This window comes from Moorena sp. SIO3A2, from assembly GCF_010672265.1.
GTDB classification, from domain to species: domain Bacteria; phylum Cyanobacteriota; class Cyanobacteriia; order Cyanobacteriales; family Coleofasciculaceae; genus Moorena; species Moorena producens.
The window spans coordinates 1-57,671 of record NZ_JAAHHC010000035.1 but is presented as its reverse complement, the minus strand read 5'-3'; the positions used below and the strand labels follow the sequence as shown (position 1 = coordinate 57,671).

The window sequence follows — 57,671 nt, the reverse complement described above, 5'->3', positions numbered from 1 at the left end:
AAACCCTTGTTCTGTTAATGGCACACCGCTTACTGCTATTCGCGCTCCATCTTCGACAGTTAGCTCGTCTGTTTCTATAGTCACATTTTGAGCAGTACCACCTTCGGTTGCTTGAGCGAATATTCCTGCGGGAGATTTAGACTTATCTGGTAGAGTTCCAGTTAACAACACTGAGTCTTTAGCCACCACTTCCACATTCCCTGCAGTTCCTCTTTCGGTAGAAGCAGAAATTTCGCTATCGTTTACGGTCAAGGTGTCTGAATCTAATTTGATATCACCACCGCGAAAGTCACTTTCGCTTGTAGCATTTAAAACTGCACCATCTGATAGACGCAAGCTCTTTGTTTCTATGTCAATACGCCCTCCCTCAGCCTCGGCTTTATTTTGAGTTTCAGTGAATATGCCACTTACGTTTGTTGGTTTTTGCTTAGAATCAAGCCCAATCCCAGATATATCAACAAAATCCGTGGCATTGACTGTAATATCACCTGCTTTGATTTTGCCCTGAGTGGAAGCTTGTAATCTCCCTCCATCTTTGAGGGATAGAGAGCGAGCCGTAATAGTAATGTTCGCAGTATCTTCTGCTAAGGTTTGCTTGTTTCCAGCATCGTTCCTACTTATCTGAGTTTTAATGTCGCTGTTGGTCAGCTCAATCTTATCCTGAACCTTTATCTTAATATTCCCTGGATTTCCGCCATTCTTACTCCTACTCTCAGCATTGATAGAGCTTCTGTTGCTTAAAGAAAGTGAGCCAGCTTCAATGGTTATTTTCCCACCATCCCCTGTAGCTCCCGATTGGGATTTTGATTCAATTTGAGCTTGATCTTTCATGATGAAGTCTCCCTCAACAATGATTGTGATCGTGCCAGCGTTTCCATCTCCTTTATCTGTATTACTAGTTATACCATCAGAGCCTTGTTCACCTGGTCCAATCATCGTCAGGGAGCCGACACGGATTTCGATTGGGCCACCATTACCATTGTCATTCGTTTTAGCCGTAATTTGAGCCTTACCTCTTGGTCTTCCGTCACCACTATCTAACTGAGACTGCCGATCTCGCCGAGAATCCATCAACAGCTCAGCAGCAATGATTTCAATTTTGCCGCTATTTCCCTGAGCTTTTCCTACTCTATTCTCAATTCTGCTATCTTCTGTAATCGCAACTACTCCCCCAGCATGGATGATGGTTTCTCCCCCATTTCCTGTTGCATCCTTACTCTTTGAACCTCGTGTCCAAGCCTGAATTCTGCTGTTATCTTGCAAGGTGACATTGCCATTAGGAGCGTTGATTTCGATAGTTCCACCCTGACCTGAACTGGTGGTCTTGGTCTTAATCGTACCCTTATTGGTCAGCAGTACATCCCCAGTCACATTGATCTCAATATCCCCGCCAATACCCGCTTTCTTTTCAGTTTTGGTAAAAATTCCTTCTTCTGTTTCCTTCCTTGGCTTTGGTTCACGCTTAGAGGTCACCAAGACCGAGCCAGCGTTAATAGTGATTTTTCCTCCGTTTCCGGCTTGTTTGGTAGTTTTGCTCAAGATGCCCTGGTCTTCAGCATCGTTCTCATGATTATCTTGATTGGCAAAAACCGAAACCTCAAGCCGGTCAGCAGTAAGGATAATCTCTCCACCATCACTGCCAACTGCTGCTGTTTTGGTAAATATTCCCTGGTCTTCGTCTTCTTCTACTTCTACTTCGTCCGGGTCTTCTCCTTCTAGTCCTTCTATATGTTTAGACGTGGATACAGAGATTAAGCCAGAGGTGATGGTAATTTTTCCGCCTGCTCCACCGTTTTCCTCAGTTATGGTAAAAATTCCTTGGTTTGGTTTACTTTCCCCGTCATTGTTAGTGGTTACGTTAACTGAGGAATCAGCAGTGATAATAATATCACCACCTTTGTGACCATTCCCTTGAGTTATGGTAAAAATTCCCTGGTCTTTATTAGAGGTTTCTACTTCCAAAGAGTCAGCAATAATCCTAATTTCGCCACCATCAACATTACCATCTTCTGGCACCAAGGTTTCTATAGCGCTATTATTAACTACAACATTCCCTTTCTTGACGCCATTGGGAAAATCTAAACCCAGCTTGTTACCATCTCTAGTTAATGCGACTTGTCCTGGTGCGCCCAATCCCGCTAACAGAATATTCCCACCTTGATTGGTGGATATCTTACTATCTTCGATAACATTAATCTCACCACCGAGCAACAACAGGTTATCAACCGCCAGCTTCTCTAACTTAGCTTGACTGGTAATATTACCGGGAATTTGATTAAAGAAAAACACATTAGGATTAACGGTTAGCAATGGCGAAGGCGGCTCTGGATTAGAAGCACTAAACGCTCCTTGATTGCCAAACCCAATCCCATCAGCAGTAGTGCCCACAAAGGAACCCGATACATCTAGCTTGGCATTCTCCCCAAACAAAATCCCCTTGGGATTAATCAAGAACAAATTTGCTCCACCATTGACACCCAAGGTTCCTAAAATATTGGAGGGATTCGCACCAGTTACCCGAGACAGAATATTTTCAATCCCAGCTGGATTAGCAAAATAAACCCTTTGTCCGTCTCCCACATTAAACTCTAGGAAACTGTGGAACAAATTGATATCTCGGATTGCTCCCCCTTTAATTAGATCAACAATTTTCCCATTTACCTCACCAGAGCCCAGGTCTAGCAAAGACCTTTCCCCCTGGGGCAAAGTGGCATCAGGAGTAATCTGAGCATTAGCTTGGTTTACTGAAAATGCGTACGCTCCACTAATGGCTAAGCATAGGGCTAAACCAAACTGACTGTTATAGCGTTTCAAGACATCTAATGCCATGGGATTGCTTCTGCTCCTGATCTATCTTTGGGAGGGTTAGTTTACTTAAGCTATCAGCTTTCAGCTTTCAGCTTGCGCATCGGCGCAGGTTAGGTGGGGTTTATTTTAAGCTGACAGCTAACGGCTGACGGCTGACAATTTATTTTTGATTAATAGTGGTTTGATGCCGTTATTGTGACAAGAACTACTATTATTACTCATGGAAATAATAACATAAATTATTATTATACCTATTCTGGCTAGCCATTGATGTAAATTTTTGTTAAATCAAGTTAGCCAGAGCTATAGAGATGGGTATCTAAGGGATAAGCAAGGGATATAGGGAGCCGAAATCAATTGTGATAATTTTTGTTCCCTCCCGATTCCCGATTCCCGATTCCCGATTCCCGATTCCCTTTGGTATACAGAGTCTGATCAAGTAATAAAATGTAAATAAACTTAAAAACTATTTATTCGAAGCTCTGGCTAAAAACTTGATATAAAATAAAAAATATGTTATTCAAAGAATCCAATGGGGTGTGTAATCCTGGTATGTTCTATAGCCAGGAAGATTGGGAAAGAAGCTTGACTAGATATCGTGAGTATATATGTTTAACTGTTTGGTAATAGGTTCCGGGCGCAGTGGCACTAGCATGGTAGCCGGTACACTCAGTGGTGCTGGGTATTTCATGGGAGACAGAATGATGTCATCTACAAGCATCAATAAAAAGGGCTACTTTGAGTCCAAGAATGTTGAGGCGATTAACGAAGATATATTAAGCAAAGTTGTCCCACCTCGACCAAGGGGAATGTTGGGAAATTTGTTTAAGGACCGACCGACTAGATACCAACGCTGGCTAGCTAGGGTGCCTGTAGGCAAAAGGATTGATTGTCCTGAGGAGATAGCCTCTAGAATAGAAACCTTAACTGAGCGACAGCCTTTTTGCTTCAAAGACCCTAGATTTTGTTACACATTGCCAGCTTGGAAACCGTTTCTCAAGGATACCGTATTTCTGTGCGTATTTCGGCACCCCGCAGCGACGGCATCAAGCATTATGAAGGTGCATAGTAAGCATAAATACTTATATAGTCTTTCTATGAATTTTGAGCGAGCGGTAGAAATCTGGACACTTATGTATCAACATATTATTCAAACTCACTCCAAGGAAGGCAAATGGTTATTTGTACACTACGACCAAGTGTTGTCAGATCAAGGACTTGACCGCATTGAAGAATTTATTGATGGCACAGTAGACCGTAGTTTTCCTGACAAAGCTTTAGCTAGTGTTGAGGCAAATCAGCCAATATCTTCCAAAGCTCGTGAAATTTATTCAGAGTTGTGTAGCCGAGCTAACTATCAAGAGGCTCAGTTATAGCGTTTATCATAGCTATGAGGTACAAATTATTTTTTGCCTCTTCCCTGCTCCCTGCTCCCTGCTCCCTGCTCCCTGCTCCCTAAAACCCAGAGATTTGTACCTCATGGGGATAATACTTGCTATAACTAGATAGACTCATGACAATGCCCAACTTTTTAATCCTAGGTGCAGCTAAGGCTGGAACCACCTCAATTTATCGATATCTAAAGCAACATCCGCAAATCTACATGAGTCCTGCCAAGGAACCTAAGTTTTTTGCTTTTGAAGGAGAAAATTTAGATTTTCGTGGGTTAGGAGATGAAAAAGAAGCTAATTACATTGTAACTAATATTGAGGACTATCGTGCCCTATATAAGAAGGTAACTAATCAAATAGCTATTGGTGAAGCATCTACAATTTATCTCTACATTGCGAAATCTGTTGAACGCATAAAGTACTATATTCCTAAGGCTAAATTGATTGCCATTCTTCGAGATCCAGCAGAAAGAGCCTATTCCAACTATTTACATTTAATCAAGCAAGAGCGCGAACCATTGGATTTTGCTGAGGCTCTTGCCCAAGAAGAGGAGCGCATCAAAAATAACTGGTGGTCTTTCTGGCACTATAAACAACGGGGACTTTACTATGTCCAATTAAAACGTTATTATGAAGAGTTTGAAAAAAACCAGATTAAGGTTTATCTATACGAAGATTTGAAGAATAATCCTCTAGGTATGCTGAAAGATATGTTTGGTTTCTTGGAGATAGACGATACTTTTACCCCAGATATATCTGAAAAAGTTAGGCAAGCTGCTCCCATTCCTAAGAACAAAGCATTGGAATCATTTTTGAGCCAACCGCACCCTGTTAAATCAATTCTGAGTCCATTGGTTCCTACTAGCCTAAGGGATAAACTAGTTAACAAGATTAGATATTTAAATCGTGGTAAACCTAAGTTATCACCAGCAGTGCGGAAGCAATTGATTGAATTCTATCGCGAGGATATCCTCCAGCTTCAAGATTTGATTGGTCGGGATCTTTCTCAATGGCTAAAGTGTTGAAAATTAAGTTAATAAGTAAGTTTACAATTATAAGTTAACAATTAAGTTAAGTAATTTAAGTTGTAAGCATATGCGCTACGCGCACGCTGCGCGAACAGCAGTAAGCCGTGAGCTTTTAGCTCACGGCTTACTTTTGTTCCCGATTCCCGATTCCCGATTCCCGATTCCCGATTCCCGATTCCCGATTCCCGATTCCCGATTCCCGATTCCCGATTCCCGATTCCCGATTCCCGATTCCCTTTGGTATACAAAGTCTGATAAAGTAATAAAATGTAAATAAAATTAAAAACTATTCATAAAATAATCTGGCTAAGGACTTGATAAAAAATGAAAAATGTGTTAAACAAAGAAGCGAATGGGGTGATCTTACCTGGTGTGTCCTATAGCCAAGAAGATTGGGCAAGAGGTTATGAGTCCCAACGCCATGAAGAGGATTATTGGATTGATCAAGTAGAAGGGGAAATTCCTAAGGAGTTGCAGGGGACTTGGTTACGCAATGGTCCTGGTTTGCTGGATATGAATGGTTACCGAGTGCATCATCCATTTGATGGGGATGGGATGATTTGTGCGATCGCGTAGCGTGACCTACGGTCAATCGCATTTGATCACGGTCGAGCTCATTTTCGCAATCGGTTTGTACGCACAGAGGGCTTCTTAGCGGAACAAAAAGCAGGGAAACCCGTTTATCGAGGAGTATTTGGCACTCAGAAGCCTGGGGGTTGGTTAGCGAATCTATTTGATGTCCAACTTAAAAATATTGCTAATACCAATGTGATCTACTGGGGTGGCAAGCTCTTAGCCTTATGGGAAGCCGCTAAACCTTACGGTCTAGACCCCCATACTCTTGAAACCTTGGGTGAAGATAACTTGGATGGAATATTAGCAGGAGGTGAATCCTTTGCTGCTCATCCTTGGATTGACCCTAGTAGTAAGCAAGATGGTGGTCAACCTTGTCTGGTAAATTTCGCGATTCAGCCAGGTCTGTCTAGCAAAATTACCATTTACGAATTAGACCCAACCGGTAAACTATTACGACGTCAGAGTTATAGTGTTCCTGGTTTTTGCTTCATCCACGATTTTGCTATTACCCCAAACTACTGTATTTTCTTCCAAAATCCTGTTACCTATAATCCCCTTCCGTTCCTGTTGGGATACCGAGGAGCTGGTGAGTGTTTGGCATATCAGCCTGAACAACCGACCCGGATTATAGTGATTCCTCGTAAAAAGAATACAGAGGAAGTCAAAATCCTAGAAACCCAATCGGGCTTTATATTCCATCATGCTAATGCTTTTGAGGAAGATGGCAAGATTTATGTCGATTCTATTTGCTACAAGTCATTATCAGCAGTAGACGTAGGTAGTGATTTCCGGAAGGTTGATTTTAATGGGAACGCACCAGGGCAACTCTGGCGCTTTACTTTGAACTTAACTGACAAAACTGTAGCGAGTCAGTTGTTAGAAGAGCGCTGTTGCGAGTTTCCTAGCATTCACCCTAATCATGTAGGACATCCCTATCGCTACTTATTTATCGGAGCTGCTGATCATCCCACCCGTAATGCTCCATTACAAGGGATTCTAAAAATAGATATGGAAACAAAGACACAACAATTCTGGAGTGCTGCCCCTAAGGGTTTTGTAAATGAACCAATGTTTGTGCCACGACCCAATGCTGAAGGAGAAGATGATGGTTGGGTATTGACCTTAGTATATGATGCCAGTCATCACCGATCGGATCTAGTAATATTAGATGGTCGTGATTTAACTAGCGGACCAGTCGCACGACTGCACTTGAAGCATCATATCCCTTACGGTTTACACGGTAGCTGGAGTTCTGAGTTGCTGGGACTGGGGTTGAAGGTTACAGGTTGAAGGTTGAAGGTTGAAGGTTACAGGTTGAAGGTTAGTGGGTTGAAGGTTACAGGTTGAAGGTTGAAGGTTGAAGGTTAGTGGGTTGAAGGTTGAAGGTTGAAGGTTACAGGTTGAAGGTTAGTGGGTTGAAGGTTACAGGTTGAAGGTTGAAGGTTGAAGGTTAGTGGGTTGAAGGTTACAGGTTGAAGGTTGAAGGTTGAAGGTTAGTGGGTTGAAGGTTACAGGTTGAAGGTTGAAGGTTGAAGGTTAGTGGGTTGAAGGTTACAGGTTGAAGGTTGAAGGTTGAAGGTTAGTGGGTTGAAGGTTGAAGGTTGAAGGTTGAAGGTTAGTGGGTTGAAGGTTACAGGTTGAAGGTTGAAGGTTGAAGGTTAGTGGGTTGAAGGTTACAGGTTGAGAGTTTAAACTTTAACTAGAAACTTTTAAACAACATGGGGATATAATGACGCTAAACTTATTAGTTATAAAGCTTTCAGGGAAATTATCAGGTTGGAGCTTTGATGGTTAAAGCTAAGCTAATAACAGAATTTTCCTGGAGGGTGCCAGATGAAATTCAGCGTTGTCATCACGACTTATAATCGTCTAGATCTACTCAAGCGTGCAATTGAAAGCGCGCTTGCTCAGACGTTTCCCTGTGAAATTGTTATCGTTGACAACGGTTCGTCTGATGGGACTGAAGGTTATGTCCAAGAGCGCAGTGAAGCGTTGGCACGTGCTGGTGAGCATAGCTTGGTTTATCACCGAAATTCCGATAATATGGGCCACTCGAAAGCGGTAAATCAAGGGGTAGAGTTGGCAACTGGTGATTGGATCAAGCTGTTGGATGATGATGACTACTTAGCCAAGAACTGCATTGAAGAAATGGCTAATGCGATCGCATTACATCCGAAAGCAGTGATTTGCTCTTGCCAATCGGCTCAAGTAAATACCTTAGGAGTAGAACTAAGTATAACACGGCGAGTAGGTTCACCGCCAAGGTTATATATTGCCCAAGAAGACATTCATTATGGAATGCTTCTGGAAATGGTACCGTTTGGCACCCCAGCGCAAGTCGCTTTCTCCCGTGATGGGTTTCTCAGTTCCGGTGGTTGGGATTCTAGCTTAGATACCAACTTTGATGATATTGATTCCTGGATTAGAATCGCCCAGTTTGGGGATGCTATATTTATCAATAAGTGCCTAGCTTACCGGACGGTTTGGTCTGGTGCTTATAATCAAAAATTTTCGTTCCAGAAACGTCTGAAGACTCATATTTCGATTAAGCAAAAAATCTATGAACTAGTCAGTGAAAAATATCAAGGTAAACTCCCATTACTGTGGGAGCTGGGCGCTTATCTGAGATTACATTGGGGCTTAGTAGCTCTTAAACGAGGTAAGTTGATCAGTGCCGCTAAGTTATTGTTTCCTGAGTGTTTTTCACCGATTGCTTTCTCACCGATTGCTTGGAAGTTGCTGTTACTGAGAAAGACTCTAGGATACTCTCCAGAATTATACCACCAGTTACCGCTTTAATTGGCAACTTGAATCATGAGTTAATGGAAAATTGGCTAGTAACCATTAACCATTAACCATTTTCCTTAACACAAAGTGATTAATTAGTCAACTAAAACTTAAAAATCGAAAATTGGCTAGTAACCAATTAGCTAGTAAGCAATTAGCTAATAACCAATTAACAATTACCAATTAACCCTTAACCATTAACAATTAACAATTTCAGTGAAACCAAAGTGATTAACCGGATTTGATCTGACTACAGATTATCAATTTGTTTGCGGAGGTCTTCCAACTCTTTGTCAACGGGTGAATCTGAGGAAGTCGATTTTTTCTCCTCTGGGGCTGGTAAAGCTCCTTGAGATACAGAACCACCAGCCAACTGAGCTTTCATCGTGGCCAACTCATCTTCAACATCATTGCCTTCCAAGAGTTTAAATTGACTTTCCAAGTCACTACCACCCAGCTCATGGGCAGCTTGAGAACGAGCCTCCATATCCAAGACTTTCTGTTCCATACGCTCAAACGCTGCTACGGAGCCACTAGTATTGAGAGACCCCATGGTTTGTTGTAACTTTTCATTGGCCTTAGCCGCCTGAGCTCGTGCTTTGAGCATATTCTTTTTGGTCTTGGCTTCGGAAATTTTGCCTTCGAGAGCAACCAGATTACGCTTAAGATTATTGACCTGCTCAGTTTGCTGATCCCACTGAGTTTTCAGGGTACCAGCAGTATCAGAATTGCTCTTCTTACGCACCAGAGCCTCACGAGCCAGGTTTTCATCCCCTTTGGTCAGAGCCAGCTGAGCTCTTTTCTGCCAGTTGTTAGCTTCTGTTTGGTTTTTGTTGTATTGCTGCTCTGTGCGTTTTTGTTCAGCAATTGACCTGGCAACTGCTTGACGCAATTGAACCAGATCCTCTTGCATATCAACAATAGCTTGATCAAGAATCTTTTCTGGATCCTCAGCCTTGCTGACTATATCGTTCAGATTAGCTCTAACCACTCTGCTAAGGCGATCAAATAATCCCATAACGCTGTTTATCCTCTAGGAATGTACAAAGTAGGTATAAAACTGGCTTGCTGGTGCGTAAGCCTAGTTAAGTTGTCTTGAGTTAAGTTGTCTTGAGGGACAAGCAATTGTTGCTGTCCCATCTCAAGTCTGATTGGGTAACTGAAAAATTTGCGGGCTTGACCCATACCCTAGCCATTAAGACAGGGAGCCTTTCATCCAGTTTAAAAACTTCTTGGGAAAAAGTGCTAGACAACAAGCTAAGGTTTGAACTTTCTGGCGGCTGAACCATGGGGGATTGATCGGGATTGCTGTTCGAGGGGTTAAAAACTGGTTTCCACAGGCGCTTATGATATAATAGTGCCATCTTCAGCAGAAAACGTCCTTGTCTTATTCTACCTATTCCCTTTCCGAGTATTGAGAAAGAAGGTCGAGAAGGTGCGGTTTGCGTATATAGTAACCCCTTGGGTCAAGGCTCTAAGGTGTTTTGATACAACTTTCTCAAGGTGCAATTGAGGTGACCATGGGGAAACTACTTACTTTTTCCGGCTATTTATCCAATTTTTCCGGATTTTTCGGTTATTATGTCTGAGTTGAGGGTAATTGAGGAGTTTCGGTTCCTTTAATCAGATTAGCCTTCATGGCGGCTAACTCAGCTTCCACATCATAGTTACCTTCGAGAGCAGCAAATTTTTTATCCAGTTGATTGCCGCCTAATTCAGCCATTGCCTCAGACCGGGCTTCAAGCTGCATTACCTTTTCTTCCATCTGTTCAAAAGCGCTCAAGGCACTACTGTTACCCACATTACCCAGCATCTCATTAATTTTCATGGATGCCTTAGCTGATTGAGCCCGAGCAATATACAAGTTCTTTTTAGTTTTGGCCTCTGAGATTTTCGGCTCTAGGGTACGGAGATCTTCCTTAAGCTTGGAAACAAGCTCAGCTTGCTGGGAAAGCTGAGCTTTCATGGTTGTGACAGTCTGTTGATGAGATTTCCGCCGTGTCAGGGCATCCCGTGCCAACTGGTCGTCTCCTGCTGACAAGGCTAACTGAGCGCGACGGTACCATTGCTCAGCAGCGGCTTGAGCCTGGGAGGCTTGTCGTTCCGTGCGTTTTTGGGTAGCGATCGCTTGAGCTACAGCCTGCCGCATTTGAATCAAATCCTGCTGCATATCATCGACAGCCTGTTCCAGGATTTTCTCAGGATCTTCAGCTTGGCTAATCAGACTATTAAGGCTAGCGCGAATTATTCTAAACATACGATCTAATAATCCCATGGCAGCTTTCCATACATGATCAGGGCTTAGGGAATGAAAACTGATGTCATTAAGATTGAACTTGACACTTGACAGTTTCAACTTAACTAAGGATGATAAATCGAAGCAGAAATTCCCTGTTGCTGGAGTTTTCCGACCAAACCTTGTGCTTCATGTTCAAATTTGAAAGCTCCCATCTGAATCCGGGTACCTTGAGATAATTTGCGCACATAGGCATCAGCAACAATTGTCCTAGCTTGCTGTAGGGAACGTTTACCATCGTAGTTGATCAGCACATAGTAGAAAGGATCGCGAGCAGGTAAAGACTCCTCTACCACTGTTCTTAGAGATGCGGCTTGATTCTGGAGTGTTTCAGAGATAGCTGGCTTAAGTAATCCTGACTGTACCCGTCTTTCTGGGGGTACTAAAGAGCCTGAGGTGGTTGGTAATGATGACAAGGGAACCTTTTGCAGTGGTTGAACAGAAGGCAAAAGTACTGAAGATAAGGAAGACCCTTTAGGAGGCATCGGTCTAGTTACCACCTTAGGAGCTGATTCAACCACCTTAGGTAAAGGAACATCTTTTGTATAAAAAGGTTTTTGCTGCGGTCCTGGAGTAGCTTCCACTTGAGAAAGGGTATGTAAGTTCAAGTCTACAAATTCCTCAGAAGCCAAATTAGGTCCACCCTGTAGGGGAGAATGGGGAATCGACTCAGTCTGTTGTGGTTTATGTGGTTTAATTTGCTGAGGGGTTTTGGAGATCTTGGGGATGATGAAGCTGATCAGCCGTGACAGATCCAGATTACTTAACACCGATGGATTGGAGAAGATATAGGGTAGGGTAGCGCTTAACAACAGCAAAAGTACCATGAAACCGACATTTAACGGAGTCAGCAGTTGGTAAGACACCTGCTTTTGGTTGTCAAATTCTTCTTCATCTTCTGCCAGACTCTGTAGTAGTTTTTCTGATGATTCGAGATAATCTTCTGGCTGGGTTTGGTTAGCCCCTAACTTGATCAAACTACCTGAGTCTTCAGGCAATTTTTCAGGAGGGTTAAGTTGCTCCGTAGCCTCTTTCTGAATTCCTAGGCTAGCACTGTCACCATTATTATACTGGGATACAACTGGTGGCTGAGTAGGTTTCGGGGACTGTGATGAGAGGGAATCTAGGGATTCAGTCTCCTCAACCAATGGCTGTTGTGGTTGTTTCTGAGAAGTTGTCGCCTTGGTGGTTAGGTTTGGCAGTGCAATGGTTGATGGCTGGTTTAGTCGAGAGATGGTCTGGTTTGTCGGTGATGGTGAGGGTTTCTGTTTTACCTCACCGACAGAAATTAACTCTAGGGGTTTACGGACCCGGTTACGACCAAGACCACGGTTAGTCATTACTGGGCGTCCTACTCTTCGACGTCGGTAGCGCGCTAATTCTTCCTCTAGTTGTACATCAAGGCTACTCAGAGCAGCTTGTAAAACTGAGTTGAGTTTGTAGTTACCGGTCGAGCTAGGGGAAGAATTAACTGAGGAGTTTTGGCTCATGGCGGACTCTATCGGTCGTTTGTGCTACAGAACAAGCAACAGGACTTAACGCTAGCCATTCTATCTTTAGGGTCACCCTACTAACTATAAGCTAGTTTTTGGCCAGTGTGACACAAGCTTCTAGCGTGGCAAAGGCTTCAACGCTGGGACGTAAGTCCTGAAGCAATCAAAACTATTGTCAAATTAACTAATTATAGCAATTCTCATAGCTATGAGGTACACAATTTCGGAATTTTAGGGAACAGCGGATCTGGGAACAGGGAACAGGTAAGAAACAATAAATAATAGGGATGCGCTGCATCAATACAGGAAATCAAATTCAAAGAAGACTGTACCTCATTACTGCGATAAACGCTATCTAGTAAGGCGATATGCTTAAATCACTCAATCAGATCTTAGATAGGATTACAAATCAGCCCGAGTGGCAAGGTATACAACGCTTGTCATCCCTAATTAAGTGTTGGTCTGAAATAGTAGGAGTGAACATAGCTAATCATACCAGACCCTATGCTATCTCTAGGGATATCTTATATGTGGCTACGTCTAGCTCTGTTTGGGCACAAGAACTAAAATTTCAGCGCCGGATGTTGTTGAAACGGCTTAATGCTGGTTGGTCTGAGCCCCTAGTTGACATCCACTTTTCTCCGGCTCAGTGGCATAAAACACAAGTTTTGGGCAATGGCTATTCAAAATCTGAGTTGACCCCAAACCATAGACATCCTAGCACCATCTTGCCAATGTCTTCATCACTGGTTTGTGAGCAGTTAGACCACACAGAAAACACAGAAAGTAGTCAAGCCACTGACAAAAGTACTGACACAACGAGTGACAAAACTCACATACCCCAAGCAGCGTTTAAACGTTGGGCAAAGATGATGCAGATGCGATCGCAAAATTTACCACTTTGTCCTCAGTGTCAGTGTCCGACTCCACCAGGAGAACTCCACCGTTGGGATGTCTGTGGTCTTTGTGCTACTAAGCAATGGCAAATTTAGAGCAAGGTTTTAGAAGGGAGTCGGGAGTCGGGAGTCGGGAGGTCGGGAGGTCGGGAGGTCGGGAGGTCGGGGGCATTCCTGTTCCCTATTGGCTCTTGGCTCTTGGCTCTTGCCTATTCCCAATTCCCTGTTCCGGGATCCGCTGTTCCCTTGATTTTTAGAACACTGAACTGATACTTTTTCATAAGTTAATCGGGCTAAATTCAGTATCTAAATACACTTTTGGTGTGTTTTTTTGGTTGATCCCTATGGGTTTTTGGTATAAAGCAAGCCAATTCTTTCAGAAGCCATCTCTTTTTGTTACTTTTTGTAAAATAAAATGTATCTATTTGTAACAAACTTCTTAAGAAAATATTAAAGCTTCAGTGGCTAACGATATGGCTATAACCTAGGCTGGTCAACAGCTTGCTATCTATAAGAAGCTGAGGTAAGAGGTAGCAGAATGAAATGTGAAGAGGAGATAAAATTTTCCTGAACAAAGACTTATCATGAAAACATTGAATTTACCTATATCTAGTTGCAGATTTTGCCAGTATTATCAGTCAGAAGGACGACGAGGGGGTATGTGTCAACAACTGGGGGTGCCTGTCAGAGCTAGCTGGAAAGCTTGTGCTTTTGCTGTGCCTACATTTTCTTCTTCTTCTTCTTCTTGGGAGACACTAGAACAGATGTGGCAAGATGAACAACTGATGCTCACAGAGGAGCTATCGGTAACGTGCTCTGAAACATCCTCTGGGACAGACACGACCGTTCAAGGTGAGACCATCACCTCTAAAAGTTCGTCAACAGATATCATGCTGGTGTAAATTGTTGAAGTAAATTGTTCGTATTATCAGCAATATCAGCAGTAACTTACTAGTGACTTTACCCTTAATACAATCAATAATTCAAATAAAAAAATTTCACAAAAACCAGTTTAAACCAAATCTTCTAGTTCTAGTAGTTACCTGCTTACAGGTGTCAGCTGAAAAAGCCAAATAATTTCATAAAAATCGGCACCTGATATCTGCTATTAAAATAGCTTTACTCGCACTTTGATTCAAAATAAGGTGCGTTTTTTATTGATAATCAGATCTTGCACTAAGTTTAAAATTAACCATGTAAAGGTAGGGAACAGGGAAGGGGGAACAGGGAACAGTGATATAAGCATATGCGCTACGCGCACCCTACTTGAGGTGCTATCAGCCATCAGCCGTCAGCCGTGAGCTAAAAGCCCACGCTACTTGAGGTGCCGTCAGCTATCATGCTTAAAATAAACCTCGTTCGTGTAGCGTGCGCCGTTCGCGTAGCGTGCGCCAAGGCACAATATTAAGAATTAAATTCGCCACGGGTCGCACCTAATAGTTCGAGATTAATCAGAATTGAAAGTCTGGGGATTTGCCCATAAGCTGACTGCTGATAGCTGACGGCACCTCAAGTAGCGTGCGCGTAGCGCATATGCTTACACTGCTATAATCTAAGGTAACCAAGGGTATTGACGAAAATCTGGTGGACGCTTTTCTAAGAAAGCTTGTTTACCTTCAGCTCCTTCTTCTGTCATGTAATAGAGTAACGTAGCATTACCAGCTAGCTCTTGTAGACCAGCTTGACCGTCGCAATCCGCGTTAAAGGCAGCTTTCAAGCAACGAATGGCAATAGGACTTTTTGCCAAAATTTCCTTTGCCCACTGTAGCCCTTCTGCTTCCAACTTCTCCACTGGAACGACACAGTTAACTAAACCCATTTCTAGGGCTTGAGATGCGGTGTATTGACGACAGAGAAACCAAATTTCTCGGGCCTTTTTTTGACCAACAATTCGGGCAAGATAGCTAGCGCCAAACCCACCATCAAAACTACCGACTTTCGGGCCAGTTTGACCAAAGATAGCATTATCAGCAGCAATAGTTAGGTCACAAATCACATGTAGGACATGACCACCACCAATAGCATATCCAGCAACTAGGGCAATCACTACTTTGGGCATGGAACGAATCAGGCGTTGTAAATCTAATACGTTTAAGCGAGGAACGCCATCTTCTCCAATATATCCAGCCTGACCTCGTACACTTTGGTCACCACCAGCACAAAAGGCGTATTTGCCATCGGTGTGGGGACCAGCACCAGTTAATAAAACAACACCAATACTGTGATCTTCGCGGGCATCACAGAAAGCATCATAAAGTTCAAAGACGGTTTTGGGACGAAAGGCGTTGCGTTTGTGGGGACGATTGATGGTAATTTTAGCAATACCGTCGGTTTTGTGGTATAGAATGTCTTCGTAAGTTTTGGCAGTTTGCCAATCAATTTGCATAACCTTTTCCATGGGTGCGATCGCTGTTTAAGTTCACAATCATATCAAATTAAAAACGTTACCTTGTTTCTAAGCATTGTCATTCCCACTTACAATCGCTTACCGATTCTAAAAAAGTGCCTAATCGCGTTAGAAAATCAACAAATCAGGCAAGATAGCATAGGTGCGCTTGACCTTGGCGAATTAAATTCGCCACGGGTCGCACCTCAGGTCTTGGATTATGAAGTTGTTTTAGTAGATGATGGTTCAACGGATGGCACTTTAGATTGGTTGGCAGCACACGGGGATCAGTTTCCCCATGTACACTCATTTGCTCAAAACCATGCTGGACCGGCTGCAGCCCGGAATCTAGGGGTGAAGGAGGCTAAGGGTGAAATAATTATCTTTATTGATAGTGATTTAGTAGTTACTGAGCATTTCCTCCAGTCTCATGCTGATGCTTTGATACAGGCAGAGCAGCGTCTGGGATGCGATCGCTTATTCACTTACGGTTGGGTGATCAATACCTGTAATTTTGACGACCCTACCAGCGAACCTTATAAAATTACTGATTTCTCTGCTGCCTATTTTGCGACGGGGAATGTTGCGATCGCACGAAAATGGCTCTTAGAAGCTGGACTCTTTGATACTCGCTTCCAACTCTATGGCTGGGAAGACTTAGAACTAGGTGTCCGACTCAAACAGCTGGGCTTAAAACTGATTAAATGTCCCGAAGCGGTAGGTTATCATTGGCATCCTCCCTTTAGCCTCGACCAAATTCCCCGGATGATTGACCGGGAAATTCAACGGGGGCGTATGGGTGTGTTATTTTACCGGAAGCACCCTACCTGGGAAGTCAGGATGATGATTCAGATGACCTGGCTACACCGATTACTCTGGGGGATTCTGTCTTTAGGTGGACGACTCAACGAACGCACCATGGCTCCCTTTTTACAATGGCTAATTGACCGAGGTAAATCCCAGCTAGCTTTAGAAATTGCCCGAATTTTCCTTAACTGGTATAACGTCCAAGGTGTTTATGCTGCTGAGCGGGATATGGAAGGTTGAAGGTTTAAGGTTGAAGGTTAGATGTTGAAGGTTGAAGGTTTAAATTTTAATGTTAAAAGTTGAAGGTTGAACGCGATCGCGTGGCCTTTTGGCCAAGGTTGAAAGTCAAGAAAATAGTTAAGCTGATTTGCATTTAAATTCGTTATTTCCCGTTCCCTGTTCCCTGTTCCCTGTTCCCTGTTCCCTGTTCCCTCTTCCCTGTTCCCTAAAATATTTAGTGATTACTGGAAAGAGAAAGCTGCGATCGCTAAACAACCCCATCCCAAGATCAACGCTGCACCACCTAATGGTGCGATCGCTCCTAGCCACTTGATCCCGGTTAAACTCAGGGCGTACAAACTGCCAGAAAAAATTGCAATTCCAGCGATAAAAGCTGAGCCAGCTACGGTAAGGGAGGTTTGTGCTACTTCTGCACGGCTCAACAACAAGGCTACCAACATTAGCGCTAGAGCATGGTACATTTGATAGCGAGCACCAGTCTGAAAAATTTCCAATGCTCGTTCGGTCAGTTTCTCTTTCAAAGCGTGGCTAGCAAAGGCTCCAGCTGCTACTGATAATCCTCCTAAAATCGATGCGATCGCTAAAAAAATCCGAGTCATCAATTTTGTCCTTACTAAAGTGTAAAATTATAAAATATTCTCCCTTCTTCAGTAACCTCAAAGGTGGCATCACACTCTCTAGCTTTGTGATCCAAATAGTCTTGAGCTACAGCTATAGGAAGTTTGGCTGCCATTGCTAATTTCAAGACTGAAATTCTACCATTTTCGTCTTGAATCAAGCGATAAAATGTAGACTGAAGGTGCTCGATAACTTCTTTTTGATCTTGTCGATACATTACCCATGTTAACCATACTCCCCAGAAGGTAGCTGGGATACCTACTATCAAGCTTCCCACTGCATCAACTTTATCTTGCGACGTTGCTTCCCTTCGAGTTGATACTACAACAGGTACCATCAATAATAGAATACCAAAGGTAAGCAGCAAACCAGCAGATATTTTTTTAAACCGTTTCATTATAGCAAATTTTTAACAAACGTTTATCAGCTTTCAGCTTTCAGCTTTCAGGTAATTATTCAGCTTTCAGCTTTCAGCTTTCAGCTTTCAGCTTTCAGGTAATTATTCAGCTATCAGCTATCAGCTATCAGCTATCAGCTTTCAGCTTTCAGGTAAGTATTCAGCTTTCAGCTTTCAGCTTTCAGCTTTCAGCTTTCAGCTTTCAGCTCTGAGCTATCAGCTCTGAGCTATCAACTCTCAGCTTTTGAATAAAACAAGTAAGCATTGGAATAATGCTGAGTGAAGTCCCAGGGTCGTTCGCACAGCGTGGCCAAACGCGCACGCGTGGCCGTTCGCGTAGCGTGGCCAAAAGGCCAAAAGGCCAAGGCCAAAGCCTGTGCCAAAAAGCACCTCAAGTAGCGTGAGCTTTTAGCTCACGGCTGACGGCTGAATGCTTACGCTTTCAGCTTTCAGTTATCAGTTATCAGCGTGTCGCGTATCAGCTTATGGGTTACCTCCCAGGGTCGAAGCCTGTGCCAGGCTACTGTTCGCGCAGCATGCGCGTAGCCCAATCGGTGCTTTTGAATCAAAGCGGTAAGCATTCATTTAATCTCTGTTACATCTGCTGACTGCTGAGGGCTGACCGCTGAGGGCTGACCGCTGAGGGCTGACCGCTGAATGCTTTTTTTTTAGTTACGGATAGCCTCCAATAAGCGAGAATAGTAAAAGCGAGTGCTAGTCATTTCCTGTCGCTGAATCGAAAACCCATTATTTACTAAAATATTAACGATATCTGCTTCTCGATGCTGATAGGCACGAGTGGTTTTACTTGGTCCTGGAAAAAACTCACCAATCTTTTTGAGTGCAGTAAGAAGCAACGTTTTCGGGGCAAAACTAAGAATTAAACGAGACTCGGCCAAAGAGGCTAAGTGAGTTATCATTTCAGCCGCTTTATCCTGGGGATAATGAATCAACACATCTAGACAAATTACGGTGTGGTAGCTACCACCTAACCCTTCCAAATCCTTGACCATAAACGAGAGATTGTCAGTATTCCCTAAACTCTCCTTAGCCCTTACCTTGGCTTCTTCTACCATTTTGTGAGAAATATCACTAGCAAAAACTATAGCGCTAGCTTTTGCCAGAGGAATACTAAGACTCCCAACACCACAGCCAGCATCACAAATCGACAAACCTGACAAATTTCCATCAGCCTCCAGCCAACTAATCACTTTATCCACAGTCTGCTGATGACCAATCCGGATATCTTGCTGTACCCGGTTAACCTCGCCATCACCATAAATCCGCCGCCAGCGGTCAAACCCAGTGGCATTGAAATAGTCTTTAACAATCGCCTTATCATTAACTGTATTCATATTTAATAACAAACACTCTCCTGAGCTTGGTGTCCTTCCCGTCTTTGCGGTTCATCACAAATCATCCCATGGATATTGACGACCTTCTCCAATCCTTTAAATACTTTGGCGTTGAGCTTGGCTTAGAACGGATTAAGCAACTTCTATCGCGCTTAGGTAACCCCCAGCAGAATTTTCCAATCATTCACGTGGCTGGAACTAATGGTAAAGGCTCAGTTTGTGCCTACCTGTCTTCTATACTCACCCAAGCTGGCTACCGAGTCGGACGTTATACTTCTCCTCACTTGGTTGATTGGACAGAACGGATTTGCCTTAACCAAGAACCCATCTCTAGCCATACCCTAGGCACAATTTTGGAGCAAGTTAAGGCAGCAATTCCAAAAAACTGTTCCGATCCACCTACCCTATTTGAAGTGACTACTGCTGCTGCTTGGTTGTATTTTGCTCAGCAGCAGGTGGATGTGGCTGTAATAGAAGTGGGATTGGGAGGACGGCTGGATGCAACGAATGTATGCGATCGCGTTTTGGTTAGTATTATCACATCCCTGAGTTGGGAACATTGGCAGCGTCTTGGTCCAACCTTGGCTGATATTGCTAAGGAGAAGGCTGGAATCCTAAAGCCTGGCTGTCCTGCGGTAATTGGTCCGCTCCCGCCAGAGGCTAGGGCAGTGGTTGAATCAAGGGTGAATCAGTTGGGGTGTCCAGTGGTGTGGGTAGACTCAGCAGTGGATTTGCCAGAAGGTAAGACCCCAAGCACCGGAAAGCATCTCAGATGGGTGGAGTATGGGGGAGTCAGCTATAATTTGCCCTTGTTGGGGGAGGTGCAGTTGGTTAATTCGGCGATTGCGATCGCAACGGTACAAGTTCTGCAACAGCAAGGTTGGGAGATTCCAGAAGATGCGATCGCATTGGGGATGGCGAAAACCACTTGGCTGGGACGTTTGCAGTGGACTAGCTGGGAGAATCACCATTTACTGATTGATGGAGCCCATAATCAAGCCTCTGCTCAGGTTTTGAGACAATATGTTGATACCCTAGGTAAATCGGTCAACTGGGTCATGGGTATACTCTCAACCAAAGACCATGCTGGTATTTTTAATGCCTTGCTCAGACCAGGGGATCGATTATCTCTAGTGCCAGTACCAGACCATAGTTCAGCTGAGTTAGACTACTTGGCTACTCTCGCGCAACAAATTTGTCCAACCTTAGCCGATTGTGCTATGTATCCAGAGTTAGTGACAGGACTCCGTGGTACCTTTAACAAAGCCGAAGCTGAAGAGAAGATTACTGTCCTTTGTGGTTCTCTGTACCTAGTTGGTCACTTTTTGCGAACAGAAGCTTTTGTTGGTGGTAATGGGAATAGCTAATCGCTAATCGCTAATCGCTACAGTAATTAATTTCAGGATTAATCAAAAAATTGTCATGATTATAAGATAAATTGGGTACGATCAAAAGCAACCTAATGTTGAAACCCCCATCTACCTAACTCAGATCGGGTAGCTAAATAAATTCTGATAATTTTTGATCCCATATTCCCAGATCCGCTACTCCCTACTCCCTTTGCTAGATATGGTTAACCGTTTTAAAAATTTATTTTCCCGGCGCAAGCAAGGTGTTGGTATAGAATTAGCCCCAGAACGAATTCATATTGCTCAATTGCAGCGGCAAGGTCAGAGCCTCAAAGCTACCACCCTATATGCTCATGAGGTTCCAGAAGGGATCTGGGAAGGAGGACAGATTGTTGATTCCCCTGGTTTAGCGGAACTGATTCGAGAAGCCCTACAGGAAAGTCAAGTGAAAGTGGAGCGGGTTGCGACTGCTTTACCCATGCGGGAAGCAGTAATCCGGATTATTCCGATTCCTGCTGAGCTAGATGATAACGAGCTCCGGGATATGGTACTCAACCATGAAGCTGGCTTATATTTGCCCTATCCCCGGGAAGAAGTGGATTTGGATTATCAGAAGCTTGGCTTCTTCGTCGATGAAGATGGAATCGAAAAGGTGCAAGTGCTGCTGGTGGCTACTCGTAAAGAAATCACCGATAGCTATCTCGATACCTTTGAGCAGGTAGGTTTACAAGTAGATGTACTGGAAATTAATAGCTTTGCCCTGATTCGTACCATCCGAGAACAACTGCGTCAATTTCCTTCCCAAGAAGCAGCCGTTCTGGTAGATATTGAATTTGATAGTACTGAAATTGCCATTATTGTAGATGGTGTACCGCAGTTTTCCCGTACTGTTCCCATTGGTACCTACCAACTTCAGAGTGCTCTATCACGGGCGATGAATTTACCAGCCTCTAGAAACACTGAACTCCTCCAAGGGATGACTATTCCCAGTACCCCAGTTGATGGCATGCGCACCGGCTCGACCGGGGTAAATCCAGGTATGGTAGCTCTGATCCAAGTCTTGGGAGAAATTGCTGATGAACTACGCCGCTCTATCGATTTTTACCTCAATCAGATGGACAATCTAGAAGTAGCCCAACTTCTACTAGCTGGTCCTGGGGGTGGTATCGGACAACTTGATGAATTTTTCACCCAACGGTTAAGCTTGCCTACGATTCAGGTGGATCCCGTGGCGGCTCTTTCTCTAGAAGTGGAGAAAGATATTCCGATGGTACAACGACCGAGCTTAGGAACTGTGCTTGGATTAGGATTACGAGAGGTATAGCACTATGTATAGTCTTGATATTAATTTTTTAAAAGACCGAAATCCTGAGGAGATCAAGTCCGTTCAGGATGGAGCGGCTAGACCAGGGATGGCCCTAGGGGAAATGACCCCTCTACTGATTGGAGCTGCAGTCGGTCTAATCCTACCTGGATTGGTGGGAGGCTTTTGGGTAGTTCTCCAACATCAAAACGCCCGGTTGAAGGAAGAAATTGCTGATGTTGACAAGAAACTGGCAGCCTTGGGGGCGCAAAAGCAACGAATTAGTAAGCTAAACAAGGAACTCAAGCTGGTCAACGACGAAACTAATGCTCTTGCCAGTGTCTTTAATCAAATTAAGCCTTGGTCAGCGATGTTACAGGACATTCGTGAGCGCACTCCCCCCGGAGTCCAAATTAAAGACATCGAGCAACAGCAAGTCACTGACAAAAATGCTTCTAAGGATGAGTCTAACGCTAACTCACGACCTAGAATTGAGCTGGATATTTCCGGTACAGCTCGAACCTTTGATGATGTGAATTACTTTTTGCTGACGCTACAGAATTCTTCCTTTTTCGACAAAAATGACACTCAACTGATCAAAGCTCAGTTAATCAATAATCCCACCAAATTAGAAATTCCTGAGAGTCAAAAAGAATTAGTAACTCAGGTAAAATATACCCTGCCAAAAGTGGTAGAATATACTATTAAAACTCAACTGAGTGATATCCCCGCTTCTGAGATATTAAAAGAGTTAGACCGTAAAGGAGCAGTAGGATTAGTGACTCGGATTAGAAACCTTCAATCCCAAGGAGTGATTCAACAATGACCTATGCTACTGATGACGACTTTATGAGTGTTGAAGGTCAGGAGGAAGAGCCTGAGTATCCTACTGCCTTCGGCATTACCTTTACTCCCCAAGTTTCTGGGATTACCTTTGCTATTCTTGGTGTGGCCGCTGCTGTCTATCTAGCCATGAACCTGATGTTACCGGCTTGGCAGGAGTATCAGACTTTACGAAATGATTTATCAACCAAGCAAGATGACCTCCAAAATCCCGAAGTACTCCAGAAAAAAATTAAACAGAAAGAGGATGAACTCAAGCAAGCCAAGCAGCAAAACCGCCGGGTTTTGAGTTTGTTTGCCAGTGACAAAACTTTGGATACCTTATTGATTGATCTCAATACCTTTGTTAAGAATACTAGAGGAACTTTGCTTAGATATGAGCCAGATTCCGAGGGAATCAATATAGTTAATGATGGGTCTCTAGGAACCTTAGTTGATGGAAAATTAAAACGGAGAACCGTCAATGTCGAAATTGAGGGTAGCTTCCAACAAGTGCAGTCAATTATGCGCAGCTTTGAGCGGCTACAGTCGATGTTGCTGATCAAAGACCTAGAAGCTCAAATCAGTGAACCGCAAACACTAGTGCTACAGCAAGGTAGAGTAGTTCCTGGTCCTCAACCTAAGCTTAAAACTAGCTTAACCCTGGAAGCTCTCATGCCTGCTAGAGATTTGGATAAGGAGGAAGAAAAAGCTGAGGAAAAGAATGATAAGAAACAGTCAGGTAAGAAGAAATAATCCCAAATTACTTTATTATTGCTACCAATAATGATGGGTAGATGGCAAGATGGGTAAATTGATCGGTAGGCAAGTTGTTGGAAATTGGGATAACTTGCTGTTTGATTGATATGACAGGGTTATTAGTGTTGGTGATTATGGTTGTTTGTTGAGTGTTTAGTGTTTTCTCTTTAACGTCTCAACGGTCAATAGTCAATAGTCAACCGTCAACAGCCCTTTGTATGGAATAATTTCTGTGATTTGAGTCAGGAGATTGGAGAAATCGATCGTGAGACAGATTCAAGTATGTGGTGGAGTGTTCGCGGCTACAGCAATGGCTTTATGGGCAACACAGCCTGTAGTCGCAGCAAGCCAAGTTAGTGCCATACGGTTCAACCAGCAGGGGAGTGAACTGGAACTGAAACTTGAGACAAAAGGGGGCAATGAGCGTCCACAGATTTTTGCTGTTAACCAAGGCAATGTTTTGGTAGCTGATCTGGTTAATACCCAGCTGAGTTTGCCCAAAGGGACTAACTTCCGTGAAACTAACCCCCTACCCAATATCAGTGCGGTTGCAGTTAAGGAACTAGATGACAACCGGGTCAGGGTGACAATTCGAGGCACTGACAAACTGCCAATAAGTTCACTGATCCAAAGGGACGCTCAGGGAATTACCTTAGGCATTGACACCACTACTGAGAATCAGGGGATATTATCTATCCAAGACTCATCGGTGATGAAGCTGGCTCAAGTTCCTAATCCTCAATTTCCTAATACAGAAACTAATACTGAAACGGAACAGATGGAGAAACCAGCGGAACTTTCTGAACCAGAACCAGAGACAGAGGCTAACCCCTCAGAAACTCCTGAACCTCCAGAAATCGTGGCTCCTGAACCAGATGTGCTGGTACCTGAGCCAGAAATTATTATTGATGGGATACCGGCAGCTCCAGCTAATGCGGTGCAACCGATTGCGCCAGCGCCCCCCTTCTTACCTAGAGCAGTAGCACCACCAGTAGGGGATATTGCAGTTTCCAATATTAATGCTGCTGCTAGCACTATAGATCTTGGCACAGCAATTCTAGTGCCCCGTTTAGTATTACGAGAAGCACCGATTCGAGAAGTGTTGTCTCTGTTGGCTCGTTCTGCTGGACTCAATCTGGCCTTTGCTGAGTCAGATGAAGACTCGGGTGTAGCACAGTTCACCATTTCTATTGATTTAGAAAACGAACCCGTCCAAGATGCTTTCAACTATATTCTTCAGCTGTCTGGTCTTCAGGCTAACCGTCGGGGAAGCACAATTTTTGTTGGGGCCAAACTCCCTCAAGCCGCTCGTAATTTAATTAGTCGTACTCTACGGCTCAATCAAGCCAGTGCCCAAGGGGCTGCTACTTTCTTAGCCACTCAGGGAGCAGAAGTGCAACAGGTAGTAAGCGAGACCGAAGAAATCATCGATCCTGAAACCCAACGAGTGGTGCGACAAATCCAACGAGCCCCAGAAATTCAACCAGTTACCGCTGAGCGGGAAGACGGTAGCCAAGGGGCACTGTTGCTGGAGGGATTAGCAGTATCTACGGATGAGCGACTTAATTCTATATCTCTGGTAGGTGAGCCCAGGCAAATTGAAATTGCGACCTCTTTACTCAAACAGTTGGATGCTCGTCGCCGTCAAGTGGCAGTAAATGTCAAGATTATTGATGTTAACCTGGCTGGAACGGATGCTTATAATGCCAGTTTCTCCTTTGGGATTAATGATACCTTTGTAGTCAGTGATGGCGGAGCCGCAGCAGTTAATTTCGGCAGGGTTAATCCCCCCAGTAGAGATGATGTAATTAGTGGTCAGTTTCCTAATATTGAGCCATTTGATTTTCGTGCTGTAGACGGAGACGGTGATATATTCTTCGATAGACAAAATGCTCCCTTTGATAACGTGATTGAGGGTTTCAATGAAACCGCTGGTACTCCATCACTCTTCGCACGTCCTGGTTTTGGTCGAAATAATAATCCATTCCAGCCAGGTGTGACGGATGTCCAGCGTCAAGATGATGGAAACGAGTTTGATTTTGCTCTTCCTTCTCTATTTGAGTTCCCTGATAAGTTCTTATTAACCTTGGAGGCTCAGATAGAGAGCAGCAACGCCAAGATTCTGACCGACCCGACTCTAGTGATCCAAGAAGGGCAGCAAGCTAGTGTCAAGTTGGTTCAGGAAGTACTGACTAGTGTGAGGACAGATATAGACTTAGATGGTGGTGTGGCCACTAGAACCATCACCCCGGTTATTGAAGAGGCTGGTTTAACGCTAAATGTGAATGTTGAGAGAATTGACGACAATGGTTTTATCACCTTATCTACAGCTCCCATAATCACAGCTCCTTCGGGAACTCAAGTGTTTGAGAGTGATAATGCAGAAAATACAATCACATTCCTCAGTCGCCGAGAACTGAGCTCTGGGCTAGTTCGTCTGCGGGATGGTCAGACGTTAATTCTATCTGGCATTATTCAGGACAATGACCGCACAACCATAACGAAAGTGCCAGTTTTGGGTGATATTCCCTTACTTGGTGCTCTGTTCAGAAGTACCGAGAAGGTCAATGAACGCCGTGAAGTGATTATCCTGCTGACCCCTCAAATTATGGATGATACAGACCGCAATGGTGGGTATGGTTACAGCTACACTCCTGGACGGGATGCCCGTCAAATGTTAAACCGGGGAGGATTTCAGTCTCCAGGTAATTAAGGTAAAGGTAAGGTAAACGTCAATCAACACTTATCTCCCCGAGCGAGGGATTGCTCGCTCGGGGGTAATCAACTTATGGATTTGACTACTCCCCCCTACTTTAGTGGTGGGAATAGTTAGGTTTTGAAACTTTTACGTGTTTATTTGTTTTTGGTTGACAATTTTATTGACTTGGTTTGATTTAATTTTTATAAATCATTAATTATACCTTATTTTAAGGTTTATTGTCAATATATAAAAAAGGCTCTCACCTTTGCTATCCCATAGGAGGCTCACCAAGCACTGCTAGAGCGAGGGGCTTACCTTAAATGAATTATATATAATTAACAATGATTGATCATCAAAAATTCTGATTGCCTACTCCCTCAGGAATAAATTTAGGGGAGCATTTTGGGGCAAAATTCTGAAATCTATATAAATTAAAGCATTCAACGATCCATATAGGCATTGCAAACATTAGAATAATGCAGTGAAACCTTGAAGCTGCGAGTGTTGCAGCGATTTTTTTGTTGAAAACCCTGGTTGGATGATCTGAAAAACAAGGAGATTTGAATGAATAAGGGTGAATTAGTTGATAAAGTGGCGGAAAAAGCTACTGTAACCAAAAAACAAGCCGATGCAGTACTAACTGCTACGATAGAGACGATTATGGAAGCAGTGTCCGAGGGTGATAAAGTCACCTTAGTGGGCTTTGGTTCCTTTGAATCCCGGGAGCGTAAGGCTCGTGAGGGCCGCAATCCCAAAACCGGTGAAAAGATGGAAATTCCGGCAACTAAGGTTCCAGCCTTTTCTGCTGGTAAGGTTTTTAAAGAGAGAGTTGCACCACCGAAGGAGTAATCGCTGATTCACTCAGAAACTTGTCCTTGAAACGACCAACTCACGGGGGAAATTTAGCCTGGGCAGCAGCACTGGCTAACTGTCCTCCTTCCTTAATTCTTGATTTTTCTGCCAGCATCAATCCTCTTGGTCCCCCTAAAAGTGCGATCGCAGCGATTGAGTCTGGGCTAAATAACCTGGTAGCTTATCCTGACCCCAATTATGCCGAGCTGCGGCAGTGTTTGACGCAACTGCATCCAACCCTGCCCCCAGACTGGATTCTTCCAGGTAATGGCTCAGCCGAATTATTAACTTGGGCTTGTCGCGAGCTATCAGAACTAGATCAGACCTTGATGATTACCCCAGCATTTAGGGACTACCAACGGGGACTGAAGGCATTTGGAGCAAGAATTAGGAAGTGCCCCCTGATGAGGGAACTCTCGAGACCTAGTCTCAGATGGGGAGATGGGGAGATGGGCCGCGAGATTGATTCTTTGATGCCCTTACTCCCTGACTCCCTTACTTCCTTACTCCCACAAGAGGGGACTCGAAAGGGTTTGCTGCTGAATACCCCCCACAATCCCACAGGTCAATTGTTTACCTCAGAAGCAATTGAGCCTTATCTGAAGCAATTTGCTTTGGTGGTTGTGGATGAGGCTTTCATGGATTTCCTGCCTCCTGAGCAGGAGCAAAGCCTGATTCCTTTAATTGGGGATTATCCGAACTTGGTAATTTTGCGATCGCTTACCAAGTTTTACAGCCTTCCTGGACTCAGACTAGGTTATGGCATTGCCCACCCTGAGCGACTCCAACGTTGGCAGAAGTGGCGGGACCCTTGGCCAATCAATACCTTAGCAGCGGCAGCCGCAGCTGCCGTGGTCCAGGATAGAGCATTTCAACAGCAAACCTGGGATTGGTTAGCACCAGCGCGTAGGCAACTGTTTCAGGGACTGGCTAAGTTACCTGGTCTCCAACCTTACCCCAGTGCAGCTAACTTCTTGCTAGTACACTCAGAAAAATCCACTTCACAGATCCAAGCACAACTACTCCAACACCATCGGATTCTGATTCGAGATTGCCTAAGCTTCCCGGAATTAGGCGATCGCTTTTTCCGGGTCGCTGTACGTACACAGGCAGATAACCAACGCTTACTAACAGCTTTAGACGCTATCTTGATAAGTTGAAGGTTAGAAGGTTGAAGGTTAGAAGGTTGAAGGTTAGAAGGTTGAAGGTTGAAGGTTAGAAGGTTGAAGGTTGAAGGTTGAAGGTTGAAGGTTAGAAGGTTGAAGGTTGAAGGTTGCTGGCCGTAGGCGTCTGTTGTCGGATAGGTTAGTTAGATGGTTGTTCGCGTAGCGTGGCCAAAAGGCCAAGGTTAGAGCCTGAAACCTGTAACTTTCAACCTGTAACCTGTAACTTGAAACCGCGTCACCTGTAACCTGTAACCTGTAACCTTCAACCTACCCTACGGGAACGCCAAGGGCTGCCTGTAACCTGCTAACCTTTAACTGTTGGACGAATGACTGTTGACTATGACCTAATTATCATTGGTAGCACTCCTGCTGGTGTCTATGCTGCTGTTGCGGCTGCTGGTTTAAAGGCTCGTGTGGCTCTGGTAGACCCTCAGCCAGGACAAACTAGCTGGCTAGGACAAGGGGCTATTTACACCAGAGTATTAAGTGAGATTGGGCGTAAGCTTGAGCAGATGCGTGACGCTGCTCAATGGCGTATTTATCCTCAAATAGCTGATTCAACTGAACCAGACATGTCACAGACCGGGTTTCCATCCCTACCACTAACTGAGGTGATGGAATGGGCTAATCTAGTGGTTGCCAACTGCTCAGAACAGAATTCTCCGGCTATTTTAGCTGCTTTAGGAATTGATATTATCACGGGTGAGGGGGAATTTTGCCGACTGCCTCACCTCGGTTTTGTAGTCAACAACCGACGTTTGCGGTCTCGTGCGTATCTGATCGCTACTGGCTCTCGCCCAGATATTAGCGATATCAAAGGGTTACAGACCATAGACTATTTCACACCAAACGATATCTGGCACAAAGTGTTGAAGGTTGGAAAGTTGAAGGTTGCAGGTTCAACCTCCCAACCTTCACTACCCAAAAGCTGGGTAGTAATTGGTGATGAGCCTATTGCTCCAGAACTAGCTCAGACCTTAGTGAGACTCGGTTGTGAGGTAACGTTGGTGGTCAGTACTACCCGTATTTTGTTCCAGGAAGACCTAGAAGCATCTAGGCTCATACAAGCTCAGTTAGAAGCTGAGGGAATTCGGGTTCTGACGGATAGTCCAGTTGATCAGGTCAGAGAGATTGAGGGTAAAACCTGGGTTCAGGCTGGTAATAAGGCGATTGAAGCTGATGCCATTTTACTGGCTACGGGTGAGCAACCCAATGTGGAATCCTTAAATCTAGAAGGGGTTGGGATAAAGTACACTCAGCAGGGTCTTCAGCTCAATCAGAAGCTACAAACGACTAATCCCCGCATCTATAGCTGTGGCAAGATGGCTGGTGGTTATCCCTGTGGCCATATTGCCCAGTATCAAGCCAGCATTGCCTTGAAGAATGCATTGTTTTTCCCCTGCTTTAAGGTGGACTATCACGGGATTCCTTGGACAGTCTTAACTGAACCCCAATTAGCACGGGTAGGTCTTACAGAAGTAGAAGCTAGAAAGCGCTATGGTAAGAATCTATGGGTGATGCGAGAATATTTTAAAGAGTTAGATCAGGCTCAGCTCCTGGGGCAAACCACTGGGTATATGAAACTGGTAGTGGGGCGCAATGGGACAATTTTAGGAGCAACCATAGTTGGATCACAAGCAACAGAATTAATTGGGGAAATTACCCTAGCGATTGAGCAGAAAATTAACTTGGGTCTGTTGGCAAATGTCTATTATCCCTATCCGACCTTGTCAGAGATTTTTAAGAAAACGGCAATCGAGTGGCAGCGCCAACGAATGAGTCGTAATCAGACTTTAAAAAACTTTCTGGAAGGCTTCTTTAACCTACGCCGTAGTTGGTCAAAATGAATGTTGATTACCATTACTTTAAGCTTAAACCTTAAACATTTAACAGTTAACATTTAAAATTTAAAAGTCAACATTCAAGCTTCAACTTCTGCATTAAAATGACAGCAATCAGCAAACCAAATGAATTCCAGTATAAACCCCTGTACAAGCCTAACCAACTGATTTACGGTACAGGTCAAACGGCGGTGATTACCGGATGGACGATCAAAGACGCGATCGCAAAAAAGTTAAACCCCTCGGAATTTGCTGTGGTCGGACAGTTATACAGTCCCACCCGGGGAATTAGCCTACTCATTCGTAATCTCCTCGCTAATCCCCATGTCCGCTACTTGGTCATTCTCAACGCTACTAAGGAAGACCGCAATGCTGGGAGTGGAACTTGCTTGCTGGACTTTTTCCACCATGGGGTTGAAGAAGGGAGTAGTGATACTGGTCGTCACTGCTGGGTGATTCGCTCTTCTATCAAAGGGTATATTGACATCGAGATTCCCTTAGTCATCCTAGAACAACTCAGAAAGGAAATTTCTGTGGCAGAGGCTGATTCGATTACCCAAGCCGTTAGTCTGGTTAAGTCTTATGGCTCCAAAACTCAAGAGCCCTGGGGAACACCATTAGAATTTCCCATGGCCAATGATGTCGGGGCATCTGGCTGTGCCCCCCTAAAACCAGGACCGCGCTACGGACATCGCATTCAAGGGCGAACGATAGCTGAAACTTGGGTTAAAATAATTCATCGCATTAAAACTACCGGCACAATTCGGCCCACCGGTTATGACGGATATTGGCAAGAGCTAATTGATTTAATGGCAGTAGTAACGGCAGAACCTCCTGAATTTTACTTTCCTCAGCCCAATTATTTACCATGCGATCGCGACTTTATCCAAGAATACATTCATCAAATCCTGGACGACGCACCCGTAGTAGAAGGGGTGAAATATACTTATGGTCAACGTCTACGTTCTTGGTTCGGACGTGACCAAATCGAGCAAGTCATCACCAAACTCATTGGTGAAATTGATGCCGCCAGTGCAGTGATGTCCCTGTGGGATGTGAAAGACCATGAGAAAGGGGGTAGTCCTTGTCTGAATCACATCTGGCTGAGAGTTGTGGATAATGAATTGTCCCTAACCGCAACATTGAGAAGTAATGATATGTTTAGCGCCTGGGCAGCTAATGCCTTTGGACTCAGAGCCCTACAGCAGTATGTTAAAGACCAAATTGCTAAGCGCGGGGGTATTCAATTAAAAATGGGACCGCTGATTACTGTTAGTCAAAGTGCTCATATTTATGATGATTGTTATGACTATGCTGATCGGATTATTAAAAATCAGTATCAAAAACTTATCAATTCAGAACAGAAACAGTATGCTGATTCGATTGGTAATTTCTTGATTGAAACCGAAAATACTAATATTATAGTGAAGCAGACAACCCCTGGTAGCGGGGAAGTAATTGCTACGTATTCTGGTAAAAATGCCATGAGTTTAGCTAGAAAAATTTGTAGTGATAATCCTTCAATACAACCTAGTCATGCGGTCTATTTAGGAATAGAATTAGAAAAAGCTTGGATAGCCATAAAGGAAGACAAAAATTATCAGCAATTATAGCGTTTTTAGTAATTATGATCTACAAAGTAATGGGTGGCACGGGAGTAGGGATTAGGGACTTGCATGTAAAAAAAATACCAATTAAAGTAGGGTGGGCAAAGTTATCTTATCTATAAGACTCATTTGAACCAAAATGTTTTTGCCCACCCTACAAGCTAAAATCTGGTATTTTATTTTTTTGCTACTCCCTTAGGGAGTGGTTAATGGAAAAATTGACTCTACATCATGACTAGGATAAATGCTTTATAAGCATAAACTATAGATAACTGAAAAAACGATTTTTGGTGTAAACAATAACCAAAGACATTTTGAACAATAGTTATTTGTAAGATAACAAGTTATAGCAGTCGAAGTATTATAGCAGTCGAAGTAAAGGTTAAGACATGTTTATGTTCCCTGTTCCCTGTTCCCTGTTCCCTGTTCCCTTGAAACAGAGATGATATAGCGCTACGCGCAAGTCAGAAGGAACGAAGTCAGAAGTCAGAAGTAAGCTATGACTAAGTTTCCGAGTTTAGGAATATCATAATCTTAATGCGTAGTGCTATATTTTAGATCATAAACTAGATTTACCTTGCTATAAAATTGACCATTTAAAATTTGGCAATTACCAATGACTAATGAAAGACCAAACTGGGATGAATACTTTTTAATGATGGCTAAGCTAGCAGCTACTCGCTCAACCTGTTTAGCGTTTCCTGTAGGAGCAGTGATTGTTCAAAACAATCAGATTTTAGCAACAGGTTACAATGGTTCCCCATCTGGCTCAATTCATTGCACAGCTCAGGGATACTGCTATCCTGGACTAAGTAGCTGCGATGCGTCTCGTACCATGCCATCCCGAGCTGTTCATGCTGAAGCGAATGCGATCGCGTTTGCAGCCAAACATGGTATTGCCACTGCTGGAGCCAGTATTTATGTCACCCTGGAACCCTGTGTCTCTTGCTTAAAGTTAATCATTTCAGCTGGCATAAAGAAAGTTTTTTATGAGACTATCTTCAATAGTGGAGAGAAAGCTCTAGTTAGAGATCATTTTATGAAAGAGGGCTTGGTTAGCCTAACCCAAATCCAGTTAAGTGAAGAAACAGCTAAACGAGCAGCTTCATTTCTACTCAATCCAACATCTGTTCCGAAGTTGTCGAATCCAATTATCGATCACAATTACACAATTATTAAAGGTGACTAGCTCGATAATATAGCTCAATAATATTGTGATAATTTTTGTTCCCTACTCCCTACTCCCTACTCCCTACTCCCTACTCCCTACTTCCTACTTCCTTTGCTATATAACTTATGTCTTGGCAGCGTCCTGATAACCGACAACCGGATCAACTACGTCCCATTTTGTTTGAGCGAGAATTTACCCGCTATGCTCCTGGTTCCGTCCTAGCTCACTGTGGTGAGACCAAAGTACTTTGTACCGTGACGGTTCAGGAGGAAGTACCCCGATTTCTCAAGGATACTGGCAGCGGCTGGTTAACCGCTGAGTATAGGATGTTACCAGGAGCAACACCGGAACGCCAAAGACGGGAACTTCTCAAGCTTTCGGGTCGAACTCAGGAAATTCAGCGGCTGATCGGACGCAGTTTACGGGCTGCTGTTGATCTCAAAGCCTTGGGGGAGAGGACGTTAACAGTGGATGCGGATGTTATACAGGCGGATGCAGGTACCCGCACTACTTCCATTACTGGGGGATATGTTGCTCTGGTGGATGCTGTGGATAAACTGGTTAAAACGGGAGTACTAGAGCGATCGCCTTTAATTCACCAAGTTGCTGCTGTCTCCGTCGGTTTATTGGAGGGTGAGCCGTTTTTAGACCTCAACTATATCGAAGATGTGGCGGCTGAGGTGGATTTTAATGTAGTGATGAACGACGAAATGGGTATTATTGAGGTTCAGGGAACAGCGGAGTCAGGGGCTTATACTCGCCATCAACTCAATCAGTTGATTGACCTAGCAGAAAAAGGTATTAAGGAGTTATTAGAAGCACAGCGCTAGCAGAAACATAGTGCTGAGTACTGAGTAGGAACTCCTGGAACCTAGCTATTAATTAATTTCCGGAAAATTCCGGAAATTACAGGGATTTGACCAGGTGTTAAGTTTCTGAGGCTGAGGATTCACTAATCATCGGTGACAAGTAAGCCACAAGGGCACCAAGAACGAAACCAATAATATTGCGCAATAGTGGCAAGTAATCGGAGGTGCGTGTCACCACAGGTCCAATACCGAAGGCAATAAACAGGATACCCCAAAGTGGTGACAAAATCAAAGCCCATTGCCAAGCGAAAACCTGTTCCCGTTTGCGGGGGATAGCCGCAAATCCAAAAATCACTCCTCCAACAGTAGAAGTAATTAGGGTCAGAATCCACTGTTCCCGTGGTAGTCCAGGCACCACCCGACATCCCCCTTGGCGCAGGCATTGCTTGACCGTATTTAGGGATTCGATAATGGATTGGTTTTCGCCATTGTCCCGTACAAAGTAGAGATTACCAAATCGGGTTTGCAACTCTACCCAAAATGTCCGAGGAAGGAATTCATACAGGGCATCACCCACGTTAAACCCTAGGATATTGCCGCCTCGGGCGTCAGCAATCAGTAACATACTTTTGTCGTTAAGTCCCCAAAACTCTTTGACTGCCCGACCAGGGGTGCGGTCATATTGGGTCAAAACTCGGAGTTTCCAGCCAGTTTCTTCCTCAAAGCTTTCTAAATCTTGGATTAGTCTCTGCTCTTGAAGCTCTGGAATAAAGTTCGCTAAATCAATGACTGGTGTTTGAACCTCGGGCAGTAACTCAGGATTGTCGTAAGCCTTGGCCTCAGGAGCAATCGCCCACATAGAACAAGCTAGGAACAGTGCTGCCAGGGATACTAAAATTCGTTTTGGAAACAGATACTGCATAGTTATTTTCAACCGGCAATGGACAGTATGCTTATCTTTTAGATAAAGAATCAAGTAAAACTAAGCATTTCTTTACACTTGTTTACTTTATTCTAATCTTGGTTGCGATCGCAAAATGTTCGATCTTGTACACTACAGAGATAATTAACAGGGGTACGTTTTTTAAGTCAGGGTCAAAAGGGATGTGTGGTGGTTGTGGGTAGTGTAGGTATTGTGGGAGATGTGGGAGGAAACGGCAGTATAGGTTGGTTACAAGTTGAATTTCCAGAACTATCCCCAGTTAGCGACTGGATTCCATCAGGTGGTGATCAAAAACAACTGTGGAATGAGAATCAGAGTTAGGGGTTAAATTAAACAGTATTGCACTAGTTAAATAACCAGGTAATGCAGTAATTACTTAAAATTTAGAGCGATATTAGTTTTACGATTGGCCGTAAGCAACGGTACGCGATCGCTTATAATAAGGTAAGAGTATTAGGAATTAAAAATAAAATTTAAATTCCCAAATCCCAAATCCCAAATCCCAAATCATAATGGTAGAAACAATCGTAGCCCAAGATATTTCTCTGCCTCAATTGAAGGACAAATTTGGACTAGAGCCTACTAATGATGAGAAATTATTCCCAGAATGGCAAGAGGATTTACCAGAACTAAATGAGCTAGAAAAGCAATGGCTAGATCGGGTCAAGGATGACTATCTGCACTTATCTGAGTATCCCATGGTAGAACCGATTGTCAAAATGGTGGTGCTATCCCCATTGTTGAGAATTGCTGATTTTTATCGCCCACCATTCTATATTCTTGCTGAAAAGGATGTACAAATTTCATCGGAAGATCAGCAAACGATTGTCAGGGGACGAATTGATATTTTGATTTGCCAACCTCAGTTTTGGATAGTGGTGATTGAAGCAAAACGAGCAGAATACTCTTTAAAAGTAGGGATACCACAAGCTCTAGCTTATATGTTGGCTAATCCTGAGCTAGAAAAGCCTGCTTTCGGATTTGTCACTAATGGCGGTGAATTTATTTTTCTGAAACTAATTCGACAGGATAAACTGCAATATGCTTTTTCTAATCAGTTCTCTCTGCTGAATCGTGGCAATGATCTATATACTGTCGCGAGAATATTAAAACACTTAGGTCAGTTAGTAGGTGAATGACTGACAGCTTATAGCTGTCAGCTCTCAGCTCAAGAAGGAAGTATAGCGGTTTCACATCTGATGTGAAAACGCTATAGTAACCATTCAAGAATTTTGAATTTTTAATTGCGCTCAGCGCTACTAGGTGGTCCAAATTCCTCTGGCAGCTGATCGATGTGCTCAATCCCTAGTCGTTGGCACAGCAATTTCAGTTGCCGCAGCGTTGGTCTAGCCTCAGTCCTACCAGAGACCCAGCGCTGGTAAGTCGCACGAGGAATACCACAGTAGATTGCTAATTCGTCTTGAGACAAATTGGTGCGTTCAATTCTTAGAGCCTCCAAGGGTGAATCACTGGTGTGTTTGCGCCTTTTACTTTTCTCTGTCACAGTATGCTGGCTCAGCATGGTTTTAATGCCAGACTTCAAAGGATTATAGTAAGGCATCAAAATGAGATATAACCAGAAATACTGAAATGCGATTCGGCAAAGCCGACGCTGCGCGATCGCATCAGCCTGTAAACCTATTACCGCTAGGGTTTCAGGATTTATTCATGTCTCCTTTTCTCCGTGTATATATACGCCATTTTGGTCAAGCCACTTATCAATTAATTCATTGACCACATCGCTCATATCCCTGTCTTGCATAACACAAGCCGCTTTAAAGTTCTTTTTTTTATCTTTGGATAGATAAACCCGTATTGATTCTTCAGCCACTGTCCTACTACCAGTAAACAACTTTACTCCATTCTGGCATCAATGATTTTTTTTACAAAATTTATAAATTTATTTTCCCAGCCATAAGGTAGGATAGGGCAATCCCGCGCGCCGAGCCGTCAGAGTTCATGGGCTGGCTACTACTCCATTGTTCAACCAAGATAGCTCCATTATGGCTTATCCACAAAACTTGCAAGCTTGGGCAGTTACCCGCCTTCCCCAACGCAATGGGTAATCAAATGGGTAATCGTCGGTCGCTACTGCACTCGCTCCGACGCAGAGGGACACCTTCAGTTATGGCGTCAGCGAGTCCCTGATACCCAATTTGACCTCATATTTGATTTGCCCGATAGGAAAAACTATAGGGATTTTCCTCTTGATCAACTCACTCATTAATATGGGTCGCTTGTGAATTTTGAATTGTTATTTTCAATTTTAAATTAACAAAACTGATATCTTTAACCAGTCAAAAAAAATAATAACAGAAGGGATTCATTGCGGTCTTGGAGAGCCAGCAAAAAGCTTAAATATTTTGATGATATCATTATATCAAACGAATTATTATGCAGGCTGATACCTGTATAATCTAAATATAGAATGCGCCCCGGCAACTGCAACCACACTCAGCCAATACAACTTCTCCAAAGTCCGACGATAGGGAACTAGGAGCAACTAAGTATGCCAAAACCCAGGTATGACGAAAACGAAAACAAGTCACGCCATGCAGCAGCCGATCAGGACTGCTGCGAGGAAATGGCTGAGAAATATGGCTGGCAATTGGTTGATATCGAGGAAACAGGTAACCCTGTTCTTGAAGTCGATTGTGTGTTTGAAGGAAAAACTGAATTTCCCAAATCCTATTACAAAAAATTTTGGGTTTAAAGCCCCTAGAGACGAAACCTTAGAGAGTGGAGCCTTTAAGGTGGGTCGGTCTCGCGCAAAAAGGTTAAAAATTGATAATTAAGGCTCCACTCTCTTACGGTAACTTTAAATCCTTCTAGGACTGCTTTCTCTTATAAATCTACAAAAAACAAGAAACAAATTTATGGACACACACAAATATTTGTTGTACTCTAAAGATAGATACAGGCTGAAAAACCGTAGGCTGAGCCGGGAGAGAGACCCGTAACTTATCGACCTCAAAGTAGTAATGTCTAGAGGGAAGGGAAAGTCCTCTTTAAAAACCCAATCATCAATTAACAGTTGGTGTGTGAACCCAGAAGAATCACTATGCAAGATAAAACGGTACGGTGGGGCACACCGGAACCAAACGAAAAGGAAGGGAAACGGACTATGCACATGCACTTCCAATTAAGTAGTTAAACGCCTAGGGAGAACTGCCCTCTGGGTCTGCTGTGAACTGACTGAATACTTGGTCTCGACGGGTTTTTTGGTTTAGATATTGTCTAATTTGTGGCGGCGTCAAAGATTAGAACACGGCGGTTTAAGGCGGCTCGCAGATCTAGGAATCCCCGCTATGCGCAAGGCGGGGAGTGTCAAGACACCGAAAAGGAGGAAGACTAATGCGTAAATGGATTGTCTTTCGTGCTGAAAAGCGTCAACCTGGATGGAAAGAGCGCAAATATGCTCACTCTGGCTCTCTGACCAAAACTTTGTTCGAGCATTACGACTGCTCCGACAAGGCGCTGCCTGAACCTGGATACCGTCCGAAGCGAGTTTATTCGAGTTGATCAGTTTGTTGATCCTAACTATCCAGATTCATCAACCCATTACCGTCAAAGCGATTGGGAAGTTACACGGGTCGAAACCTACACACCAGATATCCCGGTTGACATGGATTTCGATATGGTCGTAATTTGCTACTGCAAGCACAGTCCCATCAGCGGCCCTCTCAAGCCCATGCCAGAGCGCAAAATTTCTGTAGATTCATTTGGTGGGGATAAGGATGCTCATGAGCAATGGCTAGAGATTCAAAAGCACTCGCTTCATCATTCTTCCCATTAATTTCTTCTTTGACAACTCCCGTTAAATAAAATTCATATTCAGACTCAATTAATTGCGTCAAAAAATCTAATTGTGCTAGAAAGATCAAAGGAGAAGAAATGAACTACCCCGCCCTGTTCGTTCGCGTAGCGTGGCCTACGGCCAGGACGGGGTGTCAGCAGACCCGTCTGATGAGCGTGATTTTTGACGCTTCAACTTCCCTAGTTGCTTCATTGATCCAGTATGCTTTCTGGTCTTTGAAGTAGAGCTAGAAAATCCACGTTTATCGAGGTCAGCACCGTACCCCGGCTGTTTTCCTAATGCTGCATTGAACATTACCATGGCGCTGGTCTTGTCTCTGTCAAACTCAAAACTACAAGCATCGCAGACATGGTATCGATTTGATAATTCAGCCCAGTTCTTATGAACTTTTCCACATTCTGGGCAGCGCTGTGATGGCTTCAATTGTCTGGTTGGCAATTGAAGGACAATCCCTCCCTTAAGTTCAATTTTGTAGGTTAACATCTTGTTGAGAGTGCCAAAACCTACATCTAAAATGGCTTTGTTCAATCCAGCTTTCTGTTTCTTTCTCTTTGACCCTTTTTTTGCTTTTCGGGTCAATCCTTTCGTGTTTAACTTCTCAGTTACGCCGATGTCATAACGACTAGCTAAATCTGACGTAACTTTGTGCTGCCAGTCTTTACGTTGTAATCCGGCTTTTATTTTTAGTTGAGACTCTCGCTTATTCGCTTTTTTCCAGCGATTAGAAGCTTTTATTCCTTTCTTGAAATCGGGGGCTTGCTTTCTGCGTTTCTCTTTCCCAGCGGCTTTCACTTTAGGCTCTAGGGTTTTAGTAAACCTCTGATTGGCTATCTCTTCAAATTCCGCGCCGTTGAAAGCTGTAATTGCTGTCTCAGTTCCCAAGTCATAAGCTACGATTTTCTCGTAGACTAAATCAGATTCTGAGCCATATCTAGTCTGCTGTGTATCAACTTTGACTGTAATTGAAGCAAACCAGGCATTAATACTAGGTTTATAAGCAATAGTCAAAGTTGTTGGAGTTCCCCAAAACTTTGCTTGCCCACGCATCTTGATGACAAGACCAAGATCATTCAATACCAATGTCCCGTTTTTGCCATCGGTATTAGCTTTCCATCCAGCCTTACTAGGGTAAGTCCATCCTGAATACTTCTTGATTGATTTGTATCTAGGAATTTCACTTAATCCCTTCAAGAAACGATTGTATGCTAAATCTACTCTTTTAAGAGTCGCTTGCAAAGAAGTACTGTAAAGTTCTTTGTACTCTGGCCAACATTCCTTGAAAGCTGGCAAGCAGTTTTGCTGATATAAGTACCCTATGGTTTTCTTGTTTGCTTTCCATTCATAGCGACGATCAGCTATCCCCGCATTATACAATAATTGATGTAATTTTCTTGCGTAAAACATCTTTGATATAGCTGTTTTGTTGGGATATAGACGAAATGTTTGCCTAAGAGTCGCCATGAATTAAATCACCTCCTTGTTTTTCTTGTTTCTTTGCTAGAGTCATTTTAGTATAGTCTACGGTAATTCGATATGTCAAGTATAAAAAAGAAAAAACCAGAAAAAAGAATGAGGGGGGCTCCAGCTCATTATGATGAACTAAAAAGAAAGCATGGTATCTGGCTGACTGACACTACCTGGAAGTGGTTACAATTGTCTGCTGAAGAGGCTGGGACAAGTGTAGGAGAGTATATAGAGAGTTGGGCGAGGAAACAGATAGACAGTATTTGAGAGGGGCTATCCATCCTAGAGACGAAACCTTAGTATAGTGGAGCCTTAATAAAATAGTTTTAACCCTTTTTCTCATAGCCTGCTGATCATAAAGGCTCCACTATACTTACGGTAACTTCAACACCTTGGAAGAAGGTGGGGAATTTCGCCCCCTCTTGCCTCCCCCTATCTTGTTAAAAACAATTTTCATCTTAAATCACCAGTTTCGTTCCCATCTTCTTTAAATCAACTCAGCGCCCCCAACGCTTCCAGTGCTGACTTCTGTGCTAGGCTCAAACCAGTAACCCCTGTGATGTTCATACCTTGGTAAGGTCGATCAGGAATCAAGGTTTTAATACACTGACCTGTGTGGGTATTCCAAACTTTAATAGTCCCATCATTACTGCCACAAGTAAGCCAATAACTGCTCACCTGTTCTTGATCAGACCTACCCTGGTGATCTTGATGTTTTACAGGACTAAACCCAATCGATGACCGTACTGAATTCCGATGACCGTGTAAGGTTCTCAGATACTTACCCGTACTTGCCTGCCAAAGCCTAATGGTTTGATCTAAGCTACCACTGGCAATCAATTCACCATCAGGACTAAAGGCGACAGACCAGACACCTTTACTATGGCCTCGCAAAATCCTGACACATTCCCCAGTCCTAACATCCCAAATCCGAACAGTTTGGTCTCCACTGCTGCTAACTAGGGTTTGGCCATCAGGACTAAATGCTACCGACTGTACCCGACTAGTGTGACCCTGTAAAACCTTGAGACATTCACTACTCCTGACATCCCATAAGCGTATGGTTTCGTCTTCACTAGCACTGGCTAGGGTTTGACCGTCTCGACTGAAGGTAACAGACCAAATCCAACTGGTGTGACCCCGTAAGATCTTAAAACATTGACCAGTATTGACGTCCCATAACCGGATGGTTTTGTCATCACCACTACTGGCAAGAGTCTCACCAAGAGGACTAAAACTAACGGATTGCACCCAATAGGAGTGACCACACAATACTTTCAGGCATTGACCTGTACTTACTGACCACAAGTGTATGGTTTGGTCAGCGCTGCTGCTAGCGAGAATTTCACCATTGGGGTGAAATGCCACAGAAGTCACCCAACCGGTGTGTCCCTCTAGTCTCTTTAAACAGTTATCACTACTGACATCCCACAACCTGACCATGTTGTCAGTACTGGCACTGGCTAATTGTTGACCATTGGGACTGAATACTGCTGAAAATACAGAATTGGTATATCCTTGTAGGATTTTAAGACATCGACCTGTCTTGCTATTCCATAGACGTACGGTTTGGTCACTACTGCCACTAGCTACGGTTTGACCATCCCGATTGAATGCTACTGAAAATATAGAATTGGTGTGTCCTTGTAGGTAGTTCAGGCATTCACCACTGCTGACATTCCACAGCCTCACCGTCTGGTCATCACTGCCACTGACTAGGGTTTGCCCATCTCCACTAAACATCACTGACCTTACTCTGTCGCTATGGTTAGTTAAGGTGTTGAGACATTCACCTGTGCATGGGTCCCACAATTTAATGGTAAAGTCAGCACTTGCACTGGCTAACATCGCACCATCAGGACTAAAATTAACTGACCAAATCCGATTAGTATGACCATAACAGATTTGGCGACATTCACCAGTACTAAGATCCCACAGTCTCACTGTCTGGTCATCACTACCACTGGCTAGGGTTTTACCATCTGCACTAAACGCCACCGACAGGACTTGACCGGTGTGTCCCTGACATACCTGACGGCATTCACCAGTGTTTACATCCCAAAGCCTTACTGTTGATTCATCACTACCACTGGCTAGGGTTTTACCATCCCTACTGAATGCTACTGACCAAATAGAACTGGTATGGCCTTCTAAGGTTTTAATACACTGACCTGTGCTGACATTCCATAGTTTAATCGTTTTGTCACTACTGCAACTGGCTAGGGTATTACCATCAGGACTAAAGGCAACAGACCAAACCCAACCGGTATGACCTTTGCAAATTAAAATTGGCTTACCATTCTCGACTTGCCATAAACGCAACTGACCTTCCACATCTCCAGTAGCTAAAAGCTTACCATCAGGACTAAACGCTACTCCAAATACTACTCCTAAGGTTTTAGTAAACACTGACTTGGATAAATCGGAGTGAGCGAAATTGACATCTTGTAAATCCACCCCTTGTAGATAAGCTTGCCAAATCGTAACTCTTGAAAAATCATAGCCTTTTAAACAGATTTCCTGTTGACAAAGGAGATTAATAATATTTCCACCAGCGTAGCCAATGGCTAAGGCAGGTTTGCCTCGAAGAGTTTCGAGAATCTGATTTAGATGGGTTTCTAGGTTACCTTTACCAGTTAAAGCAATCTGTAGACGCTCTACAATGGGTTTGATAATTAGACGAATTTGAGTATTTCTAAGATAATCTTTGGTCTGAGCTTTGAGGATAGCATGAGTTATCAACAGGGAATTTTCCCAGTTATTAGTGTTATTAATGGCAGTTACACCAGCAATAACGTCTTCACAGATTTGCTCAACCAAGCGTTCAGTTACGTATTCCATCACCACTGGTTGTAGGGAAAACAGAGACGCTTTTCTTTCCACAAGCGATCGCTGTTCCAAGGATTCCAGGGTGTCGATCAGTTGTTGGGGTGGTACAGGAGGAAATATATCATCTCGTAAGTCAGCAAATGAGGCTTCTTCTCGATTGATGGCCAGCCAAAAAATTACTGTTCGTTCTGGAGCGCTTAATCGGGCAAAATGCTGCTCTAAAAGATTTTTAATATTACCAAATATTATCGCATCTTGATTTAAGAATTCCGAAATATTACCGGCAAATAATTTCTGGATTGTTGTCGCTAAAATTTTTAGAGCTAAGGGATTACCAGAATAGCGATTAATTAACTGCTTCCATTCCCTTTCTTCACCTTGGAAAGAACCGATAATATTAAATATTTCTTGTCCTTCAGCAGTTTTCAAACCACTTAATTGTAGGGAGCGGACAGGTAGCACTTCTGCTTCAAGCAGTCCAATTTCTTGAGGCTTCTCCCGAGAGGTTAGTACTAAGCAGCTTTGATGGGAGTTTTCTCCCCACCGTCTCAATAGTTGACCGTATTCTTCATATCCAGCTTGATAATGTCCAGCAGCATTGCTTTGAGCTCCCCCTTGTAAAATTGTTTCCATATTATCGAGAACTAGCAAACAACGGTGGGAGCGTATATCATTCAGAAGTCGGGAAATTTTATCGTCTGTGGTATCTGGTAAATCAATGTCTTGCTGATTGGATAGAAATCTCAGCAACTGAATCAAAATCTCTGATAGGTCAGGAGCATTACGTAGGGAGCGCCAAATAACAAACTCAAACTGGTGTTGGAGTTGTTGGGCAAGCTTGATCGATAGGGAGGTTTTGCCCATGCCGCCCATACCTAACAAGGCGACTAGCCGACAGTGTTCGCTCAGAATCCATTGCTGCAACTGGGCTAGTTCTGATTGTCTTCCATAAAAGAAACGAACATCAACGGCTTCTGACCAATCGTGACGTGGTTTTCCGTTCCCGTAGCCTGGCCTTAAGCCAATCCCATCTGTTTCCTCGGTCGAGTCCCCGACTGGGGTTATGCTTTCGAGTGTAGTTGGCTGTTGGTTCGAGGAGATAGTTTCCTGTTCACTGCGCCACCGTCGTTCGAGGGCTGAGCGAAAGTTTTTTTTACTGACTTTTTCCCCCAAAGCCTCTGAGAGAAGTTTCCACAGCTTAGGACCGACATCATGTTTCAGGTAAGTCGGTGAATAGCCATAGGTTTCGGCAATAGTATCATAACTCTGACGCTTCCAGGACCAAGATGCCTCAATTAAGGCTTGCTGTAAATCAGTGAGATGATTTCCCGATTTGGCAAACACTAAGGCATTGGCGAATTCCAGAGCGTCTTCAAAGTTCATATACCGTTTTGATTATAGTTTATTATGCTATAATATAATAATATCGTGATTTACTAATAGTTCAGGTCTTAGGTATTAGGTTTTAGGGCTCAGGGGGTAACAAAATATCCTAAAAAGAGCAATTTAGGGTTAAAAAAGACCGGTCTAGTTATCTTAATCAGACCAATCAACATAAAAATTTTACCATAATTTTGCATTTGAAAGTCTAAAAAAATAAACTATAGCGCTTCTCATACTTATGATGTAAATTAAATTGACGCAACCCTCCCTACTTCCTAAAGGATAATTGATAAGCGATCGCATGAATTATTATGCGCTATATCTAGTGTCGGTATTCGGTTTAGAATCCCCTTTTTTCAAAGAGGAGAGATATCAAATCCAAATCAACTGCAAATCCAATCGGAAATCGGGTAATACCTCCTCCCCAGAAAGAATCTGGGGAGATTGTAGAATTTCTTTTGCTTGACCAGAACGGTAAATCTCAACCTGTTGATTTTGATAGTTAATCAACCAACCGAGGCGACAGCCATTATCCATATATTCCAGCATCTTGTTCTGTAGAGATGTCAGAGAATCAGTTTTGGAGCGCAATTCAATCACAAAGTCAGGACATAGAGGTGGAAAGGTTTCTTGTTCCTCAAGAGTAAGGCTGTTCCATCGGTCTGAGCTAACCCAAGCTGCATCAGGAGAACGTCCTGCTCCATTGGGGAGTTGAAACACAGTAGAGGAGTCGAAAACTTCCCTAGGTGCGCTCTTACTTGGCGAATTAAATTCGCCACGGGTCGCACCTCAAGTTGGGTCTGACGACTCCAAGCTTGGAGTTGGTACGTTAGATCGGCATTACGCCTACCGGTATTTCCTCCTGTTGGGGGCATAACAATCAGTTCTCCATCAGCAGTCAGTTCCAACCGCAGATCGCGGTTAGCTGCTGCAATTTGCTCAAATTCCCGGTGGGTTAACCTCAGGAGTGGTCGCAGGTCAAGAGTTAAGGGGTTCATATTCCCTATTTCCTATTCTCTTTGCTATCAATCCAAGCTATTCAGAAGCTGTCGAATTTTGAGCTGTTGCTGCTCTTCTATTGATTCTGGAAAACTTAACTCGATCGCAATTGAATTAACAGATCCGCTATCAACTAATTGCTCTATAGTTTCCACCTTAGCCAAAAAACTCAAATCTTGTAAGTGATTAGATTCCTGAGTTACCAGTAAACTGATCAGGGGTTTAGTCTTCTGCATGATATCGAGATTGCTAATCTGGTGGCCATCTAATTCCAACCGTAAATCATGAGTGCCAATTTCCGTGATTGTCGCGCTAACGGAATAGTTTTTCCAGTAATCCCAATATAATTGCACCGGTGCTTGAACCTTTTGACGTACCTTGGTCTCTTTAGCTGGTCGGAATTCACGGAAGACTCGTCTGATACTCGTAGCAATAAACTTAAGGGATTCCAGAGGATGGTCTGTTTCAGATCGTCTCTGGGAATACCACTCATTGACATCAGAATAAATAACTAAGACCAGATCATCTTGCTGAGTACCGGTGAGATTAATAAAATCAACAAATAGCCTCACCTGGTCACCCATAGCAACTTCTCGCATCACCCGCCCTCGGACCAAGCACTTGTGTCCGTAGTCTCCTTCGAGTTCCACTCTAATTTGATCAGGGATGTTGGGTCGGGTATTCAGCAGAATTTGGGCACCACTTTCACTAACATTAACGGTTTCACCTCTCCAACTCTGCTGTGGAGTATGAATCACAGCCGTTAACTTCCTTGGCATCCGGTGAGCACGACGGAGTTGGGGTTGCTCGAAAGCAACTAGACAAGCAGCCATCAGAAGGATTAGGTTAAAGATAGACCAAAAAACATTAACAATCACCGCTTGGCTATCCTCCGGTCTTAACCATAGCCACAGAGGTACAGTAAACAAGGCAGCAGTAGCCAGTGCAGCCACTAACACTAGGTACTTGACCGAATCAAAATCAAAGCTGCGCTTGGTAACATTCATCCCTTTATCGGTAACATTGAAAGACCCTAACTTAGGATTAATCAGAGCTAAGAGGGTAACCATTCCCGCCTGGAATGACAGGGCAAATTCAAAAATCTCGTTCCAGAAGGAGAAACGGACGTGCTTGTAGGGAATGTGGTTGGTCTGCATCGATAAAATAACGTGAGGCAGAGCATAGCACAAGGTTTCAAAACCGAGACCCTTAACCGAATTGATGCCAAATAATAAGAATAGAGTGGGTGCGATCGCATACATCAATCGCGGGAAGCCGAAGAAAAAGTGGGCTGTGGCACTCATGTAGCACAACCGTTGGGGCAGGCTCAACCTCACCTTCCGGTTGAACAAGGGATTTTCCAGGCGCAGAATCTGAGCCATTCCCCTAGCCCAACGTACCTGTTGACCGATATAGGCCGAAAATTTTTCTGGCGCTAAACCTGCCACCATAATCTTGTCGTAGTAGACCGACTCGTAACCCTTTGAGTGCAGACGGAAGGCAGTATGGCAGTCTTCGGTAACTGTTTCGGTGGCAATACCTCCGATTTCCATGACGTGGGTTTTGCGAATCACCGCCGCAGACCCACAAAAGAACGCCGCATTCCAGAAATCATTGCCCTTTTGCAGCACCTTATAAAACAGTTCATTACCCACAGGTATTCTGCCTTCTGTGAGCAGATTACGCTCAAAGGGGTCTGGGTTATAGAACCAGTGGGGTGTTTGGACAAAGGAAACCTTAGGGTTAAAAAAGAAGCCAACAGTTTCCTTCAACAAGTTTTTAGCGGGAATGTGGTCACAATCAAGAATAAGCACTAAATCCCCTTTGGTTTTATGAAAAGCTGTGTTGATATTGCCAGCTTTAGCATGATGATTATTATCCCGAGTCAGGAGTTCGGAGCCTAGATCCTCACACATTTGGCGCAACTTTTCCCTACGCTCTGGATACTTTCTGCCATCATCAAGGACATAAACTGATTTTTTATCAGTCGGATAGTCAATGGCTACAGCCGCTAAGGTGGTTTTGCGGACAATTTCGAGATCTTCGTTATAGGTAGGAATGTAAATATCAACCCTAAACCACTCCTCTTGGGGAATATTTTCTAAACTAACTGCTTTACGTTCTTTGATTTTTAAGGTTTGAAAGTACGCCAAAAATAAGGTAGCGATCGCATAAAATTCTGCTCCATACAACAGCAAGCAAAAAACTATATTCAGCCACCCTTCAAAATTCAGCGTATATCGAGTGCGGTAATAAAAATAGCGTAGGGTAGTGAAAGCGCTAAGTAAAACTAACAATAAGTGGAGATATTCACTGGTTTTACGATTCGGTTTATCTTCCTCCATCTGAATAATCACCCGTCCCATCAGGAACAAAATTACAGCAAGCAACCCTTGTTGCCAAATTGGTGGGCGAGCAGTAATTAGAGGAATGAATAGCAATAGTAAAGATCCAATTAGCAACAGCAATTGACGGCGACTTAGCCACTGTAAAATCTGGTCAAATATATAGGGTAAGTCTTCCACTACCCAGACTGTTAGTCGCTGTCGCTGTTGGGGTGTGGTCACCAAGCCTCTGTGACCCGGTTTTGACCTAATCTTTAAAAATGGAATAGTCAATCGCTTCGCTCCAATTCAAAATTATCAATTCAAAATTCAAAAATACCCCATTAACTAATTCATTTTCTTGTAGTAATTGGAAACAATTCCAAATTATAAATTTAGTCATTTTGAATTTTTAATTTGGCATTTTGACTTAAAAAACCGTCATTAATTTCTATCCCTAGCCATTTTTTGGAGATAAAACTGAATAACACCGTAACTAAGCAAGGTTGCAGCTACAATAGCTGGAGCTAACAACAACCAACTTCTTATTATGAAGTTAAAAATTTGCTGAGTCAACTCAGGTTTTTCCATTTGACGCTGGCGCTTTGGCTTGAAAAACTCCATATTATAAGAATTTTGTTGATAAATATTGGGATTTTCCGAGTTAGCACTAATCAGTACCGTGTCTCCCTTGATTTGAGAGAATAGTGGGTCTTGATTTAATAAGTCTTGGACTTTTTCTAAGCCTTTATCAGTTTGAGCACTTAGAGCAAGCAGCACCCGTTCTTTATTCCATGGCGATATAATTTCTTTGATCACCCCATCATGATCAGACCAGGTTTGAATTTGACTATCACTCCGCTGCCTTGTCAAAAAATCTTTTAATTCAAAACCACCAGAAGAGAAAATTTCAGGAAACGGAAATTTATCTTGAGGGCCAATTCCTACCAAATGATGGTCACTGCGTTCCTCAGTGGGTAAAGAATCTTTAGTATAAACTGATAGCTGGATTGATTCCGCTTTGCTTAACCGTCCCAGTCTGTTAGTGAACTGTAGTAATGTCATCAGTACACTGATTGAGGGGTCTTTTGGTAGCACAATAACGGTATTGGATAAATCCTGAGGAGCAGCAAAGGGAAAACCCGTTTTCAGCAACCCCAAATCTGGGACTTTGGCAACACTGGTGCGCTGGAGTTCAAAATTTGTATCACTGTGCAACGTACCCCAAAGCTGTTGGTCAGTTACTTTGCTACAGGAGCGCCGTTCCCGAGCATCAAGACGAAAATCCACCTGGATTTTAGAATAGGGGGTAATGTTGTCACTAGGCAGGGCAACCCTCAGGGACTCTCTAGTTCCACCATCGATGGACGTTAGCTTTTTGCCGATTAGGGCAATGCCATCTAGCTTGACTTCCACTACTGAGGTTTTGGGATTAATTTGGGGGCCGTAGCTATAAATTAGGTTCATATAGTTATCCCCCTCAAACTTATCATCGGGCAATGCCCGGAAGTCAATAGTAATGGGTGGGGAATCAGAACCCCTGACTGTTATATCCTCAATCGGCTGATTGTAGGGAGTTTTGAGGTCGCTGAGCTTGAATGTGGGTTCTACAGGTAAATAGTCTGGCCAATCACGGGATGCAGGGGTTGGCACTTCCTCCAGCTTTTCAACTAAGATCGCTTGACTGGTACCAATTTGACGGTCTTCCGATTGCACTAAAAACTGTACTGCTTTCGCCACTCCTTCTGGCCCATTACCGGTTGCTACCAATACTGCGCCTTCATTGCCAGGAGTGGTGGTTAACATTAAGACCCCGACATCGGGGGGTAAGGCTTTTTCCTTAGCATCGAGAATCTTATTGTTTCCTACAGGAAGGGGTAGTTTCAGGGATTTGAGTTCTGGCTGTTGTTCTGGTGTGCCGATGATCACCAATCGATTACCAGAAAATCGATTAATCCCCGTTCCACTGACCTCTTTAACAGATTTCACCAAGGAAGTCTTCAGGCGACGATAATCCGCTAGCCTACCTAAGGAAGCTTGGAAACGAGCAGTGCTAGTTAACCAATTATCATCAATCTCCTTGGGCAACAGATAAGTAATTTGATTTGGTTCTAGACTGAGGTCATCAAAGATCGGGTAAGGATAGCGATTGAAGTCTAGAGAAACCGGTTGGGGTTCAAAATCAAAGACTATTTTAGAATCGGGTAGAATTTCTGTCCATAGGGAAGGATCATAGGGGTCTTGAGTACAGGTAGGAGAGTTATTCTGTAGCGCCGCAATTGTGATTTGGTTGTAGTTACGGAGTTGGTCTATCGGAATATTAAATAGCACATTCCCAATTTCCCCTTTCTGGCGCTTGAGAGGAATACTGCCAACGCTAACACCATTAATTAGAACGGTAAGATTAGAGCGAGTGGCATAGAGCGCTGGAGAATGGCGAAAGCGAATCAAGGCTTTGACAGATTTGAGTTGCCAATCTCGGGGACGAGTAAACCCTAGCCGTGCTTCGTCATAGATGCCTCTTAAACTAAAACGAGAGCCTACTACTGGGCTGCGATTGAATTCTAGGATGTACTTACCAGCAGGAGGAGCATCGATCTCAGGAGCTTTAGTTGGTGGGGAAGGTAGAGCAAAGGTGGGTTGAGATTTTTCCTTGAGTTCCTCGATGGTACTCTCCCTTAGGGTTTTGTTACTATCAGTGGTACTGCCATCACTTTGGGCAGACACTAACCTTGTGCTTAACCCAATGGAAATACTACAGCTGAGGAATAATAGTAGGACTAAAGAATATCTTTGGAACGAAGGCCGAGGATGATCTGCTTTTGCATCGAACCTCCTCGAAGTAGAGGCTTGATTAGCGCTAGAGTGACCATCTGATCGGTGTGACCTAGGATTTTTTTTGGGTAGATGGGCAAAAGCCTTGCGAAAAAAGGGTGTCATCAGCAGAACGTTTTAACTCTGATTAAAAATTAAATTGCCGCATGGGATGTTTAGCTATTGATACAAGGCTAGCGCTACCTAATCCGGAGCAAGCTAGTTGGATTACCAGCGGTTGAATAAAAATCAGATACACCCTTGAGTGACCAGAATCTGGGGAACGGAATCCTCCCTATGCCAACCTTTTCGATCGGCAAGCTTCCGCAGTCTTTGAGTTAAATTTACCACAGGCTTCTAGGACATTGCCCCTAGAACAAAAGTTCAGTAAAGTTACTTGACAAATTTAATTTTATATGCATTAAGGAAAATCCCTGGATTGGTATAGGGTTTTTAAATGAATTGTAAACAGCGATTACAGTTTTTTCCATTCCCAAAAATCTCTATATAGCTCTTGCCTGTTGCCTGTTGCCTCGTAAGCATTCAGCTATCAGCGTGTCGCGTATCAGCCACAGGATTTGGTCTATGGTCACCCTCAGAAAATGGCGTTGCTGATTCTGGGTATGGGGCGCGGAATCATACCCAGAATCAGCAACGCTACTTTAGCTGCTATCAGCTATCAACAAGCTGACCGCTGACCGCTGACTGCTGAATGCTGACCTACTCCCTGTTCCCTTTGCTATTGTGATCCAGATCACACCAATCGGTCTGGAAAATCACTAAGGTGGGTGAGCTAAGTCGGTGCAGTGAAATTATTGTGGACTGTAGTATATTCACATCAACTTTAAAGAAGTTTTAGATAACTGCTGGAGGAAATAGGTAATTATGAGTAGTCAACAAATTCGCTTCGCTACTATCACCGTTATTGATATCGCTCTGTTGTTTAGCGCCCCCCTGTTAGTACAATTCATTTCACGGATGCCCTGAGAGTGTTTCAAGAAAGCAGGCCGTGTCGAGTAGGTTTAACAAAATTTAATGTACGTTGATAAATCAGGAAATAGGTAATTATGAGTAGTCAACAGATTCGCTTCGCTACTATCACCGTTATTGATATCGCTCTGTTGTTTAGCGCCCCCCTGTTAGTACAATTTATTTCACGGATGCCCTGAGAGAGTTTCAAGAAAGCAGGCCGTGTCGAGTAGGTTTAACAAAATTTAATGTACGTTGATAAATCAGGAAATAGGTAATTATGAGTAGTCAACAGATTCGCTTCGCTACTATCACCGTTATTGATATCGCTCTGTTGTTTAGCGCCCCCCTGTTGGTACAATTCATTTCACGGATGCCCTGAGAGAGTTTCAAGAAACCAGGCAGTGTCGATTAGGGTTAAGAAAATTTAAGCTACCTTGATAAATGAGGAAATAAGTAATTATGAGTAGTCAACAGATTCGCTTCGCTACTATCACCGTTATTGATATCGCTCTGTTGTTTAGCGCCCCCCTGTTGGTACAATTCATTTCACGGATGCCCTGAGAGAGTTTCAAGAAAGCAGGCCGTGTCGAGTAGGTTTAACAAAATTTAAGGTACCTTATATAGCAAAGGGAGTAGGGAGTAGGGAGTAGGGAGTAGGGAAGAAAAATTATCAAAATTTCGACACAGATTGCTATAAATTTAATATAAAGGCCGTTGCGTCAGTCTCTGAATGAATAGGAGTAGAGTGGGCATCCTGCCCGCACGAAAATATTGGGCATCCTGCCCGCACGAAAATAGATTGAAACTGGCTTGATGCCAGTGCCACGCCTGATCCCCATTCCACAGGTGCGCTTAAAATCATTCCATTATAGAGTGGGCATCCTGCCCGCACGAAAATAAGCATGAAACTGGCAAGATGCCAGTTCTACCAAGATACCTATTCCACAGGTGCGCTTAAAATCATTCCATTATAGAGTGGGCATTCTGCCCCCACGAAAATAGATTGAAACTGGCAAGATGCCCGCGCGAAAATAGATTGAAACTGGCAAGATGCCAGTTCTACCAAGATCCCCATTCCACAGGTGTGCTTAAAATCATTCCATTATTAAGCAACGCCATATAAAGCGCTATTTTCTATAAAAACTGTTGTAAACTGAAAGTTGTTGTCAAATTCAGCAAGTTTAGCGAAATAACTTGATGACTACACTTACATCAGAACAGATTTCCAAGTTACGTTCCGAACTGGCAAATAATCCACAAGCACTAGAAGCTCTTGAGGTAATCGAAGAGTGGGATGGTGATTTAGCTGATGCTGCTGAATCCCTAGCCACTCGCAATGGCATTGAAGGAGTAGAAGATAAGGGTGACTTGCGTTGGTTTACTCAGATCCTTAGGCAGTGTCATGGTCATATCTGTCAGCCAAAATATAAAAAATTTAGAGAAAACTACTTGCCTGCACTTATAGGAGTAATAGCTGAGTTCTTGGCGGGATCACTGGAATTTAAACCTCTAGTAGCCGGACTAATGGCTACTCCAATTGCTATCTATATTGAGCAAGAAGGCATCGAAAAATTCTGCCAATCTTACAATCCTAACCCCTAAGTGCCTGTAGCTACGGAAGCTGCCCAATAATAGGGGTTAGCAAAAGGATAGGGTTGGCGCTTAATGGCAGCATATAGTAAGTCATTGAATTTGCGACGATCGCGCTTATTGTTTTCAAATATTTGAGCCATCAAACCCTTAAATTTTTGACTTTTTTGGATTCTTGCCAAGGTTTTACTGTTCAGTGTTCGTAACCAGAATTGGGCGTTAACTAAGGCAGTTGAAACATCCCCATCTTCTAACGTTGGCAGTCGTTTGAGGTTTTTGTATAATTTGATCACTAACAAAGCAGTGGCAAGAGGATCGACTTTCCAGAGGGTGCTGACAACGCTAGGGCTACCTGCATAGAGAAAACCGCTAGGCAAACCAATATATTCATCTAAACCACTAGGTAATCCAGTATCTTCGTCTTTGTTACTTGATTCTTGGTTACTGGAAAGGGTCATCGCAGTTTCACAGGCAGAAAGAATGACAATAAGACATTGACTGAGATCAAGTTTAAAGATTTTATACAAGGTTAGGTCTGCATCTGCTAAAAGTAGGGCTGATTCTAGGGGAGATTGAGATTTGAACGTGCCATGACAGGAAAAGTGGACACAGTGAGCAGAGCGGAGTTGCTTGATATTTTGATTTAGCTTGGCTTCGGTTGCGTCTGCTTCAGCAAGAACAATACTGTGGTTGGGGTCAAAGTATTGTCGGATTTTATCAACTTCTAGTTTCGAGCCAGGCAATGGTTTTGCTTCAGGTCTAGTGGGGTTTTGGATGGCAAATAAGTTATTGAAGTGGGGGCGCTGTTGTTCTTTTGTTAGTTTCAGTAACTGGCTACTAGGAGCATAACTTACCCCTCTTTCAAAGCGGTCGATAAGTAAATTACCTTTTGATAAAGCTAAAGCGTGGAGGGGAAACAGATGCAGGAAACGATGGGGCACTATAATTAAGCGATCGCATTTACCCCCAACTTTCTCAAATATTCCATCAATCTTGGAAATGATGTTATCAATATCTAATATTGTAGCGAGGTCCACGAGACGAGTGGATAGATTAGTTATCCATTGATTTTTTTGGTTGCGGTAGGCATTGGTATAGTCTTTATCCCAGTCTTCCAAAGTTTTCAGCTTTTCAGGAGAGGATGACACAACTATGGGCTGCTGACTGTGACTGGTGACAATAAAGGTAAGAATATTATCCCTGGTAACATACCACTCAATAATAGCGGTGCCTTGATCAATCAGGCTCTGAATATCCCTAAACGGAATAGTTTCTACGGTTTGAGTTAGACTGAAACTGGAGTCATAGTTATCATTGATTTCTTTAAGCACCTGATCTAGCTGCTGTAGCGACTTCTGTAATTCTTGCTGTAGTCGTTTCCGTGATTCCTCTATAGATGGTCGTTGCTTTAGTTGTGTGTTATCGCTATTTCCAGATAGTTTTTCAAAAACTACTTGTAACTGTTTTTCCAATGATGGAATGTTTCGACGCAGTTGATCTAACTCGGTGATTATCCCTTGGGGAACGTTGCCTTTAGGATAAAGGTCGCGGTTGGTGAGCAGTTGCACTAGGTCCCGGGCTTTGCTGCGTTCGACTGTTTCGATGGCTTTATCCAACTGTTCTATATTGATATAGGCTTGCACTAGTGTTTGATAAACGGGTGCATCTCACTTTTGCAATTAAACAAAAATTATAATAAAATTCCCAAACTGCCTACACTACCCACCCTCCCTAAAATCCCCACGCTTCCGACACTTCCGGCACTTCCCTTCTTTTTTACAAAGATGAGATGCACCCTGATAAACTGTTATTGCCTGTGCCAACATCTGTTGACGATTTGGATCATTGATTGCCTCACTGCGACTGATTTCTACTGCTGTGATTGCTTGTTGGTAGGCATCGATGGCGGGTTGCCAGTTACGTTGGTTGAAGTGGAGGTGACCTAAGTTGCGGGAAGTTATGAGACAGTTAATCGGATCGGCTTGCGGGGTGTAAACTGACAATGCTAGTTGGTATGCTGTAATAGCATTTTCGAGATTCTCTTACTTATCACCACGAATTCTTTAACTGTAGGCTGCGCCGAGATTGTTTTGAATCGTTGCCCACTCTTCGGGGAAGTCTTTTTTGGTGTAAACGGACAAAGCTAGTTCGTATGCTTCAATCGCTTTTTCGAGATTCTCTGCTTTATCACCACGGATTCTGTCACGGTACGCATTGCCCAGGTTCTTTTGATTCATTGCCCACTCAATAGGGAAGTCTTCTTTGGTGTAAACGGACAAAGCTAGTTCGTATGCTTCAATCGCTTTTTCGAGATTCTCTGCTTTATCACCACGGATTCTTTCACGGTACGCACTGCCCAGGTTATTTTGAGTCATTGCCCAATTTTGGGGAAAGTCTTGTTTGGTGTAAACCCACAAAGCTCGTTTGTATGCTTCAATAGCAAGTTCTAGATTCGATTCCCTGTTGTGGCGGATTCTTTCACGGTACGCACTGCCCAGGTTATTTTGAGTCATTGCCCAATTTTGGGGAAAGTCTTGTTTGGTGTAAACCCACAAAGCTCGTTTGTATGCTTCAATAGCAAGTTCTAGATTCGATTCCCTGTTGTGGCGGATTCTGTTTCTGTAAGCAAGGCCTAGATTGTTTTGAATCGTTGCCCACTCTTCGGGGAACTTTTGTTTGGTGTGAACTTTCAATGCTAGTTCGTATGCTGCAATCGCTTTTTCGAGATTCTCTGCTTTATCACCACTGATTCTGTTTCTGTAAGCAATGCCCAGGTTGTTTTGAGTCCTTGCCCACTCTTCGGGGAAGTCTTTTTTGGTGTGAACTTTCAATGCTAGTTCGTATGCTTTAATGGCAAGTTCGAGATTCTCTGCTTTATCACCACGGATTCTGTTTCTGTAGACAAGGCTCAGGTTGTTTTGAGTCCTTGCCCACTCTTCGGGGAAGTCTTTTTTGGTGTGAACTTTCAATGCTAGTTCGTATGCTTTAATGGCAAGTTCGAGATTCTCTGCTTTATCACCACGGATTCTGTTTCTGTAGACAAGGCTCAGGTTGTTTTGAGTCCTTGCCCACTCTTCGGGGAAGTCTTTTTTGGTGTGAACTTCCAATGCTCGTTCGTATGCTTTAATGGCAAGTTCGAGATTCTCTGCTTTATCACCACGGATTCTGTTTCTGTAGACAAGGCTCAGGTTGTTTTGAGTCCTTGCCCACTCTTCGGGGAAGTCTTTTTTGGTGTGAACTTCCAATGCTCGTTCGTATGCTTTAATGGCAAGTTCGAGATTCTCTGCTTTATCACCACGGATTCTTTCACTGTAGGCTGCGCCCAGGTTGTTTTGAGTCATTGCCCAATCGATCGGGAAGTCTTTTTTGGTGCGAACTGACAAAGCTTGTTGGTATGCTGCAATCGCTTTTTCGAGATTCAATTCCCTGTCCCCACGAATTCTGTAACTTTAGGCTGCGCCCAGATTATTTTGAGCCTTTCCCCAATCGATCTGGAAGTGCCATTTATTTTAAACTTACATAGCTAGAGCGTGTCTGCAAAGTTAAAATATCACCATGGAACTGTGATCGATATCACCGGCGTTGCTGAATCAAGGAATGAATATAAGGTGGTGCGTTACGGGCATCAACCTCAGGCTTTATTTAAAAATAAGTTGTACAAATTTTCTCTGAAAAAAGTGTGATATCTAGCTTCCAAAAAAAAACTGTTCAGGTTATTTTTACACGAGTCCTAACATTGGATACGAGGGGGTCAGAGCGAGCCCGTCCCTAACACACCCTACGCAAGATTTACTCCCTACTCCCTACTCCCTTTCCTATAAATAACAATAAAAAAAATTCGGTCAAGTTCTGGTTAAACCCAAGTCTTGACCGAATTCTATTGTGTACACAAAAACGAGTACACAATAGGTCAACTCAATGAAATCAATTCTGATGACTAAAAACATTCCACCAGAGTTAGTCAGCAATTGCTCGAAAGCAACCACATTCCAACCTCTGACTTATCCTATTCCATTCTACTTCATCCCGCTTCAGAAAACAACCTTCAATCTTGATGGTGGCCAGGGCGTAAAAGCCCTGGCAAATTCCTATCCTAGTCTAGGTAAAAATATCGCACCAAAGTGGTCATCACCTCACCAGGCTTTTCGGTGGGCTCGGGAGTGCTCCACTCGTAGGGATATGCGTATTTAACGGAATACAGCGCATTAATCGTATCGTGAACCTGTTGAGGAGTTCCGATCAACAAGAGCTTGAATTGATTAGGTTTGCGACCTTGGTTGTCCGGGGTGGGGGGAATGTTTTCAGTCATCAGAATCTTTTCTCTTAAGTGGTTATAGTATTAATATATAAATAAATTAACTAATAGTCAAGGGATTTAGGAATTTTTTTTATTACGAAATATGGGTAATAGGAGAGTGTGGAAAGTGTGGTAATTGTGGGAATAAGTAAGAGGGAATAATATTAAAAGAAAGCTGATGAATTTCTGGTGTTATTATCATCAGCTTTTGTTTATAATGTAAGCACTAATCATTCAGCATTCAGCCTAATACTGAATGGTTAATTAATTGGAGTTATTTTTGGTAATCATAAAAATCGGCGTTGCAGCAATTGAAGTATGAATGCGCGATCGTTTGGTTTTGGTCAAGCCCCCTAAATCCCCCAACTTTGGGGGACCCAACACAGAAAGTTTTGTTCCCCCCAAAATTGGGGGGCTAGGGGGCGGGAGACCCAACACAGAGAGTTTTTTTACCCAAAAAATTGGGGGGCTAGGGGGGCAAAATCATACCCATAATTAGCAACGAAAAAAAATAAGCTTCCTATCTTTTACAACAACAAAAGACAGAAAGGTGACATACTCCCACACTGACCTTTACAGGTTCAGTGTAGGCTTCTTCCCAACACCACCCAACGGTATCGGCTTTCGCCTCCGCTGCGCGAACGGTTACTCGGGAAGCTTATTAGAGTCGATGTCCGGTATTATCCGGAGCACCTCTCCTTCAAAGCCGTGCGTGAGACTTTCATCTCACACGGCTCCTAGATTCTCTCAACCTCTCGGCTTGCCTTTTGGCTTGCTCCAG

General features: G+C 43.4%; 46 protein-coding genes and 4 pseudogenes (1 of these 50 running past the window's edge). 28 read left to right on the top strand and 22 right to left on the bottom strand.

The genetic code is table 11. The features are described from left to right. Positions 1 to 2,829, bottom strand: the 5' portion of a protein-coding gene (locus F6K64_RS28265; protein ID WP_287267093.1) for a filamentous hemagglutinin N-terminal domain-containing protein. 966 nt of this gene lie to the left of the window's left edge; 2,829 of the gene's 3,795 nt are visible here — the first part of the coding sequence; its start codon is at positions 2,827 to 2,829; the stop codon falls past the left edge of the window. A gap of 587 nt (positions 2,830 to 3,416) precedes the next feature. Between F6K64_RS28265 and F6K64_RS28260 the strand changes: the two genes are divergently transcribed. The 5 genes and pseudogenes from F6K64_RS28260 (at position 3,417) to F6K64_RS28240 (ending at position 8,602) form a co-directional block, all read left to right on the top strand. Then, positions 3,417 to 4,184, top strand: a complete 768-nt coding sequence (locus F6K64_RS28260; protein ID WP_287255796.1) for a sulfotransferase — start codon at positions 3,417 to 3,419, stop codon at positions 4,182 to 4,184. A 137-nt stretch (positions 4,185 to 4,321) separates the two neighbouring features. Further along, complete coding sequence (locus F6K64_RS28255; RefSeq protein ID WP_502708078.1) at positions 4,322 to 5,224, top strand: sulfotransferase family protein; 903 nt, start codon at positions 4,322 to 4,324, stop codon at positions 5,222 to 5,224. 70 nt (positions 5,225 to 5,294) lie between these two features. Then, complete coding sequence (locus F6K64_RS28250) at positions 5,295 to 5,504, top strand: hypothetical protein (RefSeq protein ID WP_287267090.1); 210 nt, start codon at positions 5,295 to 5,297, stop codon at positions 5,502 to 5,504. Positions 5,505 to 5,551: 47 nt separating this feature from the next. Beyond that, positions 5,552 to 7,093, top strand: a pseudogene (locus tag F6K64_RS28245) (carotenoid oxygenase family protein). Positions 7,094 to 7,636: 543 nt separating this feature from the next. Then, positions 7,637 to 8,602, top strand: coding sequence for a glycosyltransferase family 2 protein (locus tag F6K64_RS28240; protein WP_008189076.1), 966 nt, complete (start codon positions 7,637 to 7,639; stop codon positions 8,600 to 8,602). A 238-nt stretch (positions 8,603 to 8,840) separates the two neighbouring features. On the opposite strand, the gene F6K64_RS28235 is transcribed toward F6K64_RS28240, so the two are convergent. Further along, on the bottom strand, positions 8,841 to 9,608 hold the full coding sequence (locus tag F6K64_RS28235; RefSeq protein ID WP_287250750.1) for a PspA/IM30 family protein: 768 nt from the start codon (positions 9,606 to 9,608) through the stop codon (positions 8,841 to 8,843). Between the two features lie 92 nt (positions 9,609 to 9,700). On the opposite strand from F6K64_RS28235, the gene F6K64_RS28230 reads away from it, so the two are divergent. Further along, positions 9,701 to 9,874 (top strand): hypothetical protein, encoded by a 174-nt coding sequence (locus tag F6K64_RS28230; RefSeq protein WP_154659935.1) that lies wholly within the window; start codon positions 9,701 to 9,703, stop codon positions 9,872 to 9,874. Between the two features lie 295 nt (positions 9,875 to 10,169). Here the strand turns inward: F6K64_RS28230 and F6K64_RS28225 are convergent, their stop codons facing one another. Further along, entirely contained in the window at positions 10,170 to 10,865 is a 696-nt protein-coding gene (locus F6K64_RS28225) for a PspA/IM30 family protein (protein WP_008189083.1), read from the bottom strand. Between the two features lie 86 nt (positions 10,866 to 10,951). Continuing rightward, positions 10,952 to 12,376: an atrophin-1 family protein gene (locus F6K64_RS28220; RefSeq protein WP_008189085.1), complete on the bottom strand. Its 1,425-nt coding sequence runs from the start codon at positions 12,374 to 12,376 to the stop codon at positions 10,952 to 10,954. A gap of 371 nt (positions 12,377 to 12,747) precedes the next feature. Here F6K64_RS28220 and F6K64_RS28215 point away from each other — a divergent pair, with 371 nt between their 5' ends. The 3 genes from F6K64_RS28215 to F6K64_RS28205 all read left to right on the top strand — a co-directional run bounded on the left by F6K64_RS28215 (position 12,748) and on the right by F6K64_RS28205 (position 14,177). After that, the gene (locus tag F6K64_RS28215) at positions 12,748 to 13,371 is read left to right on the top strand and encodes a DciA family protein (RefSeq protein ID WP_008189087.1); all 624 of its coding nucleotides are present in this window, start codon (positions 12,748 to 12,750) and stop codon (positions 13,369 to 13,371) included. Then, positions 13,359 to 13,532 (top strand): hypothetical protein, encoded by a 174-nt coding sequence (locus tag F6K64_RS28210; protein ID WP_154659936.1) that lies wholly within the window; start codon positions 13,359 to 13,361, stop codon positions 13,530 to 13,532. Before F6K64_RS28215 ends, F6K64_RS28210 begins: the two co-directional genes overlap by 13 nt. Positions 13,533 to 13,859: 327 nt before the next feature. After that, positions 13,860 to 14,177, top strand: coding sequence for a hypothetical protein (locus F6K64_RS28205; protein ID WP_044495055.1), 318 nt, complete (start codon positions 13,860 to 13,862; stop codon positions 14,175 to 14,177). Positions 14,178 to 14,827: 650 nt separating this feature from the next. Here the strand turns inward: F6K64_RS28205 and menB are convergent. Continuing rightward, positions 14,828 to 15,661 (bottom strand): 1,4-dihydroxy-2-naphthoyl-CoA synthase, encoded by an 834-nt coding sequence (gene menB / locus F6K64_RS28200; RefSeq protein ID WP_044495057.1) that lies wholly within the window; start codon positions 15,659 to 15,661, stop codon positions 14,828 to 14,830. Positions 15,662 to 15,724: 63 nt separating this feature from the next. Between menB and F6K64_RS28195 the strand changes: the two genes are divergently transcribed. Then, positions 15,725 to 16,708, top strand: a complete 984-nt coding sequence (locus tag F6K64_RS28195; RefSeq protein ID WP_287267088.1) for a glycosyltransferase family 2 protein — start codon at positions 15,725 to 15,727, stop codon at positions 16,706 to 16,708. A 221-nt stretch (positions 16,709 to 16,929) separates the two neighbouring features. On the opposite strand, the gene F6K64_RS28190 is transcribed toward F6K64_RS28195, so the two are convergent. The 4 genes from F6K64_RS28190 to bchM form a co-directional block, all read right to left on the bottom strand. Then, the gene (locus F6K64_RS28190) at positions 16,930 to 17,307 is read right to left on the bottom strand and encodes a DUF423 domain-containing protein (protein WP_287267087.1); all 378 of its coding nucleotides are present in this window, start codon (positions 17,305 to 17,307) and stop codon (positions 16,930 to 16,932) included. Positions 17,308 to 17,321: 14 nt separating this feature from the next. Continuing rightward, on the bottom strand, positions 17,322 to 17,723 hold the full coding sequence (locus tag F6K64_RS28185; protein ID WP_287267086.1) for a hypothetical protein: 402 nt from the start codon (positions 17,721 to 17,723) through the stop codon (positions 17,322 to 17,324). Positions 17,724 to 17,953: 230 nt separating this feature from the next. Continuing rightward, positions 17,954 to 18,106 carry a hypothetical protein gene (locus tag F6K64_RS28180; protein WP_287267085.1) on the bottom strand — a complete coding sequence of 51 codons (153 nt, stop codon included), beginning with the start codon at positions 18,104 to 18,106 and terminating at the stop codon, positions 17,954 to 17,956. A gap of 285 nt (positions 18,107 to 18,391) precedes the next feature. Next, positions 18,392 to 19,078, bottom strand: coding sequence for a magnesium protoporphyrin IX methyltransferase (gene bchM, locus F6K64_RS28175; RefSeq protein WP_287267083.1), 687 nt, complete (start codon positions 19,076 to 19,078; stop codon positions 18,392 to 18,394). A gap of 68 nt (positions 19,079 to 19,146) precedes the next feature. On the opposite strand from bchM, the gene F6K64_RS28170 reads away from it, so the two are divergent. From F6K64_RS28170 to cobD, 7 genes are all read left to right on the top strand, one after another. Next, the gene (locus F6K64_RS28170; protein ID WP_287267082.1) at positions 19,147 to 20,445 is read left to right on the top strand and encodes a bifunctional folylpolyglutamate synthase/dihydrofolate synthase; all 1,299 of its coding nucleotides are present in this window, start codon (positions 19,147 to 19,149) and stop codon (positions 20,443 to 20,445) included. Between the two features lie 202 nt (positions 20,446 to 20,647). Next, a complete protein-coding gene (pilM, locus tag F6K64_RS28165; protein ID WP_044495077.1) occupies positions 20,648 to 21,751 on the top strand; it encodes a type IV pilus assembly protein PilM in 1,104 nt (367 codons plus the stop codon). A 4-nt stretch (positions 21,752 to 21,755) separates the two neighbouring features. Then, the gene (locus F6K64_RS28160; protein WP_008189108.1) at positions 21,756 to 22,556 is read left to right on the top strand and encodes a PilN domain-containing protein; all 801 of its coding nucleotides are present in this window, start codon (positions 21,756 to 21,758) and stop codon (positions 22,554 to 22,556) included. Beyond that, positions 22,553 to 23,308, top strand: coding sequence for a GspMb/PilO family protein (locus F6K64_RS28155; protein ID WP_287267081.1), 756 nt, complete (start codon positions 22,553 to 22,555; stop codon positions 23,306 to 23,308). Before F6K64_RS28160 ends, F6K64_RS28155 begins: the two co-directional genes overlap by 4 nt. A 268-nt stretch (positions 23,309 to 23,576) precedes the next feature. Further along, entirely contained in the window at positions 23,577 to 26,024 is a 2,448-nt protein-coding gene (locus tag F6K64_RS28150) for a secretin GspD/PilQ domain-containing protein (RefSeq protein WP_287267079.1), read from the top strand. Between the two features lie 552 nt (positions 26,025 to 26,576). Further along, on the top strand, positions 26,577 to 26,861 hold the full coding sequence (hbs, locus tag F6K64_RS28145; RefSeq protein ID WP_008189112.1) for a non-specific DNA-binding protein Hbs: 285 nt from the start codon (positions 26,577 to 26,579) through the stop codon (positions 26,859 to 26,861). Between the two features lie 26 nt (positions 26,862 to 26,887). Then, positions 26,888 to 28,024 carry a threonine-phosphate decarboxylase CobD gene (gene cobD, locus F6K64_RS28140; RefSeq protein WP_044495059.1) on the top strand — a complete coding sequence of 379 codons (1,137 nt, stop codon included), beginning with the start codon at positions 26,888 to 26,890 and terminating at the stop codon, positions 28,022 to 28,024. Between the two features lie 33 nt (positions 28,025 to 28,057). On the opposite strand, the gene F6K64_RS28135 is transcribed toward cobD, so the two are convergent. Then, on the bottom strand, positions 28,058 to 28,210 hold the full coding sequence (locus F6K64_RS28135) for a hypothetical protein (RefSeq protein WP_165691831.1): 153 nt from the start codon (positions 28,208 to 28,210) through the stop codon (positions 28,058 to 28,060). 146 nt (positions 28,211 to 28,356) lie between these two features. Between F6K64_RS28135 and F6K64_RS28130 the strand changes: the two genes are divergently transcribed. The 4 genes from F6K64_RS28130 to rph all read left to right on the top strand — a co-directional run bounded on the left by F6K64_RS28130 (position 28,357) and on the right by rph (position 33,479). Continuing rightward, positions 28,357 to 29,877, top strand: a complete 1,521-nt coding sequence (locus tag F6K64_RS28130) for a dihydrolipoyl dehydrogenase family protein (RefSeq protein WP_008189114.1) — start codon at positions 28,357 to 28,359, stop codon at positions 29,875 to 29,877. Positions 29,878 to 29,975: 98 nt separating this feature from the next. After that, positions 29,976 to 31,484, top strand: a complete 1,509-nt coding sequence (locus F6K64_RS28125; RefSeq protein WP_008189117.1) for a thymidylate synthase — start codon at positions 29,976 to 29,978, stop codon at positions 31,482 to 31,484. Between the two features lie 610 nt (positions 31,485 to 32,094). Then, complete coding sequence (locus F6K64_RS28120; protein WP_008189119.1) at positions 32,095 to 32,667, top strand: deoxycytidylate deaminase; 573 nt, start codon at positions 32,095 to 32,097, stop codon at positions 32,665 to 32,667. 107 nt (positions 32,668 to 32,774) lie between these two features. Then, on the top strand, positions 32,775 to 33,479 hold the full coding sequence (gene rph / locus F6K64_RS28115; protein ID WP_008189121.1) for a ribonuclease PH: 705 nt from the start codon (positions 32,775 to 32,777) through the stop codon (positions 33,477 to 33,479). A 97-nt stretch (positions 33,480 to 33,576) separates the two neighbouring features. On the opposite strand, the gene F6K64_RS28110 is transcribed toward rph, so the two are convergent. After that, the gene (locus F6K64_RS28110; protein WP_008189123.1) at positions 33,577 to 34,380 is read right to left on the bottom strand and encodes a TPM domain-containing protein; all 804 of its coding nucleotides are present in this window, start codon (positions 34,378 to 34,380) and stop codon (positions 33,577 to 33,579) included. A gap of 189 nt (positions 34,381 to 34,569) precedes the next feature. Between F6K64_RS28110 and F6K64_RS28105 the strand changes: the two genes are divergently transcribed. Together F6K64_RS28105 and F6K64_RS28100 are read left to right on the top strand one after the other, a co-directional pair. Continuing rightward, positions 34,570 to 34,722 (top strand): hypothetical protein, encoded by a 153-nt coding sequence (locus F6K64_RS28105; RefSeq protein WP_154659937.1) that lies wholly within the window; start codon positions 34,570 to 34,572, stop codon positions 34,720 to 34,722. Positions 34,723 to 34,913: 191 nt separating this feature from the next. Beyond that, positions 34,914 to 35,540 (top strand): type I restriction endonuclease, encoded by a 627-nt coding sequence (locus F6K64_RS28100; protein ID WP_008189126.1) that lies wholly within the window; start codon positions 34,914 to 34,916, stop codon positions 35,538 to 35,540. 101 nt (positions 35,541 to 35,641) lie between these two features. Here F6K64_RS28100 and F6K64_RS28095 read toward each other — a convergent pair whose 3' ends face one another. Further along, positions 35,642 to 35,962, bottom strand: coding sequence for a helix-turn-helix domain-containing protein (locus F6K64_RS28095; RefSeq protein WP_008189128.1), 321 nt, complete (start codon positions 35,960 to 35,962; stop codon positions 35,642 to 35,644). 105 nt (positions 35,963 to 36,067) lie between these two features. Further along, positions 36,068 to 36,232: a plasmid partition protein ParG gene (locus F6K64_RS28090; protein WP_198954017.1), complete on the bottom strand. Its 165-nt coding sequence runs from the start codon at positions 36,230 to 36,232 to the stop codon at positions 36,068 to 36,070. Positions 36,233 to 36,910: 678 nt separating this feature from the next. Between F6K64_RS28090 and F6K64_RS28085 the strand changes: the two genes are divergently transcribed. Together F6K64_RS28085 and F6K64_RS39135 are read left to right on the top strand one after the other, a co-directional pair. Beyond that, complete coding sequence (locus F6K64_RS28085) at positions 36,911 to 37,114, top strand: hypothetical protein (RefSeq protein ID WP_008189134.1); 204 nt, start codon at positions 36,911 to 36,913, stop codon at positions 37,112 to 37,114. A gap of 641 nt (positions 37,115 to 37,755) precedes the next feature. Then, positions 37,756 to 38,197, top strand: a pseudogene (locus F6K64_RS39135) (hypothetical protein). Positions 38,198 to 38,332: 135 nt separating this feature from the next. Here F6K64_RS39135 and F6K64_RS28070 read toward each other — a convergent pair. Further along, positions 38,333 to 39,679 (bottom strand): RNA-guided endonuclease InsQ/TnpB family protein, encoded by a 1,347-nt coding sequence (locus F6K64_RS28070; protein ID WP_008189137.1) that lies wholly within the window; start codon positions 39,677 to 39,679, stop codon positions 38,333 to 38,335. A 72-nt stretch (positions 39,680 to 39,751) separates the two neighbouring features. Between F6K64_RS28070 and F6K64_RS28065 the strand changes: the two genes are divergently transcribed. Beyond that, positions 39,752 to 39,949 carry a hypothetical protein gene (locus tag F6K64_RS28065; RefSeq protein ID WP_008189138.1) on the top strand — a complete coding sequence of 66 codons (198 nt, stop codon included), beginning with the start codon at positions 39,752 to 39,754 and terminating at the stop codon, positions 39,947 to 39,949. Between the two features lie 225 nt (positions 39,950 to 40,174). Here F6K64_RS28065 and F6K64_RS28060 read toward each other — a convergent pair whose 3' ends face one another. The 4 genes and pseudogenes from F6K64_RS28060 to F6K64_RS28045 all read right to left on the bottom strand — a co-directional run bounded on the left by F6K64_RS28060 (position 40,175) and on the right by F6K64_RS28045 (position 50,157). Further along, positions 40,175 to 43,894 (bottom strand): helix-turn-helix domain-containing protein, encoded by a 3,720-nt coding sequence (locus F6K64_RS28060; protein WP_008189139.1) that lies wholly within the window; start codon positions 43,892 to 43,894, stop codon positions 40,175 to 40,177. 372 nt (positions 43,895 to 44,266) lie between these two features. After that, positions 44,267 to 44,892 (bottom strand): annotated as a pseudogene (locus tag F6K64_RS39130) (Uma2 family endonuclease). 27 nt (positions 44,893 to 44,919) lie between these two features. After that, the gene (gene bcsA, locus F6K64_RS28050) at positions 44,920 to 47,460 is read right to left on the bottom strand and encodes a UDP-forming cellulose synthase catalytic subunit (protein WP_008189146.1); all 2,541 of its coding nucleotides are present in this window, start codon (positions 47,458 to 47,460) and stop codon (positions 44,920 to 44,922) included. 201 nt (positions 47,461 to 47,661) lie between these two features. Then, complete coding sequence (locus F6K64_RS28045; protein WP_081431853.1) at positions 47,662 to 50,157, bottom strand: cellulose biosynthesis cyclic di-GMP-binding regulatory protein BcsB; 2,496 nt, start codon at positions 50,155 to 50,157, stop codon at positions 47,662 to 47,664. Positions 50,158 to 52,200: 2,043 nt separating this feature from the next. On the opposite strand from F6K64_RS28045, the gene F6K64_RS28040 reads away from it, so the two are divergent. After that, entirely contained in the window at positions 52,201 to 52,605 is a 405-nt protein-coding gene (locus F6K64_RS28040) for a hypothetical protein (RefSeq protein WP_008189153.1), read from the top strand. Here the strand turns inward: F6K64_RS28040 and F6K64_RS28035 are convergent. The 4 genes and pseudogenes from F6K64_RS28035 to F6K64_RS28020 all read right to left on the bottom strand — a co-directional run bounded on the left by F6K64_RS28035 (position 52,602) and on the right by F6K64_RS28020 (position 56,902). Continuing rightward, complete coding sequence (locus F6K64_RS28035) at positions 52,602 to 54,236, bottom strand: CHAT domain-containing protein (RefSeq protein ID WP_008189155.1); 1,635 nt, start codon at positions 54,234 to 54,236, stop codon at positions 52,602 to 52,604. The two genes, F6K64_RS28040 and F6K64_RS28035, sit on opposite strands and share 4 nt — an antisense overlap. 75 nt (positions 54,237 to 54,311) lie before the next feature. Next, positions 54,312 to 54,596 (bottom strand): tetratricopeptide repeat protein, encoded by a 285-nt coding sequence (locus F6K64_RS28030; protein WP_008189158.1) that lies wholly within the window; start codon positions 54,594 to 54,596, stop codon positions 54,312 to 54,314. A gap of 42 nt (positions 54,597 to 54,638) precedes the next feature. Beyond that, a pseudogene (locus F6K64_RS28025) lies at positions 54,639 to 56,090 on the bottom strand (tetratricopeptide repeat protein); the annotation flags it as partial. A 596-nt stretch (positions 56,091 to 56,686) separates the two neighbouring features. Then, positions 56,687 to 56,902 (bottom strand): hypothetical protein, encoded by a 216-nt coding sequence (locus F6K64_RS28020; protein ID WP_008189162.1) that lies wholly within the window; start codon positions 56,900 to 56,902, stop codon positions 56,687 to 56,689. 538 nt (positions 56,903 to 57,440) lie between these two features. Between F6K64_RS28020 and F6K64_RS28015 the strand changes: the two genes are divergently transcribed. Further along, on the top strand, positions 57,441 to 57,671 hold a 231-nt coding region (locus tag F6K64_RS28015; protein WP_287264016.1), incomplete at its 3' end, for a hypothetical protein.

Coding starts and splice junctions, on each gene's coding strand:
- pilM (WP_044495077.1), top strand. CDS start 20,648: ATGGTTAACCGTTTTAAAAATTTATTTTCCCGGCGCAAGCAAGGTGTT.
- F6K64_RS28095 (WP_008189128.1), bottom strand. CDS start 35,962: ATGCCTTACTATAATCCTTTGAAGTCTGGCATTAAAACCATGCTGAGC.
- F6K64_RS28205 (WP_044495055.1), top strand. CDS start 13,860: ATGAAAACATTGAATTTACCTATATCTAGTTGCAGATTTTGCCAGTAT.
- F6K64_RS28125 (WP_008189117.1), top strand. CDS start 29,976: ATGACAGCAATCAGCAAACCAAATGAATTCCAGTATAAACCCCTGTAC.
- F6K64_RS28160 (WP_008189108.1), top strand. CDS start 21,756: ATGTATAGTCTTGATATTAATTTTTTAAAAGACCGAAATCCTGAGGAG.
- F6K64_RS28185 (WP_287267086.1), bottom strand. CDS start 17,723: ATGAAACGGTTTAAAAAAATATCTGCTGGTTTGCTGCTTACCTTTGGT.
- F6K64_RS28255 (WP_502708078.1), top strand. CDS start 4,322: ATGACAATGCCCAACTTTTTAATCCTAGGTGCAGCTAAGGCTGGAACC.
- F6K64_RS28260 (WP_287255796.1), top strand. CDS start 3,417: ATGTTTAACTGTTTGGTAATAGGTTCCGGGCGCAGTGGCACTAGCATG.
- hbs (WP_008189112.1), top strand. CDS start 26,577: ATGAATAAGGGTGAATTAGTTGATAAAGTGGCGGAAAAAGCTACTGTA.
- F6K64_RS28240 (WP_008189076.1), top strand. CDS start 7,637: ATGAAATTCAGCGTTGTCATCACGACTTATAATCGTCTAGATCTACTC.
- F6K64_RS28210 (WP_154659936.1), top strand. CDS start 13,359: ATGGCAAATTTAGAGCAAGGTTTTAGAAGGGAGTCGGGAGTCGGGAGT.
- F6K64_RS28250 (WP_287267090.1), top strand. CDS start 5,295: ATGCGCTACGCGCACGCTGCGCGAACAGCAGTAAGCCGTGAGCTTTTA.
- rph (WP_008189121.1), top strand. CDS start 32,775: ATGTCTTGGCAGCGTCCTGATAACCGACAACCGGATCAACTACGTCCC.
- F6K64_RS28120 (WP_008189119.1), top strand. CDS start 32,095: ATGACTAATGAAAGACCAAACTGGGATGAATACTTTTTAATGATGGCT.
- F6K64_RS28085 (WP_008189134.1), top strand. CDS start 36,911: ATGCCAAAACCCAGGTATGACGAAAACGAAAACAAGTCACGCCATGCA.
- F6K64_RS28060 (WP_008189139.1), bottom strand. CDS start 43,894: ATGAACTTTGAAGACGCTCTGGAATTCGCCAATGCCTTAGTGTTTGCC.
- F6K64_RS28070 (WP_008189137.1), bottom strand. CDS start 39,679: ATGGCGACTCTTAGGCAAACATTTCGTCTATATCCCAACAAAACAGCT.
- F6K64_RS28235 (WP_287250750.1), bottom strand. CDS start 9,608: ATGGGATTATTTGATCGCCTTAGCAGAGTGGTTAGAGCTAATCTGAAC.
- menB (WP_044495057.1), bottom strand. CDS start 15,661: ATGCAAATTGATTGGCAAACTGCCAAAACTTACGAAGACATTCTATAC.
- F6K64_RS28155 (WP_287267081.1), top strand. CDS start 22,553: ATGACCTATGCTACTGATGACGACTTTATGAGTGTTGAAGGTCAGGAG.
- F6K64_RS28045 (WP_081431853.1), bottom strand. CDS start 50,157: ATGACACCCTTTTTTCGCAAGGCTTTTGCCCATCTACCCAAAAAAAAT.
- F6K64_RS28170 (WP_287267082.1), top strand. CDS start 19,147: ATGGATATTGACGACCTTCTCCAATCCTTTAAATACTTTGGCGTTGAG.
- F6K64_RS28100 (WP_008189126.1), top strand. CDS start 34,914: ATGGTAGAAACAATCGTAGCCCAAGATATTTCTCTGCCTCAATTGAAG.
- F6K64_RS28040 (WP_008189153.1), top strand. CDS start 52,201: ATGACTACACTTACATCAGAACAGATTTCCAAGTTACGTTCCGAACTG.
- F6K64_RS28065 (WP_008189138.1), top strand. CDS start 39,752: ATGTCAAGTATAAAAAAGAAAAAACCAGAAAAAAGAATGAGGGGGGCT.
- F6K64_RS28225 (WP_008189083.1), bottom strand. CDS start 10,865: ATGGGATTATTAGATCGTATGTTTAGAATAATTCGCGCTAGCCTTAAT.
- F6K64_RS28220 (WP_008189085.1), bottom strand. CDS start 12,376: ATGAGCCAAAACTCCTCAGTTAATTCTTCCCCTAGCTCGACCGGTAAC.
- F6K64_RS28190 (WP_287267087.1), bottom strand. CDS start 17,307: ATGACTCGGATTTTTTTAGCGATCGCATCGATTTTAGGAGGATTATCA.
- F6K64_RS28130 (WP_008189114.1), top strand. CDS start 28,357: ATGACTGTTGACTATGACCTAATTATCATTGGTAGCACTCCTGCTGGT.
- F6K64_RS28215 (WP_008189087.1), top strand. CDS start 12,748: ATGCTTAAATCACTCAATCAGATCTTAGATAGGATTACAAATCAGCCC.
- bchM (WP_287267083.1), bottom strand. CDS start 19,078: ATGAATACAGTTAATGATAAGGCGATTGTTAAAGACTATTTCAATGCC.
- F6K64_RS28110 (WP_008189123.1), bottom strand. CDS start 34,380: ATGCAGTATCTGTTTCCAAAACGAATTTTAGTATCCCTGGCAGCACTG.
- F6K64_RS28020 (WP_008189162.1), bottom strand. CDS start 56,902: ATGACTGAAAACATTCCCCCCACCCCGGACAACCAAGGTCGCAAACCT.